Source organism: Bradyrhizobium sp. CCBAU 51745, from assembly GCF_028128715.1.
GTDB classification, from domain to species: Bacteria; Pseudomonadota; Alphaproteobacteria; order Rhizobiales; family Xanthobacteraceae; genus Bradyrhizobium; species Bradyrhizobium manausense.
In genome coordinates this window covers 1-57671 of the sequence record NZ_LBJP01000068.1, presented here as the reverse complement: position 1 = coordinate 57671, position 57671 = coordinate 1, and the positions used below count along the sequence as shown (strand labels likewise).

The window sequence follows — 57671 nt, the reverse complement described above, 5'->3', positions numbered from 1 at the left end:
CCCCTGCAGAAGCCCCATCCGGTCATCGGCATTGCTGCAACAAGCGAACGCAGTCACAGCTGGGCCGGAGCCGAAGGCCTCGCTGTCATGAGCAATTCAATCTACCAGGGATGGGAAGTCCAGGAAAAGCTGCTCAACTCCTATCGTCGATCCTGGAAGCACGACGAGCTTGGGCCGCTCGAGCGCCCACGCATCGGCATTCCGCTCTTTTGTGGGATTGGTCCTACGGATCAGAAGGCGAAGGAAGACTACGCCGAGCCGTTGATGAACTATGCAAAGATCTCGACCGACGCTTATCCACGGTTGGCAAAGATTGCCGATGATTACGCGTACATGAGCGAGAGCGTACCCGCCATGGAGCGCGCCGCCAAGGACTGGGACTATCTGCTCAATCACTCGGCAACTACGGTCTGCGGAAGCCCCGATACCGTCATTCGACAGATCGAAAAGTTCCAGGCATTGGGCGTTGATGAGGTCCTTCTGCATCTCGACTCTGTGAATCACGAGAAGATCATGGAAGCGATCGAAATGGTCGGGCGCTATGTAATCCCGCACTTCAACGACAGAAACAATGTCGTGCGACCGACGGAAGAGATCCTCGGTCAGATCCGCGCCATGCGGCCGCAAAAGTAGAGTTACCAGGAAAGCACGGGAGCAGACCAATGTCGAAGCAGGGCTACAAATATCTGATTGTCGAGCGGCGGCCTAGCGGTGTTGCCATCGTAACGATGAACCGCCCGGAAATCCTGAATGCGATCAACTGGGATATGCACCACGAGCTGGAGCGCGTCTTCGTCGAGCTGGACGACGACAAGGCGACACGCGCAATCGTGCTAACGGGCGCCGGACGCGGCTTCTGTTCCGGTGGTGATCAGAAGACGCTCGACAAGAGCCCGATTCCTTCGCCGACCCGAGGTGGGCGTCATCTGATTCGGAATATGCTGGAAGTCGAAGTCCCGATCGTTGCTGCGGTCAACGGCGTCGCCGTTGGTCTCGGCGCGACGCTCGCGCTCTTCTGCGATATCATTTTCGCAAATCCAACAGCACGGTTCGCCGATACGCATGTTACTGCGGGCGTCGTCGCGGGCGATGGCGGGGCTGTAATCTGGCCTCTTCTGATGGGACCAGCCCGTGCGAAACACTATCTCATGACCGGCGAATTCATTTCCGCGGAAAAGGCGGCTTCCATCGGAATGATCAACGACGTCATCACCGACAGAGACGTCAAGGAGGCCGCGATCGAATACGCGGAGATGCTCGCGAGCGGCCCAAAGGAAGCAATCATTTGGACGAAGTACAGCGTCAACAAGATCATCAAGCAGTATGCACACCTGCTGCTGGATACCTCAACGGCCCTGGAGACTATCACGTTCGCTTCGCCAGAGCGCAGAGATGCGGTCGCCGCTTTCGCCGAGAAGCGCAAGCGTTTCGCGGAGCGGTGAAATGGATGTCGAAGACTTCACGTCGGGGGCTCAGTTCGTGGATGTGACCATTCCGCAGCTTCTGCGCGCTCGAAGAGCGGTACGGCCAAATGAGATTGCGTTCGCGCAAAAGCGCCGGGGCGAATGGACTGCGACAACCTGGAAGCAGTATTCAGACTTGGTAGCCAATTTGGCCGCGGCTTTGCAAAAAGCCGGATTCGGACAGGGTGACCGTGCAGCCATCATGGGAGACACGTCCCAGGAGTGGCTGCTTGCGGACATGGCGACGATCTGCGCCGGCGGAGTGATGGTCGGCGTCTATTTTACGTCATCGCCAGAAGAAGTGGGCTACTACCTCAGCGATTCCGGAGCCTCTTTTGTCTTTGTCGGGAGCGAACTTCAACTCGATATTGTCCGCGCCTCCGGCCTGGCCGACACGTTGAGGAAAATCATCGTGCTCGACCCCGAGTGGAAGAGGGTGGGCGGCTCCGCAAATGTTGTCCCGCTCGAGGAGTTCTTGAGAGGAATCGCGGTCGACGCTGATTTGTTCCTTGGGGAGCAGATTTCCAAGTTGAAGGCAAGCGATATCGCGAGCATTGGGTACACGTCCGGTACGACGGGGTTCCCGAAGGGTGCGATGCTAACCCACCTTTCGCTACTCGCTGGCGCGCATTCGGTGACAACCTTCAGTTCGAGTTTGCGTTACGATGCACATCGCGTCGTGGTGCATCTTCCGATGTCTCATACGGTTGCGCGCGCGCAGGCAACGACGTTGCCGTTGCTGATCCGGCTTGTGCCATACTTTGGGGAATCGAGCGCTGATTTCGCTCAAACGATCAAGGAAGTGAAGCCAACCTACTTTATGGCTCCGCCGAGGTTCTATCAGAGGTTTGCCACCCAGATCCTCAGCAAGGTTCATTCGGGGTCGGAGAAGCAGAAGCAAGACTACCAATTTGCAATGACGATCGCTCGCAAGGCGCTCGAAGACCGTCAGGCCGGCGGTGTGCCCAACCCGTTCATATCCGCCCTGTTCGGCGTCTGCCAGGAGCGGATTTTCCGTCCCTTGCTTGCCGAGGTTGGCTTTGAAGCTCTCACCGTCACCTATACGTCGTCGGCCGCGATGCCTTCCGAACTCATGTCTCTGTGGCAACTGTGGGGATTGCAGCTAAAGGAATGCTACGGGCAGACCGAGCTGGTTGGAGCGAACCTGGTCCAAATGGCTGAATGGCCGGAAGCGGGCACTGTAGGCGTCCCCGTGCATGATGCAGCGTGGGAAACAGCCGTTCTTGAAGACGGAGAAATGATCGTCAAAGGTCCCGGGCTCTTTGTCGGGTACTGGAATAAGCCAGAGGAAACGAAGTCGGCCCTCCGCGATGGCTGGCTCTATACCGGCGATATTGTGGAGATTGGGCCGACAGGCCTGTTCAAGCTCGTCGATCGAAAGAAGGAGATCATCAACACATCGAACGGCAAGTCGATCAGCCCCACGCAGATCGAGAATGAAATCCGGCACAGTCCCTTCATCTCTGAAGCGGCGGTGATCGGAGAAGGAAAGAGGTATCTGACGGCGTTGATCGAAGTAGATGCGACCGCGACGATGGAGTGGGCCAAATCGCGTGATCTTCGTATTGCGCACTATTCGGATCTGGCCGACTCAGAGATCGTCGTTCGGATGGTTGAAGGCGAAATTGCCAAAGCAAATGCGCGGCTGGCGAGAGCCGAGCAGGTCAAGGCCTTTCGAATACTTCCGGAGGAGCTCTCTCCAGAGAATGGGGTGATGACGCCAACGCGGAAAAAGCGCCGCAAGCAAATAGTGGAGCGGTACCGGTCACTGATCGACTCCCTCTATGACGACAGCGAGGAGAACCTGATCAAGACCGAGGTGGGAACATAATCTGATCCCTTTCCGCTTCGTGCGGTCATCAAGTTTGCCGGGCGCGTCTCGCAGCTGTGTTCGCCTTGCAACGCGCTGCCATTCATAAAGCTTCCCACCAAATCGCGCAATTTCCATGTAATCAACTGAAGGGGACTTCACATGAAGAATAGCATCGGAAACGGGTTTACTCGCCGGACTGTGATCGGCAGCGGGGTTGGCATCGCAGCGGGGCTTGTATCGTGGCCGGTCAGGGCGGTGGGCCAAGTCAAGGTTAAAATCGGTGCGATCATGCCCAGCAGCGGCGTGTTGGCGTTCCCCGGACAGGCTTGCGTGCGCGGCATTGATCTCGGCGCGAAGTTCGCCAGACAGAAGTACGACCTTGAGATTGAGGTCATTCACGCCGATACGCAGAGCCGACCGGAAAATGGCCGGATCGCTGCGGAGAACCTGATCGGCCAGGGTTGTTCGGTCCTCATCGGCGCCTGGGACTCGGGCGCGACCATCTCGGCGCTTCAGGCGTGCGAAGCAGCGAAGGTCCCTATGGTCGTCCATATCGCCAGTGCCACCCAGGTGACCTCGCAGGGCTTCACTCAGGTCTTCCGTTACTATCCCACGTCGCTGATGATCATTCGTCAGTCGCTGATCGATTTGAAAGCTCTGTTGCCAACCCTCAACGGTCCGCCAGCCAGCGCCGTCGTCCTCCACCTCAACAACGTGATGGGGCAGTCGAGCGCCACGAGCATAGCACAGGCCTGGAAGGAGGTCGATCTCCCGATCAAGCTCACCGAGTTCATTCCGTACGATGAAAAGGCCAAGGATCTCTCGGTCGAAGTTGCAAAAGCAAAAGCTACCGGCGCTGACATGCTTTTCCCGATCACCCGGGTCAACGACGCCATCATGGTCACACGAGAGTGTGTAAAGCAGGGATGGAGCCCAAAAATGATCTACTCGGCGAACTCGAACGGCGTTATCGACAAGGCATATTACGACGCGCTCGGCAAATTCGCTGACGGCGCGATGGCGTCGGCGCTCTACTACAATCCGAAGGCGCCTGATGCGCACAAAATTATCGAGATGTTCGCGGCCGACTACCCCAATGAATGGCTCGATGCAAATGCCGCATGTGCCTTCGAGGCCGTGCAGATCGCCAGTGACGCGGTAAAGCGTGCAGGCTCGTCGAAGTCGGGGGCAATTCACGACGCGCTCAAGCTGACGGAAATGCAGCCGGTCTTGATGTCGTCCGGGACGATCAAATTTGACTCAAGCGGCCAAAACGTGAATTCCGCCGTGGCTCTGCTTCAGGCGCAAAAAGGCAAACCGCGCGTGGTATCACCGAGGGCAATTGCGGAAGCAGACCTGGAATATCCGCTGGTGCCTTTCAGCTCTCGATAATGACCCGCGAGCCACCGCCCCGGTTCAATGCCGGGGCTGCGGTTCTATGCGTGCTATGTGAAGGGCTACTGGTTGCTGAAGCTCGACCGTTCGGCGAGGAAGCGGCGAGGGCTCTTTCCCATTGTCTTCTTGAACATAGTGATGAATGCGCTCGGCGTCTCATAGCCGAGATCGAGTGAAACGGCCTGCACCGACGCTCCGGCCGTTAAGCGTTGCAATGCGACCAAGATGTGAAGCCGCTGCCGCCAGCGTCCGAATGTCATTCCGGTTTCTTTCAAGACCAGGCGGGCGAAGGTCCGCACACTCATTGCATACCGAGCGGCGAGTTCATCGATAGTGCTGCGGTCACCGGGATCATTGAGCAGTGATGCCGCGAGATGTTGAAGTCGGCTGTCCGTGGAAATTGGCAAGTACATCTGTTCCGTGGACATCTGCACCAATTCGTCGAGCAGCACTCGACCGAGTCGGCTCGTCGGTCCTTCAACGGGATAAAGTGGCGGAAATACGGATAGCCGGTGTATCAACTCGCGAACGAGCGACGATATCGTGAATGTGCAGCAAGTGTTTGGAAGCATACTTGCCTGCGGATCGATGAAGACGAGGTAGACCTTTCCATTGTCTGATACGCAATTGCTATGCATGACCCCAGGGGGGATCCAAACGGCTCCTTGCGGAGGAACGATCCATAACCCACCGGGGGCGCGACACATGACTGATCCATGTGAGGCGACGACCAATTGTCCCTTTTTGTGCGAGTGTAACGGGAGTTCGTCATCATGTTCACCAGTCTCAATGCGCATCGAGACGATTGGGCGATCAAACTGATCCGGATCTATCGGGTCGTAATTGAGCCTAAGATCCGGCAAATTCATTCTGGCTAGGCTGTGATCCATTTCAGACACGGGTGATGTGCTCATTGAGTTCACTCGTTAATGGCTACGGTTCCATACATCCGGTGGCGCAAGTGGAGCTCGCTTCGGGAGCCTGCTGGCAACAATAGTCCTCCGGCAAATGATCGTCACGAAAAAGTAACGTAGTCGAAATGGAGGTCTAAGCCGTCGGCTCTGCCTTTTCCAGGCGCGACATGAGCCGGATGCGGGGCAGCCGTGCGGACGTGATCCAGCCAGCTGCGACAAAGTGTGCTTTCCGGATACCTTCTTGCCCACGCGCGCGCGACACGGCAGAGAATGCCAAAATCCGCAGCAGCTGGCTCGTCCGATCGCGTGTTCAGCCCGAAATTCCGGGAGTTTTCGGCGGGATATGCCACGACCCCCAATGGTACTAAGGAAAGAGTTCGAAGGAGCCTGACGATAGTGACCATTCGCGACGACGCGCCGATCAAGTCAGCCGGCGGACAATCGCTTGACCAGGGCGAAAACGAAACGGCCGGAGAGTCTCGAAGGAAGTCAAGGTACCTTTAAGCGTTCAAGAGGAGGAATTTGCCGCGGCATGTCGAGACTTCGTTCTGGAGAGAAAACCTGATCTGGCGGTGTCAATCGTCATTGTAGACAACCAGCTCAGGATTGCGGACGATCCGCATGTTCGGGTCGCATTTGTAGAACTCGGTCTTGCCAGATTGGTGCGAGTTCTACACCTCGCAATCGAAGGCAGGGCGATTGCACTCAAAAGAGCACCAAGGCTCCTGTTTGACCTGTCGAGCTTCAGAAGAAAGATACTCCGCGCGCTAAGTGGAGACGATCGAGGACAGCTCCTCGAGAAGTAGGCGCGATTGCTTCAGCGCGCAGTTTCAGAGAATAGACGTTCATCAACGCTACGCGGACCCGGCAGGCAGGATCGTCGGCGATTGGGACCTCTGAATTGCAAAAGTGGCTATGGCGGTGCGAGCATTGCGAGATCTAATCCGGGGGATGAAATGAGCTGTTCCGGGCCGTGCGGAGCCTGGTGATCGGGGCCTGCCAGGTCACGCGCGCGTGTTCTTTATGGTGTTGTCGAAATCGTACAACGCGTCAAATGTCGGAATTGGCGCTGAGAGGCGCCGGCTTCAGCACAAAATGCTGTATGATGTGTACAATAGTATTGCTGCTGGAGGTCGTTCGTTGGTTTTCTACGATCGAATTCCGCATTCGGCGTTGGCGAAAGATTTCCGATCTTTCGTTTTCCTCCCTCTACTCGGCCCGGCGCGATCGCCGGGCCCTTTTCTCGACTCCTGCGACATCTAGTGTCGCTCGAAGCCGGTCGATCCGCGTCGTATGATCTTCTTCAAGATTTCGGTGAGCGTTCGAAATTCATCTTGGGTCAGCGGAGCGAAGGTCTCGCCGGAAATCTCGCCAATAGTTTCAATCGCTGCGTCCGCTATCCGCCTTCCCTTCTCGGTCAAATCTATCTCGCGTCGCCGCGGATCCAGAGGGTCTTTGGAACTCTTGATGAGGCCGCGAGATTTCAGGCGATTGATAACACCGGTGATGGTCGCCGAGTCATAGTGAATTAGCCGTCCTAAGTGGTTTTGCGAGCAAGGACCTACCTCCTTCAATTTCGCTAGCGTCGAGAACTGGGGTCCCGTTAATTCTTCGATCATCTTGGCGGCAAAGATGGACGTGTGAGTACGGAGCGCAACTCGCAATAAGAAGCCCGGTGCGTCATCCAGCCGGTATGAATCTATAGCTTCTTTCACTTTTCCCGCCGGGCGCGGCTTTGTTTTGGGTTGCACCACTTTTTGCTTCCTTGCCGTAAGTTGCCTCTGTTCAAGAAATACAGGCTTTTAGCTCCGAAGGTCTTCGGTGCCGGCCGATTGTCTACATTTCCTGACCTGGGAAATCCATCTTTGTTCGACTTCGCCCTGTTTAATGCGATTTGCTTCGTTGAGTGCCCCGGCAGTGACCGCCTTCGTTGCGTCCTTCGTTGGCATTTGGAAATCCGCTCCGCCTAAGAGGCAAACCCATTCTCGCATGCGCTGAGCTAGACCGATTCGCTCGGCTTGCCTCGGATCGAGGGAAGAAATCACCTCATGCTTGTAGACGAGTGTAGTGCTTGCATACGAGTGATAAATATCGTAGTGTCCTGAGATTGCTCCCGGGGCCTTGGCTTCTCGCCTTATGGAGTGCCGCACCAAAGTACTGTTGGATTTGCGTATGTCGGCGATTGACAACATGAGTTCCGTTCGACCTGACCTGATTGAAAAGGTCACGGGACGCGCTGAGTACGTCACCGACCTTACGGTTCCGGGGATGCTGCACGGGTTTGTGGTTCGCTCGCCAGCCATTCATGCCCGCATCGTTTCGATCGATTCGAGTGCCGCGCGGTCGATGGACGGCGTTGTGGACGTGCTGCTCGGCGAAGACGTCGCTTCGTTCGGTCGCTGGGGCGTTGTGCTTAAAGACCGGCCGATCATTGCGACCGACCGCGTGCGATATGTGGGCGAACCCGTCGCCGTGGTGATCGCGGAGACAATCGAGATCGCGGAAAACGCCGCAGAACTAGTCGATGTCGAATACGACGAGCTTCCCCGCGCAACGACCATCCAGGAAGCCCTGGCGGAAGATGCGCCGCTCATCCACGAGCGCCACGAAAACCTCGAAGACTTTTATTTCAGGGGTGGGGCACGGCCGACCGAGAACAGCAACATTTTTCATACTTACCGGAGCAACGTCGGGGACGTCGACGCTGCGGAGGCGGCCGCGGCCTTCATCCACGAAGACCATTTCACCTTTCCGGCCATCTCTCACTTCGCAATGGAGCCGCATGCGGTAATTGCCAATTTCCGGGGCGATTCCCTCACTGTCTGGGCGGGCGCGCAAACGCCGAGCGCTGTTCAGAAGGTGCTCTCGCGGCTCTTCGGGCTGCAGTTGGCCAAGGTCCGGGTGATCGTTCCGTTCGTCGGTGGAGGGTTTGGCGGCAAGGCCTCGGTCAAGATCGAGCCTTTGGTTGCCGCTGCTTCGTGGAAGGTGCAACGCCCGGTCCGCGTTGCCCAATCCATAGCTGAATCGATGCTCACGTGCCGAAGGTTGGGCGCCGACATAACGATTCGAACCGCCGTTGACGCTGAGGGACGGATTCTCGCCAACAGCGCCAAAGTGCTGCTCGATGGCGGGGCATATTCCGACACAGGCTCGGCCGTCGCCACTAAAGCGGCGAATCGCATCATGGGCCCCTACGCGGTGCCCAATCTGCGTCTTGAGGCCTGCGCGGTCTACACGAACACGGTTCCAGGTGCAGCATTCCGCTCGATCGGGGGGCCGCAAGCTGTTTGGGCCAAGGAATCGCACATGGATAATGTCGCGGCGGCAATCGGCATGGATTCAGCGGAGTTTCGGTTGCTGAACCTGGCGTCCCGCGGTGAACGCATCCGGCCCGATTTGCGGGCGCTCGACATGGATATGAGGGAGCTAATGGGCCGGGTGACCCGGTCATTTGCATCGCAGGTGCCAGCGTCCAACCGGGAGGCGCGCGGACTGGCAGTCGCCGCAACCGATCCGGCCAATACGCCGATCAGCAACGCGATTGTACGTCTTAAGATCGACGGGTCGATCCTCGTTTCGGTCTCCAGCATCGAAGTCGGTCAGGGGGCGCACGCGACCATGGGGCGGATCGCAGCGCAGGTCTTGAAGCAGCCGACCTCGGCCGTAACCGTCTTGCGCACCGATACCGCCGTGGCCCCTTACGATTGGGGTACAGGCGCAAGCCGATCAACCGTTGTCGTCGGGTTGTCCGTCGAGAATGCAGCGCTCGACGCAGCCGATCAGATCCTCGACATGGTTGCGGATGTTTGGGAGCTTCCCCGGGACGACCTGTCGCTTGTTGAGGGGGGCGTCTCTACTGGATCAGAGGTTCTCACTTTCCATCAGATTTTTCACCGCACGTTGGGCGTCGACTCGGGAGAGGTCATCGGCCGCGGTGCGATTACGCCGCGCTCGAAGAAGGGCGCCCTGGTTGAGTCCCCTCTGTTCTGGGAGACTTCCGCGGGCCTCGCTGAAATCGTTGTCGATGAAGACACCGGCGAAATCCAAGTCCCCCGATATGCCAGCGCCGCTGACGTCGGCCGCGTGATCAATCGCGTCGCGGCGGAAGGCCAGGACGAGGGGGCTGCCATCATGGGCCTCGGACACGCACTTTATGAAGTGCTGGAATTCGAGGATGGCCAGCCCATCAATGCGACGCCGATCGACTACTCGATACCGCGCATCTCTGACGTTCCCCCTGTGTTTGTCACCATCCTTGTTGAAAACGGCGATGGTCCTGGTCCAGACGGCGCCAAGGGAATGGGCGAGGGTGCGATCCTTCCGGTCGCGCCAGCCATCGCTAATGCGCTGTTCTCCACCTACGGCATTCGGATCAACGACCTACCAATGACGCCCGAAAAAGTATGGCGCGCCCTGCAGAAGAGGAACTGAATTCATGGAATTCAATATGTCGATGGTGGTGCCAGCGACGCCGGCGGAGCTTTGGAGCACGCTGCTCGATGTTCCTCGCATTTCGGGTTGCATACCAGGGTGCGAAAACGTCGAGGAAATCGAGCGGCTTGCAACTTACAAAGCGACCGTCAAACAGAAGATCGGCCCGTTCAAGGTCGAGGTCCCGGCCGACATCATCGTTGAGTCGATAACGGAGCCGTCTCACGTCCGCACGCGCGCCACGGGCCGCGACAAGATCACCGGGACGAGGCTGGCAGTAGTTCTCGACGTGACCGTGACGCCGGAAGGGGCGGGGTCCACATTCGCTGTGGACGCGAAGGTCGACGTGCAAGGTCGCCTCGCGACTATGGGGTTCGGCGTCATCAAGCGTCGCGTCGATCAGAACTTCGAAGAGTTCGAGAAGCGGCTCAAAGAAATGTTGGGCGCGGTCTGATCATGTTGCCTCCACCCTTCGAATTCGAGAGGCCTTCGACGATCGCCGACGCCGTGCGTGCGGTCGGAGACCCCGGTGACGGCGTGTTCTACTCCGGCGGAACCGAACTGCTGCTGGCGATGAAGATGCGCGTCATCCATACGGACCGACTTATCGACATCAAGGGACTCCCCGGACTTGATCGCATTGCTCTGAACGATGCGAATGAGATCGAAATCGGTGCGCGCTGTACGCACAACAAGATCGCCAGCGATCCCGTTATTCGCGAGCATGTGCCGGCGCTGTCCTCGCTCTGTGCGAACGTCGCGAACGTCAGGGTCCGCAGCGTTGGAACAATAGGAGGCAATCTGTGCTTCGGAGAGCCCCACGCCGATCCGCCGACCATGCTCGGGGCTTTGGACGCACGGCTGGTGCTTAATGGCCCCAGCGGCACGCGTATCGTTCACGCTGACGATTTCATCCGGAGCGAGCTGGAAACGGTGCGCGAACCGGACGAATTGCTGACGGTGATTACGCTTCCGCGTCCGACCGGACCTGTGGTCTATCGGCGCTTTAAGCACGGTGAGAGGCCCTCGGTAAATGTAGCGATGGCCTGGTCGCTGGGCGTCGGCGGAAGGACGATCAGAAGCGCCCGCGTGCGGGTCGGAGCGCTCGGTCCGCGACCTCAGCCCTTGAAGGCCGTCGAAGACGCACTCCAGGGCATATCCGTCACCGAAGTCCGCGTGGCTATCGAGGCGGCGCTGCCGACCGCTCTGGATGAGCTTGAAGTCAACGAGGATCGGCATGGCGGCGCCGACTATAAGCGCCACCTTGCGGCCGTCTTGCTGCTGCGAAACGCCGAAGAGGCGATCGCTGTAGGCGGGAGCACCTGAAATGACACACGTGTTGCCGATTGCATTCTCGTTGAACGGTTTGGCGATCGCGGTCGACGTTCCAGCCCATACGCTTTTGATCGACCTTGTCCGGGATCGCCTTGGCTTAAAGGGAACCAAGCGGTCTTGTGACATGGAGGTGTGCGGCGCGTGCACCGTTCTGCTCGACGGTGAGCCGATTTCGAGTTGCACCACACTCGCCGTCGATGTCGATCAGCGCGAGGTCACGACCATCGAGGGCGTAACGCCGCCCAACGGCCTGTCAGCGATCCAGAAGGCTTTTGTGCTTCACGGGGGCCTTCAGTGCGGCTTCTGCACGCCAGGCTTCATCATGGCGGTCACAGCGTTGTTGAAGGCAACGCCGCACCCGACCGACGAACAAATCCGTCACTACCTGCACGGCAACCTCTGCCGTTGCACCGGATACACCAAGATCTTCGAGGCCGTAAGGAGCCTTGCCGTCGAGCAAATCTCCGAGGATTCCGCCTAACCGTTGCAAGACAGCGATATTATCGTTTGGAGATGTCATGAGCATTGAACAGGTCAATAAATCAAGCGTCCTCATCGCCGGCGCCGGCATTGGCGGCTTGGCGATGGCGCTATCGCTGCTTCGTCGCGGCATCGATTGTGACGTATTTGAACAAGCGTCCGAGTTGCGCGAAGTGGGAGCGGGTCTTTGGATTTCCATGAACGGCGTGCGCGTTCTTCGGGATCTCGGCCTCAACGAACAGGTCGAGCAGAACTGCATCGCGGCCGAACGACGCTCGATCCGGCTCTGGAACACCGGTGATAGGTGGCCCCTCTACAATCGCAGCTCCGACGCGGCGCGCAACCAGCCCTATTTGTTGCTGCGTGCTCACCTGCTGAAGATCCTCGTTGACGGCGTGCGGCAGTTGAAGCCGGGCGCCATTCATCTGAACGCCCACGTTGTCGGGTTCCATCAAAACGACGAAGCGGTTCGGGCCAAGCTCGCTGACGGCTCCGAAGTCGAAGGGCGCGCCCTGATCGGCGCGGACGGTGCTCATTCAAAGGTCCGTCTTGGCCTGATCGGCAGCATCGAGAGCCAGTACACGAAAGCCATTGCCTGGCGTGGTCTCGTGCCGGTCGACCGCCTTTCGCCGCATCAGCGCGAACCCGAGGTGGCGACCTGGATCGGGCCCACCGCCCACGTCACGGCCTATCCGGTGCGCTGGCAGAACACGGTCATGATGACCTTTTCGGGTCAGGTAGACCATAACGACTGGCTGCTCGAATCCTGGTCGGAAAAGGGCTCAGTCGAGGAATGCCTGAAGGACTTCGAGGGCTGGCATCCAGACATCATCGAGCTGGTCCAAAATGTGGATACCCTGAACAAGTGGGGCCTATTCGTGCGGCCGTCCCTGGCTACGTGGTCGAAGGGACGCATCACCCTGCTCGGCGATGCCTGCCATTCAATGCTGCCGTACCTCGGGCAGGGTGTGAACATGGCCCTGGAGGATGCATCCGTCCTCGCCCGCTGCTTCGAGCAGGATCCCGATGACATCGCGGCGGCTTTCAAGACGTATCAGGGCCTGCGGCTCGATCGCACCAACAAGGTTGTGAAGTCCGCGGCTGGCATGCTGCCGATCTTCCATAATCAGGCGCTGTGCAGGCCCGAGACGGCGGGTGACTACATCAAGACCCAGTGGACGCCGAAAGCAACGGCTGCGCGATACGATTGGATCTACCAGTACGATGCGACCACCGTACCGCTTCACTGACATGCTCATTTTGACCGCTGGGGCGCAATAGTGATTGGGACCAAGCAACCCTGGGACGATGTGATATCGCTGGACGAGCGCGAGACCTATGCCCTCGCCGGGCTGGGTGGCGCGGCGGGATTCGGCAAACGACCGGCATTGCTGGTCATCGACGTGCAGTATCGTTCGGTCGGCAACCGGCCGATGCCGATCCGCGAAGCGATCAAGCAATACCCTACCAGCTGCGGTGAGGCCGGCTGGCATGCCATAGCATACATCGCCGAATTGGTGCGGCTGTTTCGCGAGAAGAAGTGGCCGGTTATTTTTCCGCATGTCGCGCGAAAGGTGGGCCAGGACCAGGGCGCATTCTCCGCGAAGATCCCGGGTATCATGCGGATTCCGTCCGAGGGCTACGAGTTTGTCCGCGAGGTGGCTCCGGAGCCCGGCGAGTTGCTCCTGCCGAAGACTCAGGCAAGCGCATTCTTCGGCACTCCGCTTGCGACGTATCTGATCGGTGCCGGGGTCGACTCCCTGGTGGTGACCGGCTGCACGACCAGCGGCTGCGTGCGGGCTTCGGTCGTGGATGCGTGCGCGTTGAACTTCAAATCGATTGTGCCAAGCGACGCGGTCTACGACCGCTCACCCACGTCCCACGCCGTCAACCTGTTCGATATCGCCAGCAAATACGCGGACGTCATGCCGACGCAAGCCGCTATCGAGCGGCTTCACGCGCTATCGGATGACCAGACAGAGGATCAGAGAACGTGAGCGGCGTCGCGGCATCCGGATTGCTTTACGGTGGGCATGTGCGTGCCAACGGAATTCGGCAGCATTATCTGCGGTTCGGCGGGTCCGGGCCAGCGGTCATCATTGTCCCCGGCATCTCGACGACTGCGGCGCAATGGGCCTTCATCGCAGAGCGTCTGTGCTCCGGACACGACGTTTTTGTGCTCGATGTCCGTGGTCGCGGCCTTTCCGAAAGCGGCCCGCATCTCGACTACTCGCTCGACGCATGCGCATCCGACCTCATCGGGTTCGCTGAGGCGCTCCGAATGGGCTCCTATACGCTGCTGGGTCACTCGATGGGTGGCCGCATCGGGATCCGCGCCGCGCGTTGGCGGCCATCATCCATGGACCAATTGATACTGGTTGACCCGCCAGTTTCCGGCCCTGGACGCCGCGCCTATCCTATTCCGGTCGAACCGCTTCTCCAATTGCTGCAAAGCGCGAAGCGCGGAGAAGCCGACGCGGCGCTACGGAGCCCCACTGCTCCGTGGTTGCCCGAGCAGCACATCCGCACCCGGGCCGAGTGGATGCATACCTGCGACGAGCGAGCGCTCATCGAGAGTTACAAGGGGTTTCATCACGATGATATTCATCGCGACCTCGCCCATCTCAGCGTTCCGACCGCATTGATCGTTGCGGGACGGGGAGGGGTCATTCGGCCGGAAGATGAGGAAGAATTTCGCAGATTGCTGCCGTCGATCGCGACCAGGACGCTGGAAAGCGCGGGTCACCAAATGCAAATCGACGATACCGAGGGGTTCCTTTCAATCGTTGAAGAGCTTCTAGCGCGACCGCGCGATCGGTTCGACCGTCGCGTGGCTGCGTTCGGCAAACAGGAGGTCAGTTAAGATGTCCCGACAAATCGTTGATGTTGAAATGCTCGAGCTCTTCAAGGCCGAACTGACGCTCTGCAAGGTGAAGAAGGACGAAGTCGTTGCCGTCCTGAGCGGTGGCGAGGATCAGCAGGAATACGCTCAGGCTTTCATGCTGGCCGCGCGGAGCCTGGGTGCAACGACCTTTCATCTGAATGTGCCGAAGTACGGCCAGGGCAAGGTCGCGGGGTTGCAGGGCCGGCATGCGCTCACGGGCAACCAGCCGGCGATCGATACGCTCAAGCGCGTGGATATGGTGATCGATCTCCTCGGCCTGCTTTTCTCTCGTGAGCAAGCCGACATTCAGGAAGCTGGCACACGCATCTTGCGCGTGATGGAGCCATTGCACATCCTCAAGAAGATGTTCCCGACTGAAGATCTGCGTCGACGAACCGAGCTCTCTCGAACGCTTCTCCAGTCAGCCAGCAAAATGCGGATCACGTCGCCGGGCGGAACGGACGTAACTTATGGCCTGAAGCAATACCCGGTCATTTCCGAATACGGATACACGGATGAGCCCGGACGCTGGGATCACTTCCCGTCAGGCTTTGCCTTCACTCAGGCGACCGACGGCGAGGTTAACGGCACGGTGGTGCTGATGCCAGGTGACATCCTCTGCGCATTCAAGCGTTATATCCAGTCGCCGGTCACGTTGACCGTAAAGGACGGTTACATCGTCGATCTCAAGGGCGAGGGGGCCGACGCGCTCCTCATAAAAAACTATATCGACAGTTTCGGCGATCCGCGCGGTTGGGCGATCTCTCACATCGGCTGGGGATCGAACGAGCGTGCCACCTGGCACCACATCGCGGCCTCCCAGGAGCTCACGTCGGAGCACATCATGAATGCGCTTTCCTTCTACGGGAACGTCCTGTTCTCGACGGGCCCGAACACGGAGCTCGGCGGCACGAATGACACGCCATGTCATCTGGACATCCCGCTTCGTGGCTGCAGCCTATGGCTTGACGATATCCACATTCTCGACAAGGGCGAGTTTGCTTATCCAGAGTTGAGGGCGCCGGGTCGCTAGCCCGCGCGCTTCAGATACGCAATCCGGAGTCGCGATACAGCTCCGCATGATGCTGGGGGCGCGTTCGAGCCCCCCAACAATGCCGAAGTCGCAGTCCGACTTCCAAAGACGCGACAAGCGTCTCGGCACCTCTATGGACTTCTATTCCCAACAGGAAACGCGTCACATGTCGGCAGCTATCTCGAATTCGGAAGACTACACCGCTGGGCAACGGTATTCGATTATGATCTCAGCGATGCTGGGTTACATACTCGATTTCTATGACGTGCTGATATTTCCGTTCCTCTTGCCCGCGATTCAGCGATCGATGTCGCTATCGCTGGCCGAGGTCGGCTCGCTGCAGGCTCTGACATTGTTCGGGTCAGCCATTGGCGGAGCGGTATTCGGCGTTATCGGTGACCGACTTGGCCGAAAGACATCGCTTCAACTCACAATCGCATTGTTTTCTGTTGCCGCGATCATTTCGGCGTTCGCATGGAATTACTGGTCACTTGCCGTGCTGCGGTTGATCACCGGCATCGGACTTGGCGGCGAGTACGGCGTTGGCATGGTGCTCTTCAACGAGGCCTGGAAAAAAGGCAGCCGTGGGTTGGGCGCGGCCGCGCTTCAAGGTTGTGCCGTGATCGCGTCGTCCACGGCTTCGATCGTTGGCATCTGGCTGATCGCGACGTTCAGCGACGAGTGGAGCTGGCGCATCGGTCTGCTGAGCGGCGGCGTACCCATTCTGCTTATCATCTTCATTCGCTTCTTCATGCCTGAATCCAAGATCTGGCTGGAGTATGAGGCGAACCGCAAGGTCGGTCGGGTCGCGGCGGAAGCCCGCACGCTTCCTCTTGCCGATCTCTTCCGTAATGGCTTGGCCCGGCAGACCGTCGTCGCTTTCGTATGGCTGATGAGCTATATGCTCTGCTACTACAGCGTCGTCTCTTTTATCCCAACACTGCTGCTGCGGGACATGCACACGCCGGGTGATATTGTTCGCACGACGGCTGTTCTGCTCTCCGTTGTCAGCGGCATTAGTTACCTCGCGAACGGCTTTTTCAACGACAGGGCTGGCCGCCGCTTCGGAGCCCTCGTGCCGGCGCTGTTTTGGGTCGGGTCTTTGGTTGGTATGGCCGCTTGGGGCAGCCAACTCTACGCCGGTTCGAAGACCGAATGGCCGATGTTCTGGCTTTACATCGGGTTTGGCATTGGAAACGTGGCGCTGGGGGTGACTGGCGTGTGGATCTCGGAACTTTATCCCGTCAACCTGCGTGCGACGGCGGTATCTACCTTCTACATGGGAGGTCGCGGGCTCGGCAGCATAGCCCCCGTGATTGTGCCTCTAGCGGCCGCTCACTTCGGCGGAAGCTTGCTCTACGGCATGGTTGCGGTCGCCCTTCCTGCCGCCACAGTCTTCATTGCCGCATCTCTTCTGCTTCCAGAGACCCTCGGTCGTGATTTATCCGCTAAGGGTTTTAAAGTCGGCACGGAAGGGGAAGCAACCACGATGGAGACTGCTTCTGTGTCAAGCGGTTGATGCCGGTGTTGGGACGCTTGTCCGGCGAGATGAGGGCTCTCGAGACGTTCATCTCGTCCATGCATGCGCGCCGGAAGCAGCTGGGACTTCGTCATCCGATTTGGTCAAAGATGCTTGCCAGACTCTCTGACATGGACGTCCAGACCCTACCGTAATGTTGATTGTCGATGCTCAAGCGTTCGACCGCGATTGTCAGGCATTATCTGGCATCAGCGTTGGACGCGGCGAGCCGCGGGCCCGCCGGCACGCAAGTGTTTTCCCATTTGGCCGGCTGTAACGAAACCTAAACCGATCACTTGTACACGAGCAGTGACCATTTGCGCCCTGCCTGGCCTTAATTGCGATTGGAGACGTTCCTTGAAACTGCTCAATAACCTACCGATCACTCCCAAGATCAGTATTCTGGTTGCGGTCTCGATGCTGGGCCTCTCATTTGCCGGACTGCTTGCGGGCTATTTGATGCAGAAGGAAATGATCAATTCGCGTGTCGAGCAGACCCGCGCCATCGTCGATATCGCCAAGAACGTTGCGTTGAGCTTGCAGAAGCAAGTTGACGCGGGCCAACTCACCAAAGAGGCCGCAATTGCAGAATTCTCACGTCGTGCTCAGACGATGACGTATGACAGGGGTGCGGGGTATATTTTTGCAAATACGATGGATGGTGTCGCGGTAGCCTCTCAGGATCCGAAGACAATCGGGGTCAATCGTCTCGACGGTAAGACAAACGGTCGTGCGCTGATCCGCGAATTGCGCGACGGCGTCGCAGCGAACGGCGACGTTGTGTTGCGTTACGAGTTCATGAGGCCTGGCGAAAAGGAGCCAATCAGGAAGCTGTCCTACGCGGTAGGCATTCCTGGATGGGACATATTTGTCGGTTCCGGCGCGTATCTGGACGATCTTGATGCCAAGCTACAACCGATCATGTGGTCGCTTGGTGCTGCTATCATCGTAATCGGACTGGTCTCGGGTGTCATCGCCTGGTTCCTCGGCCGCAGCATCACTAAACCATTGGCCGCGCTAGGCGCTTGCATGACGCAACTCGCTAGCGGCGATCTCGAACAAGACATTCCAGGTGTGGGGCGGAACGACGAGATTGGCGCAATGGCCGCTACCGTCCAGGTGTTCAAGAACAACGCAATTCGTATTCGGAGGCTTGAGCAAGTCGGGGCCGAAGCTCAACGGCGCGCTGCGGATGAGCGCCGTGCCACACTAGATAGCATTGCGAACGATTTTGAGCAAAGCGTAGATGGCATTGTTCGTGCGGTAGCCACCTCAGCCGCCGACATGCAGGGGACAGCCGATGTGATGACGATGACCGCCAGCGATGCCAGCATGCGCGCGTCTACTGTCGAGGCTGCGTCAGAGAAAGCGTCTGGGAACGTTGAAATGGTAGCCGCCGCCGCCGAAGAATTATCTGCGTCGGTAGGGGAGATATCGCAACAGGTGTTGCAGTCAACTGAGGTCGCACGCCAAGCTGTTAGTGACGCAGAGCGCACAAACGACACGGTGCTGGTCCTATCCAGTGCAGCTGAAAAGATAGGTGAAGTCGTCCAGATGATCCATGGTATCGCCACACAGACCAATCTTCTGGCACTCAACGCCACTATCGAAGCGGCACGTGCGGGCGATGCGGGACGCGGATTTGCTGTCGTGGCAGCCGAGGTCAAAGCGCTCGCCAATCAGACAGCAAAAGCAACGGAGGACATCTCCGCGCAAGTTGAAACTATGCAAGCAACGACAAGCGATGCAGTTCTCACCATCAACGGAATTGCGCAAACGATCGCTAAGATGAATGCTATCACCCTAAGCATTTCCTCTGCGGTCGAGGAGCAGAGTGCCGCGACCAGGGAAATTGCGCGCAACATCCAGTCCGTCGCCGGGAGCTCTAGCGAAATCAGAGGCCATATAGGTAGCGTCAGCAGCGCAGCGGCCGCCACCGGCACGGCGGCTGCCGAAGTTCTCACGAACGCACGTGGACTGGAGAACCAGTCGGATATGCTACGTGTCGCGGTAGACCAATTTCTGACCAAAATGCGGGCCGCCTGATCGGGGCCTTTTGCAGCGGCACATCACTTGTGAAAAGGGGCGGTGCGCCGTCTGGTCTTCTCTCTGGCTTCGCTGGCAGCGGAAGAGCCGAGCGGCTTGGTGTCTCAGTTTCGGCGACGCGAGCGCGCGGCTCGTCCCTGACGGTATTTGAAGTTACGCCTAACCGGTCCGGGATTGACAAGTCACGGCCACGCCGGCAGCGCTGATCAGTCGATTGACCTCGATAGGTGGCGGTAACGACAGTATCTCGAGCGGCGCAAATTTTCCTGTGAATTCAAGACCAGAAAGTTGCGGCGGGTATACTGTCGGCATTTGTCCGTCAGATCCGGAAAATTTTGCTTGCAGATCAACGACGAGCCGTCGTTCGAAATGATAGAGTGGGAGTAGTGCTGCAGGCAGCTATCGCGTAGCTTGGCGTAGGCTTGGGAATGTCTATCGCCGCAAAGAGACTGCGTTCAAAGGATCATGAGACCAGCTTAGCCTTTTTGGAGCGGCAATCCACACCGCTCTGAACAGGGGAGTGCAGCAGCGCAATTGCGACGACCTAATACGCGTCTGTCACGCTTCATAACCTCCCAGCCATCGAGCGCCTCAGCTCGAACGATGGCGTCGACAGCGAGAGAACCCCGACATTTCTCGGATTAAAGAGAGCTTTGAAAGCGTCACCGGCCTGCCGAGAACGGTCGGTGCCTCGTTGCGATCTTCTCGATCGCGAGGAAATTCCCGTCGGCGCAGGTGAAACTCAGATAGGCCTTCGCAACTTCCGTGGCGGGGACGAATGTGCTTCAGTCGTAGGGTCCCCCGGTTCAGAGAGGACTTCCTTGCATCGCGCGACAAAAGCAACGAGGTATCCGCCGATTTCTTTGCCGAGCGCGGGCGTTGGTTCAACGTCCTGCAGGCTCATATTGAGCGCGTAGACTGGCCCGTCGTCTAGCGCGATCGGCGTAGCGACGGCGAGCACGCCGGGCTGCCAGGAGACCGCACAATAGCCATCACGCCTGACGGAGCGGATTGATGTCTGCACCTCCGCGATTAGCGCGCAGCGGCGCCGGAAAGGGCCTGGCATCACTTCGGAAATCTTGGCCGCGCCTCCGCGCCACGCGGCAGCACACGACAGCACTGCCCTATTCGGATAGAGAGCCACCGCGCCCGGATCGACATGGCCGGCTGAAGTGGCGGACGGCGGTTGGACTGCTGGACGTTCTGCTCGACCTCACGCACGCGGGCGCGAAGCTTTTCCAAATCGGAGATGGTTGGAAGAAAGGATCATCATGTCACTTCGCGTAACCCTGTGATCGGAGCCAAGCGATCCGACGCTCCCCGTTCATCCAATCGTCAATTTCGGCCTTGCTTGTGAAGCCCGTGATTTCTCGGGGTTCTACGCCGGGGTACTCGGCAACAATAGTCCAGTCGCCCTCTGCCTTGCGGAATGGTTTGAAGCTTACTTTTGTTTTTGCCATGCCGGATTATGCAGGAAAGCGCGCGAAAAGGGAAATTTAGAGAAGCATTTCAAGCAATTTTGTCACCAGCCAACGCCGGCGGTTATGGTTCTGTCGTGCCGACGAGGAGCATTTTACAACTCGAGCGCCCGAGGGTCGCTTCCGCATTAGTCAGGAGGGGTTCAACTACGGAGCAAATACACCAATCGTCATGAGAAGAGCTGTTTGTTACTTCTTGTAGTCCCCGAACTGCTGGTGTACGGTTTAAAATATCGATACTGGCCGAACAACTGTTCCGCTTTCGCCTCAAGTCCTGACGGCGCGCACGTTTCAGACATTCTCCAACATCGACAGACTGGATACTGGCCGCAAGTCCGCGCGCCAGCTCCTGCGCGTATGCGAAAAGGAAGACCCGATGAACACAGGTATGACCAAGTAAACTTGAGCCCTTGAAATCGTGACGATTTCAGGGGCTTTGTATTTCAGGCACCTTTTGAACCCGCAACCAAACGAATTTGATTGGTGCTATTGAGTGCAATGTCACCGAATGGTTTCCTATTGATGCTGGTTCACCTGAGCGCGCGCGGCTTCTTGGATGTGCAGAGCGATCTCGTCTTCGCTGCAGCCACCGCTGATCGCGGCGCGTCCGCCAAAGATGAAATGGGGCACTGAGCGGACGCCTGCTGCTGCAGATCGGACTGCCTCCTGCTCCACGCGCTTGTGCTGGATGGGATCGAGGGTGATTGCGTGTGCTTCCGCGCGCTCGAACCCATAGTCTGCGGCAATACCGGCAAGCACATCTGCATCACCGATGTTCTTTGCGCCCAGGAAGTAGGCTTCGGTGATCGCCACCGCGAGCCGATGCTGCGTGCCACGTTCGCTGGTGGCAAGGATGAGGGCGTGGGCAGGCTGCGTGGCATACGCCCAAAGTTGGCGGCTGAGGTCGAGTTCTAGCCCCGAGACTCGCGCTTCGCCTTCGGGCCGTGCAAACGCCACCTTCGGATCGGTAATGCCGTATCTTGAGCGAAGCAGATCGGGAATATAGAGCCCCGCCGCAGGCACCCCGGAGAGCAGCAGGACGGGATGATGGTGGATTTTCACGGCAAGATGGGGAAGCGCTCGGCTAGAACCTTATCAAGCCGGAATTGCCCTACCAGGCACCAGGGGCAGGTGATCTCCGTGTAGAGGTCAATGATCAAGGTATCAGTCATGACGGGGAAGCCTTTGAACGAAGTTTCTCACTCGCAAGCACTCAGGCGGCGCCTTCGAGCGCAGTGCGGATCTGCGCTTCAGCCGAGGCCACAGCCGCCTTTACGGCGTCAGGGCCGTAAGCGGTCCCCTCGACACGGATCAGCTCGATATCGGTCAAGCCGATGAAGCGCAGCAGATGCAGAAGATAGTTGGTCTGGAAGTCGAACGATGCGTATTGTCCTTCGGAGAAAACACCGCCGCTGGCCGTTACGAGATAGACCTTCTTGCCGGACAACAGACCCTTTGGGCCGTTCTCGTCGTATTTGAACGTGACGCCCGGCCATGTGATGCGATCGATCCATGCCTTGAGTTGCGAGGACGGACCGAAATTGATCATGCCCGAACCGACGACAATTGTGTCGGCGGCCTTGATCTCATCGACCAGCGCTTCGGCGAGCCCGACGGCCTGCGCCTGTTCCGGCGTACGTGCTTCCGGCGGCGCCATGCGGCCATTAATGTAGGCCGGTGTGATATGCGGCAGCGGCTCCGCCGAAAGATCGCGCGTAGTCAGCGTGGCGCCCGAATGGGCCTTAAGCCTTTCGGCGATCTCAGTCGCGAAACGGCTGGACAGGCCTTCGGCACTGCGTGGGCTCGACGTGATGAGGAGGATGTTGGTCATGCTTGCTCCTGGTCTTTAGTGATTGGCGATTGCAGGAGCCGCGCGAACGAACTCCCTGTTTGAAACCTGCTTGACGAGGAACTTCGCGAGATTGCTTCTCGACAGTTTCATGCTGAGCTTGGATTTTCCGTACCAGCCGAGGTCGATGGTCCCGCTGGCCGGGCCATCCTTGAGGTTGGGAATCCTCACCAGCGTCCAGTCCAGCCCTGAATCCCGAACCAATTCGGCAGTTGCTCTGAGGTCGTCTACGCCCTTGCGCGCAATCAGCTTGAACAGCATCAAAACCGAATAGGCCCTGAGGTCGAAGCTATCCTTCGGATCGCATCGCGCGTATAGACCGACAGGCTGTAGCCCTGCCTGAGCGCCTCCTCGATGAGGTACCGTCCGGTCGGACCGGTTGCGCCGAATAGCGAAATTTTCATTGCTCTTGTTCGCGAAATCACTGCTGCGAGGCAGAGCCGCATCGATAGCGGTGCCGGTGCCAAGGTTGGAAAGCGTCATTTTTGCCAGCCATACACGCATCCCTTCGGTTGGTATGTTTTGCTGACTAGATGATTGGAGTAGACTGCCCGATAGACAAGAACGTAGATTTTTGAGGCCTAGTCACATGCGTATGACTGCCCCCATTCCACTCCAGCCCGGAACGTATCCCGGCTGCGGGCCAGTCAAAGAGGTCCTTGGCCGCATGGGCGACAAGTGGACCATTCTCGCCATCACTGTGCTAGTCGAGCAACCCCGCCGCTTTAACGAGTTGAAGCGGCTGATAGGTGGAATTTCGCAGCAGATGCTCACTCGTACGCTGAAGGCGTTAGAGCGCGACGGAATGGTGGCACGGAAAGTTCATCCGAGTGTCCCGCCTCAAGTCGAGTACAGCCTTACTGATCTAGGGAGGTCGCTTGCCGTACCGTTGATGCAGCTGGCGACTTGGGTGGTGGATCATATGAGCGAGATTGAAAGTTATCGGGCTCGACACGATGAAAAAGCTCACCACCGCTAAGTCCGGGGCGAACATGCTAAGGACGCTTTTTCCAAGGCCTTATAGAAACGAGGTAATTGCGATCGGCGAAATTCTAGGGGCCGTCTGCTGCGGGTCCGCGATTTGAACTTGCAATCCGGTCCGGCATATTGACCAAGAACACGACCCGCCTAGCCCTATGATATTTGGCATCGAATATTGCTTTCGAGTCCGCGAGAGAAGTCGTTTTCGTCGGACTGGTAGCCCGAGGTATTTCAACATTCGCCCATCTCATGATGCACACGTTGTCGAATGGCCTAACCGGACTTCGCGAGAACGTGACCACGCGAGAATCAGGCGAGACGAACCCGCTGGTCGATCCGAAGGGACTGCTCGAGCAGGCTTGGCCCGGAATGATGATCGAGGTCGATGTGATCCCGGCAACGGCCAAGAAGGTGTTTGCACGAATGCAACCCGACTGACGGTCGGCCCGACCGCCGAACTGGAGTGCCGCGAGCGGGTATCGACGCGGAAGGTCCTCGAATGGCGACGATCGAAGGTGTAAGGACGGTGGCCTCGAAAAGGTGACGGGTTCGCCTGGGCAAGAATGCCGGTCTCATCCTGCTCCAGGCAGACAGTCTCGCCTATTTTCCGCTCCAAGTCCTGTTGACGCATCGTTGGTGCGGCAGACGCTGGTTGCCTTGGGGCCGTCTTCGTTGCGGCCAAGCCGGCCAAGTTGGCGTGACCCTCGTGGCCCAGGCCAAGCGTCTGGCTGCAGAATCCCGCGATGACCTGTTTCATAAGGTTAGATACGGGCGAGGCTGAGTGCCCGAAGTGACGGACGGGCTGCGGCCATCCATCTTAACGCCATGCAGGCAATGCAGTCCGCATTCGAGGGGGCTTATCTCACTCCGCGGCGACGAGCCGCGTAACGGGATGCGCGGCGGTCTTGCGCACTGCGAACCAAGCTTGCCAGGCTTGCAACGCGACGGCGAGCGAGCAAATTCCCCAGAACACCGGATACTCGTAGCCGCCGGTATTCCAAGTCCAGCCGAAACCCTTCACGACCTGAAGCGAGTAGACTGCAATCGCCATCAGCGCGGTGGAGCCGAGCGCCGCGAAACGAGTGCAAAGGCCGAGTGTCAGTGCAACGGCAACAGACAGTTCAGCGGCGGCAGCGATGTAGACCCAAACCTCCGGAGGTGACAGGCCTGCAGCTGCGAAGAACTTCACGATTGGCGGATTGAGAACGCCGAAGGCGATAAATTTCCCGGCGGCGTGCGGCAGGTAAAACAGCCCGCAAGCGATCCGAATGATGTTTTCCATCTTCGTCAGATCGAAGTTCTCAGGTTTGATACGGAAGTCGTCGAGCGATAAGAGCATGGTCGGTTCTCCTTGTTCGCTCGTTCATCGCACCAAAGCTCGCAGTTCGCGTTGACGCAGCTCAAGCTGCGTTCTCGCCTCGAGCGCGATTGTTGCTGAGTGGCGGACCGTGGTTACTCCTGAGTAATGTGGTTACTCCTGAGTAATGCGGTTGCTGCCGAGTAATCTTGATCCTTGACAGGTGGATGTCGACCGTCCGCAAGACATCCAGCAGCAATTTACTCGAGAATACGCGCGTCTGCTTGGAGTGCCGCCCGCTCGCGAGATCAAGGGAGTGAAGCGTGCAGCCGCTGCCTGACTGCGCATCCTGTTGTCGGCTCCACGTCAAGCGCTTCTCGAACGGTTACCGATAGCGGAGAGCGGGCCTTGCATGAGCGCCCCGGCCGGCTATTCGACGTCTTTGAGAGAATTCAGTCGCTCCTCCTTGCAGCCTTGCGCGCCGAGCGGGTCGTGTCATGTTGTGCTTCCAGATTCCATGCCCGGATCCATTGAATGACAAACTCGGCGAAAGCTTCGGCCGCCGGTGGAATCGAACGCCGTGAAGGCCGATAGAGACAAACCTCACGCACGGTCTCGGGCTTTGTGATGCGGCGCATCGTGAGCCCCAGTGGCCGAGCCACGACTCCGACATAAGCCGGCGCAGGTGTGGCGGCGAGACCCTGCGCCGCTATGCCAAGGGCTGTGGTGATGTTGTCGACAATCTGCGGTGGAGCGATCGGACTTGAGTCCGGAGCGGAGCTCCGCATCTGCGCAACGCTGACCTCGTGATCTCGGCTTGCGGCGACGAGGGTGACATTGCGAAGGTCGTCCCAGCTCAGCACCTTCCTGGGCGCCAAGGGGTGATCTGACGCAACCCACAGCACCCAGGGGCTGCGAAAGATCGCCTCACTGATGACTGCTGGATCGGGTGGGCGGTCAGGCCCTACTGCCAGGTCGACATCCCCCGCGGCGACCCGATCCACGGTCAACTCGACGGGTACGTCTCGAATATGAATGGCAACATTCGGGCGCTCTCGCCTGAATTCGCGCACGGCCGCCGGCAATACGGCGCTCGCCAGGATCAATGGGGCGCCAATCCTGACCACGCCTGCGGCGCGGTTGCGAACGTCTGCTGCGGCGGTCTCGGCGAGTTGTACGTGCCGAAGTACAGTCTGGGCGATGCCCAGGAATTCGCGGCCGGCGCTCGATAGCGCAACGCGTCTCGTGCTGCGGTCGAACACGCGAAACCCTGTAATGGCCTCAAGCTCACTCACGAGCTGGCTGACGGCCGACGATGTCAGGCCCAGTCGGTCGCCAGCGGCCGAAAAACTGAGAGTATCAGCGACAGCAACGAACGCTTCGAACTGCCGGATCGTGGTGCGGGTGAGAGACATGCCCCATTATTAAGCATTCCTGATCAATTGAAAAGAAACCATCGTTTGTCCTGGAGCGCTCTCCCGCGCAAGACTTGCGGCGCTGATCCACGACATCGGTCGTGGCGGCTCTCAGTCACAATGATGAAGAGCGGAGCTCACCGGATGTGAAGCTGCCGCCGTGGCATCCGGAGGGAACTGTGCTCGATCCTCGGACGGCGCCTATGCCGCCCTCGCTCCTTGGCCGATCACCGGCAGGATTTTTCTGGCCGCCTTGCAGGCCCGTAGCTCGTGCCCTCCGCCGAGACGAGCATCGGATATGATTGAGCACGAAACGACCGGCGAGAAGATCGCTCGTTCTCTGATCGCGCACGGCGTGGATACGGTTTTCGGTATCCCCGGCGCGCACATGTATGACTTCAACGACGCTCTTTATGGCCGTCGTGCCGAGCTGCGCTTCATCCATACCAGGCACGAGCAAGGCGCCGGTTATATGGCCTACGGCTACGCCAAGTCGAGCGGGAAGCCTGGGGTCTACTCGGTCGTGCCGGGCCCCGGCGTGCTCAACTCCGGCGCCGCGCTTTGCACTGCCTACGGCGCAAATGCTCCCGTTCTCTGCGTCACCGGCAACATCATGTCGCACTTGATCGGGCAGGGGCGCGGCCAGCTCCATGAGTTGCCCGATCAGCTTGCGACATTGCGGAGCTTCATCAAGTGTGCAGAGCGCATCAGCCACCCAAGCGGCGTCTCCGACACCATGGCGGATCTGTTTACGCGCATGCTGTCGGGGCGCCCCGGACCGGTTGCCGTGGAGGCGCCATGGGACGTCTTCGGAACGAAAGGGCCGGTCGGCGCAATCGCAGTCGGCATTCCCAATCCTCCGCCGGCCATCGATCCTGATGCAATCGCGGCGGCCGCGGCGCTGGTCGCAAAGGCCAGGAATCCGATCATCATGGTCGGAGGCGGGGCTGCGGATGCTAGCCCCGAAGTCGCCCAATTGGCTGCGCGCCTTCAGGCACCAGTCACCGCGCACCGCTCGGGCAAGGGAATCCTTCCTGATGACAATCCTCTGGCGTTCAATTCGGTCGCAGCCTTCGAGCACTGGAAGCACGTCGACCTCCTGATCGGCATCGGCAGTCGCCTCGAGCTGCAATACATGCGCTGGCGATGGCTTCCGCCGGGGCTCAAGGTCATCCGCATCGACATCGATCCGACCGAGATGGTCCGCCTGAAGCCGGATGTTGCCATTGTGGCGGATGCAGCCGCAGGCACCAGGGCTTTGACCGCCGCGATCAGCGGAGCGTCACCTGCCTCGCGCGAAGGTGAATTCCGCGAAATGAAGGCTAAAGCGGAGAGCGCCTTCGCGGAGGTGCAGCCTCAGATCGCCTATCTCGAGGCTATTCGCGCCGTACTGCCTCGCGACGGCTTTTTCGTCGAGGAAGTGAGCCAGATGGGCTTTACGGCGCGCTTTGGTTTCCCCGTCTACGGACCTCGACAGTACGTTACTTGCGGATACCAGGACAATCTTGGCTTCGGTTATGACACCGCGATCGGCGTCAAGGTCGCGCATCCGGACAAAGCCGTGGTTTCCGTCTCGGGGGATGGCGGGTTTCTGTTCGGACTTCAGGAGATGGCTACCGCGGTCCACCACCGCATCAACGTAGTTGCCATCGTCTTCAACAACTCGTCATACGGCAACGTTCTGCGCGATCAGCGTCAGTCATATCAAGGTCGCTTCATCGGGTCCGACCTGACCAACCCGGATTTCGTCAAGCTCGCCGAATCCTTCGGCATGCCTGCCTATCGTGCCGCATCCCCGGAAGACCTGAAGCGCGCGCTGGGGAAAGCGCTCGATCTCGACTCGCCGGCGCTCATCGAAGTGCCGATCGAAAAGGGCTCCGAAATGAGCCCCTGGCCGTTCATTCACCCGGCCGAGCCCAGCGCAGCAGATCGTCGCCGGGCATGATCAAGGAGCAAGCATGACAATCCAAACCCGCATCGCAGCTCTGCCCGTAAGCGAGGCTACCAGGGCCTTCCTCTCGAGCAAGCACAACCTCTTGATCGGCGCGCAGGACGTCGGAACGCGGAGTGGCTCGGAAATTCCGGTGCATGATCCGGCGTCCGGCGCAGTCATTGCGGCGGTGCCCGCCGGAGGCAAAGCGGAGATCGATGCGGCGGTGGCCGCAGCCCGCGCGGCCCTCGAAGGACCGTGGTCGAAGCATCGTCCTGCCGATCGCGAACGACTTCTGCTTAAGCTGGCGGATGCGGTCGAGGCCGATGGTCAACTGCTTGCAGAAGTGGAGACGGCCAACAACGGCCAATCGATCGGCATAGCGCAGGCGCTTGAAGTGGGGGCCTCCGCTGAGCACCTGCGCTACATGGCGGGGTGGGCGACCAAGATCTACGGTCAAACGCTCGATGTTTCGATTCCAATTCCGCCCGGCACCCGCTATCGCGCGATGACGCGCAAAGAGCCCGTTGGCTTAGTGGGCGCCATCGTTCCGTGGAATTTCCCTCTGCTGATGGCGGTCTGGAAGATTGCGCCGGCGCTGGCTGCTGGGTGCACTGTGGTCCTGAAACCGGCAGAGGAGACGCCGCTGACGGCGCTGAGGCTTGGGCAATTGATCCGCGAGGTTGGTTTCCCCGAGGGCGTCGTCAATGTCGTGACTGGCTATGGTCACGAGGCCGGTGCGGCGTTGTGCTCCCACCCAGGCGTTGACAAGGTCGCCTTCACCGGCTCGACCGAGGTCGGCAAGCTCATTGGACATGCCGCGGTCGACAATATGACGCGTTTCTCGCTTGAGCTCGGCGGGAAATCGCCGATGGTGATGTTCGATGATATGAAGCCCGAACTGTTCGGGCTCGCCGCCAATCTCGGCGTCTATTTCAATCAGGGGCAGGTTTGCACGTGCGGCTCGCGCGTCTACATCCAGAAATCGATTTTCGACGAGGTGGTTGAGACCTTTGTTGGCGTCGCCAACGGCCTGAAGATCGGCTCTGGTTTCGATCCCGTCAACCAGATCAATCCGCTTGTTTCGGCCAAGCAGCAGTCGCGTGTTCTTTCTCTGATCGAAAGAGGCACGACCGAGGGCGCCACGATTGCAGCAGGTGGAACTTCGGCGGGCGATGCAGGCTACTTCGTCAAGCCGACCGTTATTGTCGGCGCCAACAAGACAAACACGCTCGTGCGCGAAGAAATTTTCGGGCCGGTGGTTACCCTGCTTCCATTCACCGACATGGCGGACGCCATCGCTCAGGCGAACGACACGGAGTACGGACTCTCTGCCTCGGTGTGGTCGCGCGATATCGATCGCTGCTTCACGTTCGCGGATGCCGTGAGGGCGGGCACGGTTTGGGTCAACACGCACAACGTGGTCGACCCGAATATGCCGTTCGGCGGCTACAAGCAGTCCGGTCTCGGCCGCGAGCACGGAGCCGTTGCGGTCGAGAATTACCTCGAAACCAAAGCGATCTGCCTGGCGCTCTAGCCCCGACCGAAACAATCGGCCCAGTCAATACACATCGTCCACCGGGAGAATCAATGATGAGCGAGCCCAAGACGCTTGCGACCAACCAGAAGAGAGCGGAAGCGTTCCTCGACAGGTTCGCGCGAGCCACCGTGCCGCATTTCATCAATGGCGAACGCACATTGTCAGTCTCCGGAGATACCTTCGACACACTTGACCCCGCCACCAACGCGAAACAATGCACGGTTGCAGCCGGTCACGCGGCGGACGTCGCCAAGGCTGCACAGGCAGCGGCCGACGCTTTCCGGATCTGGCGGGACATCTCGGGGACGAAGCGCCGGGCGATCCTTCATGCCATTGCCGATGCCATCGAGGCTCGTTCCGACGAGATCGCCTTGGTCGAATCGTCGGATACCGGACAGCCGATCCGCTTTATGGCGAAGGCGGCGTTGCGAGGCGCGGAGAATTTCCGCTTTTATGCGGACCGCGCCCCTGGCGCTGCCGACGGGTTGTCGCTGCCGGACGGCGACCACCTCAATTACACCATGCGTCAGCCGATCGGGCCGGTGGGGGTTATCACGCCCTGGAACACCCCGTTCATGCTATCGACCTGGAAGATCGCGCCCGCGCTCGCCGCAGGCTGCACTGTCGTCCACAAGCCGGCCGAGTGGAGTCCGCTCTCGGCGGTAATCCTGACCGAGATCATGGACACGGTTATTCGCGCGCATGGCGGTCCGGCTGGCGTCGTAAATCTCGTTCACGGGCTAGGAGAGAGCGCAGGGAAGGCGCTGACCGAGCACGACGCCATCAAGGCCGTCGCCTTCGTCGGCGAGACCACAACGGGCTCCCACATCATGCGGCAGGGCGCTGCGACGTTGAAGCGCGTCCATTTCGAGCTCGGCGGAAAGAACCCGGTCATCGTGTTCGATGATGCCGATCTGGATCGGGCGCTCGATGCGGTGCTCTTCATGATCTACTCGCTGAACGGCGAGCGCTGCACCTCCTCGTCGCGGGCGCTTGTGCAGACGTCGATTTACGCCGAATTCGCCGCGAAGGCCGCGAAGCGCGTCGCTGCAATCAAGGTTGGGCATCCCCTCGATCCGGCGACCGAGATCGGTCCGCTGATTCATCCGCGGCATGCCGAGAAGGTTTTGAGCTATCCGGGGTTGGCGCTAGATGCCGGAGCTACGGTGGCGGTTGGCGGTGGTCGTGCTTGCGGGGGAGCAGGCAATTACGTGGAGCCGACCCTGTTCACGAACGCAGCCAACGACATGCGGATCGCGCAGGAGGAGATATTTGGGCCGGTCCTTACCATGATCCCGTTTGCAGACGAAGCTGAAGCGACCAAGATTGCCAACGATGTGCGCTACGGGCTCACCGGCTACATCTGGACGCGCGACGTGGGTCGTGCGCATCGCGTCGCTCGTGATCTCGAAGCCGGCATGATTTGGGTCAATTCGGAGAACGTGCGTCATCTGTCGACGCCGTTCGGCGGCGTGAAGCAGTCGGGCATCGGCCGCGATGGTGGAGACTATTCCTTCGACTTCTACATGGAGACGAAGAACATCGCGATTGCCTACGACAGTCACAAAATTCCACGCGTTGGGGCGTGAGAGGGAAGAACAATGGCGATTCCTGCGAGTGTCTTGTATCCGCCTTTCAACATCGTTCGGCTAAGCCATATCGTGCTAACGGTGACCGATCTGGAAGCGGCGCGCGCCTTCTACGCCGATACGCTCGGCCTCCAGGTCACGGCCGAGGATAACGGCCGCATCTACCTGCGCGCTCTCGAGGAGCGCGGTCACCATTGCATCATCCTCGAAAAGGGATCCGCCGGCCTAGCCAACGAGCTCGGCTTCAAGGTGTACGATGAAGATCATCTCGATCGCGCAAAGGCGTTCTTCGAGGGGATGGGCTTGCCGACAAAGTGGGTCGATGTGCCCTATCAGGGCCGTACGTTCCGAACGCGGGATCCGCTCGGAATTCCCCTCGAATTTTATGCGCAAATGGATCGGCTGCCGCCGATCCATCAGAAGTACTCGCTCTACAAAGGCGTGAAGCCTCTGCGGATCGATCACTTCAACTGCTTCTCGCCGGATGTGCGGGCTTCGGTTGAGTTCTACAACTCGATCGGTTTTCGAGTAACCGAATATACCGACACCGAGGATGGGTCAGAGCTTTGGGCGGCGTGGATGCACCGCAAAGGCGGGGTTCACGACATTGCGTTCACAAATGGCCTTGGACCAAGGCTCCATCATGTCGCGTTTTGGGTGCCGACCCCGCTGAATATCATCGATTTGCTCGATGTGATGTCGACGACCGGCTACGTCGGCAGCATCGAGCGGGGGCCGGGCCGGCACGGCATCTCGAATGCATTCTTTCTTTATATCCGCGATCGCGACGGCCACCGGACCGAGATCTATTGCTCGGACTATCAGACCGTTGATCCGGACCTCGAGCCGATCCGGTGGGACCTAAAGAATCCGCAGCGGCAGACCCTGTGGGGTGCTCCCGCGCCGCGCTCGTGGTTCGACGAGGGCAGCATCTTTCGCGATGTAAGTCCCGTGACATCGAAGCTCAAAGCGACTCCCATTGTAGCCCCCTGAACCTCAAGGCTCTGCACATGAAACTTAGGGACCCCGGACTTCTGCGCGAGGCCGCATTCGTGGGCGGCCGCTGGATCGAAGCGGACGCCAATCGCGCCGTTGAGGTTCGCGATCCGGCGACTGACGAACTCGTCGGGCGGGTGCCAAAGCTAGGTACGCCGGAGGTCGCCGACGCGATCGAGGCGGCGCGCAAAGCGCAGGCGGAATGGGCGGCGCGCGCCGCCAAGGAGCGCGCAGCTGTCCTTCGTCGCTGGTTCGAACTCGTAATGGCGAACCAGGACGATCTCGGCCGGATATTGACGCGAGAACAGGGCAAGCCGCTGCCGGAGGCGAGAGGCGAAATCGCCTATGGCGCAAGCTTCATCGAATGGTTTGCGGAGGAGGCGAGGCGCGTCTATGGCGATATCGTGCCAGGACACGCGCCCGACAAGCGCATCTTCGTGCTGAAGCAGCCGGTCGGGGTGGTCGGCGCCATCACCCCTTGGAATTTCCCGAATGCGATGGTGACGCGAAAAGTTGCGCCCGCACTAGCCGCAGGCTGTGCCATCGTCCTTAAGCCCGCTTCGCAAACGCCATTTTCGGCAATCGCCCTTGCCGTACTGGCTGAACAAGCCGGGCTACCCGCTGGTCTCTTCAGCGTGATCACTGGCCCGGCCGGACCGATTGGCAATGAGCTAACATCAAATCCAATCGTGCGAAAAATCACGTTCACCGGATCGACCGAAATCGGCGCAGCGCTGATGCGCCAGAGCGCAGGCTCGATCAAAAAGATGGGACTCGAGCTCGGCGGCAACGCGCCGTTCATCGTGTTCGAGGACGCCGATCTCGATGCCGCAGTCGAAGGGGCGCTGGTCGCCAAGTTCCGCAACAATGGTCAGACTTGCGTCTGTGCCAACCGCATCTACGTGCAGGATGGTGTTTACGATGCCTTCGCCGAAAGGCTCGCGCTCGCTGTTGGGAAGCTGAAGGTCGGAAACGGTTTTGAGGAGGGGGTGGCGCTTGGTCCGCTGATCGACGACGACGCAGTCGCAAAGGTCCAGGCCCATATTAGCGACGCCGTCGCCAAGGGCGCTCGTATCGTCGTCGGCGGCAAACGACACGCACGCAGCGGGCGCTTCTTCGAAGCGACCGTCCTTGCCAATGCCAGCCGTGACATGGCGATCGCAACCGAGGAGACGTTTGGACCGGTCGCGCCGTTGTTCCGCTTCCACGACGAGGCCGACGTGATCGCGAAGGCGAACGATACCGAGTTCGGCCTTGCCTCCTATTTCTACGCTCGGGATATGCGACGCGTGTGGCGCGTCGCAGAAGCGCTCGAATACGGCATGGTTGGGGTCAATACCGGTCTTATTTCCACCGCCGAAGCGCCGTTCGGCGGCATCAAGCAATCGGGCGTCGGACGTGAAGGCTCGCGCTACGGCATCGAGGACTTCACCGAGATCAAATACGTCTGCCTGGGTGGGCTCTAAGCAACTCGGCATTTTGAGGAGAAGCCAATGAACAGGATCGTTTTCGCAGCTGCGGTCGTCCTTGCGTTCCTGCCGCTCGGCGCCAGGGCGGGAGATGAGGGTAAGGAGATCGTGATCGGCATCACGCTGTCGACCACGGGGCCGGCTGCGGCGCTTGGCATTCCCGAGCGCAACGCGCTGGATTTCGTTCCCAGGGAGATTGGCGGCGTTAAGCTGAAAGTCATTGCCCTGGACGACGGCGGTGATCCGACGAATGCGACAAACAATGCCCGGCGTTTCGTAACGGAAGCCAACGCCGACATCATTATGGGCTCCTCGGTGACGCCGCCGACGATTGCAGTTTCAACGGTGGCCAACGAAGCCGGCATTCCGCATTTCGGCTTGGCTCCGATGCCGTTCACCGCGGCAAGGCAGAAATGGTCCGTCGACTTGCCGCAGCCGATCCCCGTTGTCGGGAAGGTGCTGTATGAGCACATGAAAAAGAACGGCATCAAAACGGTCGGGTTCGTCGGCTACTCCGATTCTTACGGCGATCTCTGGATGAACGATCTGAAGGCCCAAGCGACAGCGATGGGGATACAGATCGTTGCGGATGAACGCTATGCCCGGCCCGACACATCGGTTACGGGACAAGTTCTCAAGCTGATAGCGACCAATCCAGACGCCATCCTCGTCGGGGCATCCGGGACTGGCGCTGCGCTCCCGCAGATCGAGCTTCGAGAGCGGGGCTACAAGGGGCCGATCTACCAGTCCCACGGCGCTGCCAGCATGGACTTTATTAGAATTGCGGGAAAGGCGGCCGAAGGCGTCTTCATGGCCGCGGGTCCCGTCATGGCGCCGGAGGGCCAGGATGACCAGGCTCTGACCAAAAAGCCCGGCCTCGCTCTCAACACCGCGTATGAGGCGAAATACGGTCCAAATAGCCGGAGCCAATTTGCCGCACATTCCTATGACGCGTTCGAGATTCTCAAGCGCGCTCTCCCCGTTGCGCTGAAGCAAGCGAGCCCTGGAACGCCGGAGTTTCGTGAAGCGATCCGCAAGGCGTTGCTGAGCGAAACGGAGATCGCGGCAAGTCAGGGCGTCTACAACTTCACCGAACAGGACCGCAATGGCGTCGACGAGCGCTCTCGCATTCTGCTGACGGTGAAAGACGGCAGGTATCAGGTCGTCAATTGATCAGGCTGATGTCATCGGTTGACCGCAAGACTCGCAACCCTCGGAAAGCAAGATCGTGAACACGACAATCCTTCTGTTTCTGGTCCAGGATGGCATCACCAACGGCGCAATCTATGCGTTGCTTGGATTTGGGTTGGTGCTGGTCTTTGCGGTGACGCGTGTGATCCTGATTCCGCAAGGCGAGTTCATCACCTTCGGTGCCTTGACTTATGCCGCTCTGTCGTCGGGAAAGCTTCCCGGGACCGCCGAGCTCGCTTGCGTTCTCGGCTTCGTCGCGTTCTGCATGGAGATGTTTAGCATGCGGAATCAGTTCACGACGGGCCGGTTTGTTCGGGCGACTGCTCTCTATCTCTTTGTTCCTGCTCTCGCCCTCGTACTCGCGCAGTTCGCCTGCGGGGGGGCGAGCAGCGTGACGATCAATATCGTGCTCTCCTTGATAATCGTCGGCCCGATCGGGCTTTATCTCTATCGCATTGCCTATCAACCGATCGCTCATGCTTCCGTGTTGGTTCTGCTGATCGCCTCGGTCGGCGTGCATCTTGCCTTGCAGGGCTTGGGCTTGCTCTTCTTTGGGGCTGAAGGCATGCGGGCGCCTCCAGTCACGGATGTCGCCATCTCGATCGGACCGTTGCGCGTGACCGGCCAGACGCTGGCGGTCTACATCATCGCGATATGTCTAATTGTCGGCCTCTGGCTGTTCTTCGGTCACACGATCTACGGCAAGTCGTTACGTGCGACGGCGGTCAACCGAGTCGGCGCTCGGCTGGTCGGAATTCGCACTGTTTTGTCCGGTCAGATCGCGTTTTTGCTTGCCGCGAGCATAGGCACGGTCTCGGGCATCCTTATCGTACCGATGACGACCATCTACTACGACAGCGGCTTTCTCATCGGGTTGAAGGGATTCATCGCTGCGATCGTCGGCGGCCTGGCCAGTTATCCGCTAACGGCCGCTGCCGCCGTCGTCGTGGGCATCGTCGAGGCATTCTCGTCGTTCTATGCAAGCAACTTCAAGGAAGTGATCGTTTTTACTCTGATTGTGCCGGTGCTCCTGGCTCGCTCGCTGTCAGCGCCAGCTGTGGAAGAAGAGAAGGATTGAAGACGATGTCGCAGCGCTGGTCGATCGCGCTTTTTGCAGTGGTCATGGCACTGTTGCCGGTGCTTCCCGGAATTCCACCCTTCTGGATGGTTTTGCTTGACAATATTGGATTGGCGGCACTTGTCGCTCTTGGTCTCGTCCTGCTTACCGGAGTTGGCGGTCTTACGTCCTTCGGCCAAGCCGCGTTTTGCGGCTTCGGCGCGTATACAACTGCGGTCCTGACCACGTCCCTCGGCTTGTCTCCCTGGCTCACTCTTCCCGCTTCCTTGGTGGTTAGCGGACTGCTCGCCATCGTGCTGGGGCTTGTAACCGTTCGGCTCTCGGGTCACTACCTTCCGCTTGGAACGATCGCCTGGGGACTTAGCCTCTTTTATCTCTTCAGCAAGCTCGAATTCCTCGGACGAAATGATGGCATCTCCGGCATTCCGCCGCTCTCCATCGGTTCGATGAAGATGTTAAGCGCCGGCTCGATCTACTACGTGATCTGGGCTGCTGTGTTTATCAGCTGCATCTTGACCCTGAATCTCCTGGACTCTCGCGTGGGACGCTCGATTCGTGCTTTGCGCCGCGGCCATCTTGCCGCGGAAGCTTTCGGCGTGGACACGACACGGGCGAAGCTCCTGGTTTTCATCTATGCCGCGATCCTTGCCGGACTGTCAGGTTGGCTCTACGCTCATTTTCTGCGGGCCGTGAATCCAACTCCGTTCGGAGCACAAGCGGGTATCGAATATCTGTTCATCGCCGTGGTCGGAGGGGCGGGCCAGGTTTGGGGAGCCGTGCTCGGTTCGGGGATCGTCGTGATTCTTCAGGAGATGCTGAAGAGCGAGATGTTCTCCAGGTTCGGAGAGGGCCAACTCGAAATCGTCGTCTTTGGCGTCCTGCTCGTGATCCTGCTGCAGGTTGCCCCTGAGGGCATCTGGCCACGCGTCTCCGCTTTCTGGCCATTCGGACGTCCTACGACTAAACTGCCTGTGGCAGAGCCGCTGACCAAGCGTCCCAAGTCCGATATCGCGGGAAAGGCGCTACTCGAGGTACAAGGAGCGCGAAAGCAGTTCGGCGGCATCGTCGCTGTCAACGACGTCAGCTTCCAGATTTCACCGCGCCAGATTGTTGCTCTGATCGGGCCGAACGGCGCGGGAAAGAGCACCACCTTCAACTTGATCACGGGCGTTCTGGCCGCGACCGCCGGGCAGATTTCTCTGCTGGGGCGATCGATTGCTGGCTTGCCGCCGCAGGAGATCGTCCGGCGCGGTGTCGCCCGCACTTTCCAGCATGTAAAGCTGGTGCCCGACATGACCGTGCTGGAAAATGTCGCGATCGGCACGCATTTGCGCGGCCGCGCAGGCGCCATCTCAAGCATGTTGCGGCTCGACCGCCGTGATGAAGCGAAGCTGTTGGCGGAAGCGGCACGTCAGATCAAGCGGGTCGGGCTCGAGGGTCAAATGCATCAGCTCGCGGGTAACCTGGCGCTGGGGCAACAACGCATCGTCGAGATTGCGCGAGCCTTATGTGCCGATCCGATCTTGCTTTTGCTCGACGAGCCGGCCGCTGGGCTGCGCCACAATGAAAAGCAGCAGCTTGCGTCTCTGCTTCGTCTTCTGAGGGAGGAGGGAATGTCGATCTTGCTTGTCGAGCATGACATGGGTTTCGTCATGAACCTTGCTGAGCAGATCGTCGTTCTCGATTTCGGAACAAAGATTGCGGAGGGCGGACCGTCCGAGATCAAGTCGAATTCCGAAGTGGTTCGCGCCTATCTTGGAGTTGCGGCATGAGAAAGACGCTGCTCAGTGTGAACAACGTATCGGTATCGTACGGCAACGTTGAGGCTGTTCGAGACGTATCGCTCGACATCGAGCCGGGCGAGATCGTCACGATTATCGGAGCAAACGGTGCGGGCAAGACCACGCTTCTGAACTCGATCATGGGAATTTTACCCTTCCGAGGTCAGGTACAGTTCGGTGCGAACAGCCTCGAACGGCTGGAGATCGAGCAGCGGGTTGCTGCCGGCCTGTTTTTGGTGCCGGAACATCGTGAGCTGTTCACCACCATGACCGTGGCAGACAACTTGGTGCTTGGCGGGTTTCAGACGAGCCGGGCCAATGCCGCTGTGGCGCAGGAGCGGATCTATGCGATGTTTCCTCGCCTGAAGGAGCGCCGATCCCAGTTGGCCGGAACGCTGTCCGGAGGCGAGCAGCAGATGCTGGCGATGGGGCGCGCACTCATGGGGGAGCCGAAGCTGTTGATGCTCGATGAGCCGAGTCTCGGGCTCGCTCCGCGCATCGTCGCGGACATCTTCACGATCATCGGAGATCTGCGGAAGGCCGGAATTAGCGTGCTGCTCGTCGAGCAGAACGCGCAGGCGGCACTTCGGGTAGCTGATCGAGCCTATGTGATGGAGCTCGGAAGTTTTGTGCTCAGCGGGTCCGCTTCGAAGATAGCGGGGGATTCGAGAGTCATGGCGAGCTATCTCGGATTCGAGCAAGACATGGCCCATCAAGAAACGGCGTCGTAGTTCGGGTCGTGCGCAACGGCCAAGAATTTTCGCATCAGTTGGGGCAGGAGCCCGGTCGAACAAATGCTTGAAACCTTTAAGGAAGCGTCATCCCTGATGGACGCGACTTGGTCTGTTGCAGCGCCGCGCGTGTCGACCAAACAGATGGCGATCGTGATCGAAGAAGCGCGCGGCTTTCTTGGCGACCGAGTGTCGACAAGCATGACGTTGCGTGAACAGCACGCGCACGGTGAGGGCCCCGCCTTGCCTCATTTGCCGGATGCGGTCGCTTTCGTCGAGACGGTCGACGAGGTCAGGCAAATTCTTGCGCTCTGTCACCGGGAGGGGGTGCCAATCGTTCCATTCGGCGCAGGTTCGAGCCTTGAGGGGCAGGTGAACGCTGTTTGCGGAGGAATAAGTGTCGATCTCAGCCGGCTGAACTCGATCGTCGAAGTCAATCGGGAGGATATGGATTGTTTGGTCGAGCCGGGTGTCACGCGCGAGCAGCTCAACAGCTTCATCCGCGACGTCGGACTGTTCTTTCCCGTTGATCCAGGTGCCGAGTGCACGATTGGAGGAATGTGTGCGACTCGCGCAAGCGGTACGAATGCGGTGCGGTACGGGACCATTCGGGAAAATGTGCTCGGGCTGGAAGTCGCTCTAGCCGATGGCCGGCTCATATCGACCGGCGGCCGCGTGCGTAAGGCCGCCAACGGATACGATCTGACCCACCTCTTCATCGGTTCGGAGGGAACACTCGGCATCATCACAAAGATCCGTTTACGCCTTCACGGTATACCCGAGGCAACCAGCGCCGCCGTGGCGCAATTCCCAACTCTGGCCGCAGCGGTCGAGACAGTCTTCATGACGATGCAACTCGGTATTCCGATTGCGCGCGTCGAGCTTCTGGACGACGTGCAAATGGAGGCGAGCATCGCCTATTCCAGGCTCGAAGGTTACGAGGCGGTCCCGACGCTGTTCTTTGAATTCAACGGCAGCAGTTCGAGCGTGAAAGAGCAGGCCGAACTCGTCGAGACCATGGCAAATGACGCTGGAGCGGTTCGCTTCGTGTGGTCCAGCGGGACGGAGGAACGCAATCGGCTGTGGACAGCCCGACACCGGGCGTATCCCGCTGCAGTCGCTCTGCGTCCAGGGGCGAAGGGCATTGCCACCGACGTGTGCGTGCCGATCTCGCAGCTTGCCGAAGCTGTCCTCGGAGCGCGCGAGGATATTGCGGCGTCCGGATTGATCGCACCAATTGCCGGCCACGTCGGAGACGGGAATTTTCACTGCTGCATCCTGGTTGATCCGGACGATCCCGTTGAAGTCGAGCGAGCGCTGACGCTGGATCACAAGATCGTCGCGCGCGGTCTCGCCCTGGGCGGGACTTGCTCGGGAGAGCACGGAGTCGGCCTCGGAAAGCGTGGCTTTCTGGAGCAGGAGCACGGAGCTCAGGCCCTGGAGGTTATGCGATCGCTCAAGATGGCGCTCGATCCGAAAGGAATTCTCAATCCAGGCAAGCTTTTCCCAGGACCGCCCTTGGCATCCGCGTGATGAGCTCACCTGTTAGCACCGAAAGGAACATGCGATGAATTACCGGCCTTGTTTCGCCCCACGAACCTTGGCGACCTTCCAGACCTCGGGGAGGAAAGCCGGATTGAGTCCGCGACTTGGTCTTCTCGCAGGCGTCATTATAGCCCTGACATCGTCCTTCGGAACGGCAGCCCTTGCGCAGCCGTTCGAAGGGTGTCCGTCGAAGGAAATCCTGGCGCAGTTCGAGGAGTTTGGCCGCACCAAGAAGATGCCGGCCGAGCTAGGTGCCTGGCTGAACAATCCCAAGGCCCAGTACATCGAGCCCTGGAAGGCTTTCGATAACGTCTATTACGTCGGCGTCTGCTGGGTCTCGTCCTGGGTGATACGCACCAGTGACGGCGTGGTGTTGATCGACACGTTGCACGAGCCTCATGTTGACCAGCTCATCGCCAATTTGCGCAAGGTCGGTGTCGACCTGGCCGACATCAAATACGTGCTGATGACGCATGGGCACTTCGATCATGTCGGCGGGGCCGCCAAACTTAAGCCTCTGCTGCCGAATGCGAAATTCGTGATGACCAAGGTCGGTTGGAGCGAAGCAATCGCTGGAGCGAAGCAGTCCGAGGGAACGCCGCGTCCGTGGTCGATGATCGACCAGGATGTCGTCGTCAAAGACGGCGATGTCATCCGTCTAGGTGACAACACGTTTGGCGTATTGGAGACCCCTGGTCATACCCAGGGTACAGCCTCGTACACCTACGACGTGAAGGATGGCACGAAAAACTATCGCGCCATCACGGTCGGCGGACTCGGGCTCAATGCGATCGAGAATTCGAAGCAGGTTGAAGGGTACATTGCCAGCCTCGATAAGATTAAGAAGCTGGTTGAGCAGCCTGGCAATCCGGTGACGGTGCATCTCACAACGCATCCGTTCTCGAACGGACTGACCGAGCTCCGCGAGAAGGTCATCTCGCGCACACCAAACGAGCCGAATCCTCTTGTCGATCCGCAGGGGTTGCTCGATCAGCTGGCGCATCTGCGCAAGGGAGCGGAAGAGCGGCTGGATATCGAGCGCAAGGCGGGGCGCTAGTCATGTGTCATCCGGTGCGCCGATCAATCACTGCCGAGGAGACGTCATCGTGCGATTGCTGAGCTACCTGCAAAATGGCGAAGAACGATATGGCTCCGCAACGGGCGACGGAGTCATCGATCTGACTTCGCGGATGGGCGGCGAATATCCCAATTTGAAGGCTCTGATAGCGGCTGACGCGCTCTCCATTGCGCAACAAGCGGTGGCTGGCCAGGTTCCGGATTACCGGTTCGACCAGTTGGCGCTTCTGCCGCCGGTCACGAATCCTGAGAAGCTGTGGTGTATTGGCGTGAACTACAACGATCGCAACGAGGAGTACAAGGACAACTCCGACCTGCCGAAGTACCCCAGCTTGTTCGTGCGCGCTCCGTCTTCAGTGGTTGGCTCCGCCCAGCCGCTTGAAAAGCCGCGCGTGTCCGATGAGTTTGACTACGAGGGCGAGCTCGTGATCGTGATAGGTAAGGCCGGTCGTCACATTCCGCGCGAGCAGGCTTGGTCGCATATCTTCGGAATGACGCTGTGCAATGAGGGCAGTGTGCGGGACTGGCTTCGGCATGGAAAATTCAACGTAACACAGGGAAAGAACTTCGATCGGTCGGGGAGCATTGGGCCATGGATCGTCACGGCGGACGAATGCGATCCACGCGGGCCTCATGATATTGTCACCCGCGTCAACGGGGAAGTGCGGCAGCACGACTCGACCGAGCGCCTGATGTTCCCGTTCGATTTTATCGTCAGTTATCTCGCTACCTTCGCGACCCTCAAGCCTGGCGATATGATCGCTACAGGCACGCCGACCGGTGCCGGAGCGCGGTTTAATCCGCCGCGTTGGCTGAAGCCGGGCGATGTCGTCGAGGTGGAATCCACTCGGATCGGTGTTTTGCGCAACACCGTCGTCGCCGAGGAGCCGTTAGCCTGAAGCGGGAGCAGAGTGACACCGAGGCTGGTCTGGCCAGCCTCCGTGTGGTCGTTCGTTGCCTTCAAAGATGATGCTCGGCGATGATCTGGCCGCTACCCGATGACGGGAAATATGGGCAGAGCAGCTCGGTTTCACCCTTATAGGCGTCCCATCCCAACAGGCCAAAGATCATGTGAGTGTCAGCCATCAGGGCCTCGCCGTTGCACTTGGTCGAGTACTCCGGGAGCATGCGGACGAATTCGCCGTAGCGACGCTCCTTCCAGAGGTCGAGCACGCGCAAATCCATCTGGCGGTTGAACTCGCTGCCGACCTGTTCCCATTGATTGTCGCCGACCTGCTCGTTGGCGACGAGCTTGTGGGATAGCGAGCCGGACGCCAGCACCGCGACGTTGCGGTTCGAGGCGGCGATGGCGCGGGCACAGGCCGCACCGAACTTCCGGTTCTCCTCGACGCTGGCGAAGATCGGCGCGGCAACCGAAAGCACGCGCGCCCAGCCACCTTCGTTCATATAATGCATCGGCACGATCGTGCCGTATTCCAGCGGCAGCGTCTCCACCTTGTGTGCCAGGACCTGGAGACCCTCGCTCATCGCTTCGGCTGCGATGGCGTCAGCTAGCTCGGGGTCGCCGGGGTAGTCGTAATGCATGTTCTGGATCATGTGCGGCGCTTCATGGCTGGTATAGACGCCGCGATGGCGCGCGTTTGCGTTCATGTGACACCCGAAGTTCGAGATCCAATGGGTATCGAAGACAAGGAATGTGTCGGCCTTCCTGTCGCGGGCACGCTTGCCGATTTCGCGCAACGCCTGAATGGCCGCTGCTCGCTTTCCCTTCAGCGGTCCGTCACGCTCCGAAATCATGATCGAAGGTACGTGCGCGATCTTGGCGGCCAGCACGATTTTACCCATGGACGTCTCTCCCGTTTGTTGAATGTTATGATCGTAATGATTATGATCGATACGATCATTGATTCAGATCAAACGGCCGGATGAGCGCGCGGGCCATCAACGTCGCGAACATTCGAAGAGGGAATCATATGAGATCGGCAGGCGGTATTGCAGGAAGAGCGAATCTTCCGCTCATGCTTTTGCAGGCGAGGGAAGTGCTGCTCCAGCATTTTCGCCCGATCTTCCAGGCCCACGGCCTGACTGAACAGCAGTGGCGCATCTTGCGAGTAGTCAGCGATTACGATCGGCTGGAGCAGCACGAGATCGCATCGCTTTGCCAGATCTCCGCACCGAGTTTGTCAAATATCCTCTCTCACCTGGAGGACGCCAGATATGTTGCGCGAGAACGGAGCACTGACGATCACAGAAAGGTCTTTGTGACGCTCGCGAAGCGCGGGCAAGCGCTGGTCAAGGAGATCATGCCGGATGTCAACGCGCGCTACCAGGAGCTTGAAAGGGCTCTGGGAATGGAGCTGATGTGTTCGCTGTTTTCAGTGCTCGATCGGCTATTGAGCCTGCCATGCGATGTCGTCGATTCGTCCACGAAGAGTTCCAAGCGAGGCAGCAACTGATTGCGGCCCTATCGTGACCTCTCGAAGCCAGCTTGTCAGCGCTGGCCATCATGTACGGAAATCTCGGACACTGCCAGACCGCCTATGCGCGCGTGAGGCCGGCCTCCGGTCGCCATCACCAGCCCGAAGGCGATCTCGTCACGTCTGGGCGCATCCCAGAGCGTCATCTCCGCGGTGCCGAAGTGGCTCCGCACATAGCACGCATGGATGTGTCCAAGCGGCACCATGAGACGCGTGCCGGGCCCGCCGATGGTCTTTGCTGCCGGCACGATCGCCTTGGGCTGACCGAGCACCTCGCGCATGCCCTGGCCGCCGGCTTCGTGCCAGACCGCACCATGCTCGAGCTCTCCGTCTTCGCCTACAATGATGCCCTTGCCGTAGGCTTCGATGTGCGAGGCGCCTCCGAGCTGTGCGATCAACCGCGTTGCGAGTTCGCGCCCGAGCTCGCGCAGTGAGGCCTGAAATGGCATCAGGTCAGGCTCATAGCGACCAGCGAAGGGATTGCGGATGATCGCAACGGCCGTTCCGACCAATAGCGGCTTTTCCAAGCGAGGCCCGCGCTCATGCCAGATCGTCTCGACACTGAGCGCGGTCTTGCGAACATCGTAGGACATGCGCAGCTCTATGCTTCGTCGACGACCGGATTGCGCAGCACGCCGATGTTCTCGATCTCCACCTCGACCACGTCGCCGGGCTTGAGAAAGATCGGCGGCTTGCGGGTGAAGCCGACGCCGGCCGGCGTTCCGGTGGCGATCACGTCGCCGGGAACGAGGTCGAAGATGGTCGAGCTGTATTCGATCAGCCTCGGGATCGAGAAGATCAGCATCGAAGTGTTCGAGGACTGCACCGTTTCGCCGTTGACGCGCGTTTCCAGCTTGAGCTTGGCGGGATCGCCGATTTCGTCCGGCGTAACGAGCCACGGTCCGAACGGACCGGTGCCGACGAAGTTCTTGCCGGAGGCAATTTGCCCGGCATGGCGCTGCCAGTCGCGCACGCTGACATCGTTGTAGATCGAGTAGCCCGCCACGTGATTCCAGGCATCGGCCTGGCTGATGTGGCGACCGCCCTTGCCGATGACGATGGCGAGCTCGCCCTCCCAATCGAAATTGTCGGAGACCTTGGGTCGGATCACCGGCGCGTTGTGGCCGACCTGCGAGCGCCAGACCCGCAGGAAGATCGGCGGAAACTCAGTGATCTCGCGCTTCATGCCGAACGCGACCGCCTCGTTGTGGTGGTCGAGATAATTGCGCACGGCGCAGACGATTTTTTCCGGGCGGGGGATCACGGGAAGGTATTTGACGTCCGCCAGCGCCATCGTCGGCTTGTGCTCGGCGACGATGGCCTCGCGGCGCGCGTAGTCGTTGCTGCCGAGGAAGTCGGCGAGCGTCGGATATTGGGGCAGCGCGCGGCCGAGATCGACCACGCCATTTTCGACGACGGCTCCCCAGCTTTCCCGATTTCCATCCAAAAAAGACAGCAGCTTCATGGCTTAACTCCAAAAGTTCGTATTTTTCGATCGTGACAATTATTTTCGAAAATCGGCGGGGACGCAAGTCTGCCGCGCTCGAAAATTGTGGGTGCGTCCTACTCGGTCTCGAGCAGGTGCCCGGCGTATTTCGCGACATTGTCCGCGGTGGTGCGGATATGCGTCTCGATCAGCTGTACGGCGAGATCGGCATTGCGCGATATGGCGGCTTGCATGATCGCCTGGTGCTCGCCGGCCTTGTCGCGGGGGCGCGGCCGGAAATTGGCCGACAGATGCCGGTAGCGCTCGGCGCGGTCAAACAGCTCGGCGCGGATCGCGAGCAGGGTCGCTGAGCCGCAGGCGGACACCAGCGCCTGGTGGAATTGCCGGTGGGCGATCTTCCATTCGGGATCGCGCAGCGGATGCTCGGGATCACGCTGTTCGATCCGTTTCAGCCTGTGAAGCGTCGAGATGACGGCAATCTCCCAGTCGTCATCGCCCTTCTGGATCGCGCGGCGCATCAATTCCACTTCGATGAGCACCCGGGCATCGGTGACCTCCACAAGGTCCTGCCGGCTGACTGGCGCAACGCGAAATCCGCGCTGCTCCTGGGCGTCGACCAGGCCCTCGGCGGCGAGGGCGGTCAGCGCCTCGCGCAAAGTGGTGAAGCTCGCGCCGAAACGCTCGCGCAAGACATCGAACCTCAACGGCTCGCCGGGGGCCAGACCGCAAGTCACGATCTCCTCGCGCAGCCGATGGGTGATGTCCGCGGCGATCGTCTTGCCGAATTCCTTGCGGGGGCGAATGGCGCTGTCAGGCATGGTCCTGCCTATGAATCGATGGCTGAAGATGCCGCGCGATTGCCCATCTTGCAATAATTTTCGTAACCGGTATTATTTTCGAAAATTGGAGGCCGAGGAGGGGTATGAGCGCATGAGAGCGGTCCTGGTACGTCAACCGGGCGGGCCGGACGCCCTTGAATTGGTCGAGGTGCCGGTGCCCACGCCCGGTGCCGGACAGGTCCAGATCCGTGCCGAAGCCTTCGGCGTGGGGCAGCCGGACGTGCTGATCCGCCGCGGCGTGTACAAATGGATGCCGCCGCTGCCCGCCAATCCCGGCAATGATGTTGCCGGCTTCATTTCCGCCATCGGGCCGGGCGTCGAAGGTTTGCGCGTTGGCCAGAAGGTCCTGCTTAGCGCGCGTGATCTATCGCGGCGCGGCGGCTGTTATGCCGATTATGTCGTTGCTCCCGCCGACGCTGTTCATGTGCTTCCCGACAATGTCGATCTGCAAGCTGCGGTGTGCCTGTCGAATTATCAGGTGGCTTACGCACTCCTGCAGGAGTGCCGCCATCCGCGCGCGCCCGCAAGTGTCCTGGTGATCGGCGCGGCCGGCGGCGTTGGCACCGCGCTGGTGCAACTGGCCAAGCTGGCACAGATGACCGTGATCGGCACGGTCTCCACCGACGAGAAGGCGGAGTTCGCGCGCCGTCACGGTGCCGACCACGTCATCTTCTACCGCAGCGAAGATGTCGTGGCGCGGACTCGCGAGTTGACCAAGGGCGTGGGCGTCGGTCTCGTTCTCGACCACGTCTGCGGATCCGAGTTTGCGTCCTACCTTGGCGTGCTCGGAAAATGGGGCACGTTGCTATCATACAACGCCTTCGCCGGGCTGCCGGAAGAGAATCTGATGGCGGCGATGCGCAATCATCTCGACATCTGTCCGGCCGTGCGCTGCTTCTCCTTTCACATTTATGACCATGATCGCGAGGGTCGTCGCGCGCTGATGCGCAACGTGATTGATGCCCTGAGCCGCAATGCGATCAAGCCGGCGATCTCGGCGGTTCTGAAGCTGGAAGACGTTAGGCAAGCTCACACCTTGCTGGAGCAGGGCTCCGCGCTCGGCAAGATCATCATGACGCGTTGAGAGAGTGGATGAATACCATGACGACCCAAGCACCCATTGCTCGATTCACACGGCTGAGACACGCCACTTTCGCCTCGCCGGATTCGAAGCGATTGCTCGACTACTACCGCGGAGTGATCGGTCTTGGTCTCGTCGGTCGCGATGGAGATCGCATTTTTCTTGCCAGCGATTCCGAGCAGCTTTCGCTCGTGATCGAGCCCGGCGAGGCCGCCTTGACGAGTATCGCGTTCGAGATCTCACCTGAGGTCGAGATGGAGGCGCTGGGTGCGGCCCTGAAACGCGCGGATCTGCGTCCAGAATTTCAGAGCGATCCGCTGCCGGGAATTTCCCGGCTGCTGTCATTCATCGATCCCGAGGGGACGCGGTTCGAACTGGTTCAGGGCTGGACGCCGACGCCGGCGCAGGAGCGGATCGGTGCGCTGGCCGTCACCAAGCTGGGCCACGTTGCGCTTCGGACGCCCGACCCGCTGGCGACGTCGAACTTCTGTGCTGATGTCATGGGTTTGCGAGTCTCCGACTGGGTCGAGGACCGTTTCGTCTTCATGCGCAGCGGCTACGAACATCATACGCTGAACTTCGCCCGTGCTCCCGTGCGCAGCCTCCATCACCTCGCATTCGAATTGCGCGGCCCTTCCCACATGCAACAGGCTTGCGATCATCTCGCTCGCCACAAGCTCAATATCCTTTGGGGGCCGGTCCGTCATGGCCCGGGCCACAATACAGCCGTCTACCACCGCAATCCCGATGGCCATCTGGTCGAGCTGTTTCACGATCTCGATCGTATGATCGATGAGGAGCTTGGCTACTTCGATCCGCGTCCCTGGCATCGCGATCGTCCGCAGCGCCCGAAAGTCTGGGTCGGGCTGCCGCGCGACGTCTGGGGTCTGCCGCCGTCGCCCGAATGCGTCGAGTTCGTCCGATAGGCAGCCGGCACTTGTCTTGAAGACCGCCGCTTCACCGCGGCCAACGAAACAAAGTCAAAGGGAGGATGCATCCATGCAATGGATGAGGCGGATTGCTGCGACCGGATTTCTGCTTGGCGGCATCATTGCTGCTGGCCCCGCCCAATCGGCGGATAACTACCCGTCGCGGCCGATACGTTTGGTTCATGGCTTCGCCGCTGGTGGCGCGGCCGATACGCTGTCGCGCATCGTCGCCGACGGGCTATCCAAGAAGCTCGGACAGCCGGTTGTCGTCGAGGCCAAGCCGGGAGCCGGCGGCAACATTGCGGCGGAGGCGATCGCCAGAGCTGAGCCCGACGGCTATACGATCGGCCTCGTCACGGGCGCCCATGCCATATCTGCCGCGACTTACAAGAGTCTGAGCTACCAGCCGGTCGAAAGCTTCGACATGATCTCGACGCTGGTCTACTACGCGCTGGTCATCGCGGTGCGTAGCGATTACCCGGCCAAATCGCTCGGCGAGTTGATCGCGGTGGCAAAGCAGAAACCTGGCGCGCTCAGCTTCGGCTCGGTCGGTTTCGGTAGCACGCACCATCTCGCAGGAGAGCTCCTCAATGCGATGGCTGGCACCGAGATGGTGCACGTTCCTTATCGCGGTGACTCCCAATCCATTACTGCGCTGCTTGGCGGAGAGGTTCCGGTCATCATCGGCACGCCAGTCTTGCTCGCTGCGCAAATCCAGAGCGGAGCCGTTCGCGGGCTGGCCGTGACTTCGCCAACGCGGACCGCGCTTTTGCCTGATGTCCCGACGGTCGAGGAAGCCGGCGTCAAGGGATATGACGTGCGAACATGGGCGGGCCTTCTCGCTCCCAAGGGCGTCCCGCCCGCCATCGTTGCGGCACTCAACGCGGCGACGCTCGAGATTCTCAAGGACCCCGAGATCAAGCAGCGGCTGGAAACAGCCGTGGGAGGCGAAGTCCGTGGCAGCTCGCCCGAAGACATGAAGAAGCTGATCCAGTCCGAAATCACGAAGTGGACGGGAGTGGTCGAGGGGGCGAAGCTTCCCAAGATCTGATCTGCGCGTCGGCCCGGGAAACACAGACAGAAGCTTGCAGGGGAGGGAGTGTCATGGATCGTCGTTCTTTCGTGAAGGCGTTTTTGCCCGGCACCGCGGTGTCGGCCTTTGGTGGATCGCGCTACAGCCGTGGAGCCGAGTTCGCCCTCGAGGCGCGCGCTGCGCCGAAGAGCGGAAAGGTCCTGATCAAAGGCGGATCCATGATCACCATGGATCCAGCGGTGCCTGATCTGACTGGCGACCTTTTGATCGAGAACGGCAAGATCGCCGCGATCGGCCGGCAGGTCGACGCGGCCGACGCCGAGATCATCGATGCCAGCCGCCTGATCGTCGCGCCCGGTTTCATCGAAACGCACAGGCACACCTGGCAATCCTGCTTGCGGCACCTTGGCGCGAACTGGAGCGCGGCCCAGTACTTCGCCAATAATTTCTTCAAGTTCGGCGTGGTGATGCGTCCAGAAGACGTCTACGCCGCCAATCTGATCGGCCGGCTCGCGGCGCTGGACGACGGCATCACCACGCTGGTCGACTGGTCGCACATCATGAACAGTCCGGCTCACGCCGATGCCGCAGTCCAGGGTCTTCGCGATGCATTGGCGCGATCCGTCTTTGCGATGGGCTGGCCGCAGGCCCCGGATCCGGCGAAATGGATATCCAAGAGCACACAGGACATCCCCGATGACATCAGGCGTGTGCGAAAGCAGCATTTCAGCAGCAACGACGGGCTTGTCACGCTGGCCATGGCCGGCAGGGGGCCCGACTTTGCAGTGATCCAGCAGGTCGGTCGTGATTTATCGATCGCGCGCGATCTCGCGATACCAACCACGATCCATGTGGGTTTTGCCGCCCCTGGCGGCATCAAGGCGATGAAGGAGGCAGGGCTGCTGGGCCCCGACATCACGCACGTCCATGTGAAGGACAGCACCGACGAGGAGTTGCAGTTTATCCGGGACACTGGCGGAACCGCCTCGATCTCACCGCTCGACGAAATGCTCCGCGTGCGCTGGCGTCGCGGGCTGCCCCCGGTCATCCGGACCGTCGAAAAGGGGCTTGTCACGAGCTTGAGCTGCGACAGCGAGTCGACGTCCTCGGGCGACATGTTCTCGATCATGAAGACCACCCTGGCTGTCGGGCGCTTCCAAGCGAGCAATCCCGGCGACGACCGGCCTGAGCCGCCCAACTGGAACGCCGCGAGCGGAATATCGACGCGGAAGGTTCTCGAGATGGCGACGATCGAAGGCGCGCGAACGGTAGGCCTGGAGAAGGTGACTGGCTCGCTCACCGTCGGCAAGAGCGCCGACATCATCCTCCTGCAAGCGGACAATCTCGCTTACTATCCTCTGCAAAATCCAGTGGACGCGATCGTCGGCGCAGCGGACGCCGGTTGCATCGAAGCTGTTTTCGTCGCTGGCAAGCCGGTGAAGTTCGGCGGGAAGTTGCTCGACGATGCACTCGTTACGAAAGCGAAGCGGCTTGCAGCGGAATCTCGCGATTACCTGTTTCAGAAAGCCGGATTTGCGCGCGGTTGACAGAGGGCGCGCCGCGGCCGGCGCCGGTAAGCACATCGCTCGACGGTCTTGATCGAGCGTCATTCAAGAACGTCTATCTGGAAGATCAACATGATTGAAGCCACATCGAAGCCGGAAACCGCGCAATCGCGTCCGAACCTCAGTCACGTCGGCATCTATGTCTGGGACATCAAGAAGATCGAGGACTTCTACTGCAAGACGCTCGACCTCGTGGTGACCGATCGCGGCATCGGGAACCGCTTCAAGAACCAGCTCGTTTTCATGAGCTCGCAACCGGACATGCATCATCAATTGGCGCTTGCTTCGGGCAGAGCGCAAAATGCACCCAGCACGGTGATGCAGCTTTCCTTCAAGGTCACGAAACTGGATCAGCTTCGTGCCGTGCGCACCAAAGCCTTGGCCAACGGTGCGACTGAGATGTTCGGCCTGAACCACGGCAATGCCTGGTCGATCTACTTCAATGACCCCGAGGGCAATCTGGTCGAAGTCTATGTGGATACGCCGTTCTATGTGCCGCAACCGCACGGTGATCCGCTTGAACTCGAAAAGACCGACGAGCAACTCTTGCGTGAGACGGAGGAGGCCTGCCGGAAGGACCCCGGATTCATGCTCGTGTCCGAGTGGGAGCGGATGATGTCGCAGCGTTTGGAGAACGACAAGGCTCGCTGATCCAAGCGGTCGTAACGCGCCAAGTGGCGGATCACGACCTTGCTCCCGAGCGCGATGGTGGCGCTGACCTCTTCGAGGCAGGCCGAGCTTCTTCGCGGTATGTGCCCGTCGGCCGAGCCTGATCCTCGAGAATGGCTGCGCGCAGCCGCTGGGTCAGTCGCCTCAGCGCTGGGGACACATACCCTCCCTTTCGGCAGAGAAAGCAAAGGGTTCTCCGCATGGTTGTGTGCCTGCAGCGAAGTTCGACCAGCCCGGTGCCCAGCCGGCCCTGTCGCAGGCTGCGCCGCGGAACGAAGCTGAGCATATCGGTCGTCTCGACGAACGCTGCGACCAGTTGTGCCGAACCGATCTCGACGCGCACATTGGGTGGTGCGAAGCCGCGCGCAACGAACGCGGCGTCCAGCCATTGACGGCTGGCAATGGCCGCGCCGGTGAGGACCCAGTCGAACCGGACCATGTTCCGAATGTCGACGCTACCGCTTTGATCCAGCGCGTGTCCGGCCCGGGCAACCACGACAACGTCGTCTTCTACCCAATCCTGCCGCTCGAACTGCGCTTCGTCTTCTGTCAGTGCGGTGGTGATGATGCCGTCAATGGACGGTCTAGCGATTACTGCGAAACCGTAAGCAAATGGTGCGAAAGTTTCTAGCTCCATCTAGCGTCCTCGTGCCCGATCGCGGATATGATGCCCAGATCTCCTCCACATGATCGGGGCCGGCGCGGCCAAGACTCATATTCGCTTTTGGCACCCAATGAGCGCTCCAAACGCTCTGTCAGTCGCCGCATCTATCGCCAAGGCCATCTGGTCGAGCGCATCTTCTACAAGGCCAAGCATTCCGGGAATCGAACCCTCGTATTCAGCTTGGAAGGCTGCGACATTCCCAAAAGGTGAGCCTAAGAGTCGGATTAAGCCAGGACTCGTAAACTCTGGTCCAAGGCGCGCTGAGGCGAGTGCGACAGCGGCGAGGAGTTGCGCGCGAACCTTCGAAGCGGGATAGAAAAAGAGCGGTCGAACGTTTCGTCGAGATTGCCGGCGACAAGCCGGTAAATGAGATCACGTCGGACGACGGCATCAATTATTGCGAATGGTGGCGCGCCCGTGTGATTGAGGGCGAGGCCGAGCCCAAGACTGCCAACAAGGATATTGGCCAGCTAAGTCGTATGCTGAAAGAAGTCAGCACGCGTCGCCGACTCGGCATTCCTGATATTTTTAGCGGGCTACGCCTGAAAGGCGAGATCGAACGGCCGCGGGTGCCGTATGACACCGAGTTCATCCAGAAGCGCCTGTTTGCACCCAGTGCCCTCGACGGGCTCAACGAAGATGCCCGCCTTGTCCTGTGCGTTCTGGCGGGTACCGGCCTGCGCCCGTCAGAGGTCGTGAACCTGCAGGAGACCGCCATCCTCCTGAAAGCGCCAATTCCGCATGTGAAGATCCTCCCGGAAGGCCGTCGCCTCAAAACCGCGGACTCCTAGCGCGAAATCCCGCTGGTCGGTGCTGCGCTTGCCGCCATGAAGAAAAGGCCGCAGGGATTCCCGCCCTACCGCGACAAAGCCTCAACTCTGTCCGCGACCTTGAACAAGTATCTATTCGAGAATGGCCTGCGGCCAACCAAGGATCACACGGTCTATTCGTTGCGCCACAGCTTCAAGGACCGGCTGATCGCAGTCGAGGCTCCCGACAGCCTGATCGACAGCCTCATGGGCCACAAGACCTACAAGCCGAAATATGGAAAAGGGCCGTCGCTTGAGCTGAAGCTGAAGTACCTTCAGCGGATCGCCTTTAAGGCACCCAAATCGCTGTAGGCCATTAGGCGCTGCCGTGCCCGCTGCCTAGCGTCTGCTTTGGCTTTCAGCTCTTCAAGCTCGGCTTCGAACTTTTCGTACAGGGGCAAATGCACGTCACCATCCAACTCGATGAAATAAGCAAGCAGCACCAGCGCGCGCTCAATGCGCTCGATCAGCGGGGGCTGATATGTGGTGTCGCTCGGCATGAGCCGAGTTTAGGGGAGGGCGGCGGTCAAAATCTTTGAAATGATTGGGAAGCCGCAGGGAGTGTTAATGTTTACCACTCCATTCCAGTTTATTTAGACCGTGGCGCGCCGCCTCGGCTGACATCCCCATTCACAATTGTCGTCGGGCGCAAGAAACGAGTCCAAATAGCCCCCATTCTTGAAATTCAGCGAGGTTACATTGCCTCGATGAGGCGAGGTTGAAAAGAGTAGTCGCTGGAAGAGCTTTGCAGAGAGGAGGAGAGCCGCTGCCAACGATACAAATCCGACTGAGAATTCGGCGGAACCCCTCGTTGCGAGATCGCGCAACGCCGCTTCTCCTAGGGACCCGCAACGTGGACTCTCCGGATACTCTTCAACAATTTGCGATTCGACTCCATTGCTGTGAAGAAAGGCGGCGCGTTGCTGCTTGTCCATTCCCCGCAATTTACTCTCCAATGCCCTTAATTTCTCACCATCGCGTTCAGAAGGATTGAAGCACGAGAGGCACGCTACTCCGGGATCGCTTGGGTAAAAGTTAGCGCGTGCACCAAGACCGAGTGTGCTTCCACCAAACAGTAGCGACGGCGAAAGGCCTTGAACATCCTGCCGGGACGTTCCGCGATCCACGCATGATACGACAACGTCGAAAGTTAAGTCGTCGGCTTGTCGAGCGATGTCCGGTGGCAGTTGAGATCGATCTGCATTCAGGTATTGTTTCACGGTGCCCGGAAAGGCAGCGGCGCCAACGCCGCATTTGATCAAGGTCGCTACGACCGCATTGACCTTCGGATCTTCGACATCCTGCCAGCCCGCAAGGAAGCAGCGATTCAGGCTTGTGCCATCGTATGTATCGTCATCGATGAAGAGTGCAAAAGCCTCTAAAAGCCGCGCGTTCGCGAGCACATAGGCGAGCCCGTTGCCGACGGCACCTGCACCGACGACATGGATCGGTCGAAGCCGAAGACCGGCTAGCTCGGGCCCATCTTCTAGCTCATCCCAATTGCTAGATGTCTCACCGGACCACAGCGAATAGCCATCAGCATCGAGGAAGCGGCCACGCAACAATCCACGGAAATGCTTGAAGATCTCTCCGGCAATCAATGTCGCGGCAAGGAAGGGGCCCAGAGGATTGGCCTTGCTAGGTGTGATGTTGGTGGGGGCGCGATCTGGAAGTCCGACCCAAGCCTTCCAGCCATCGCCCACCGCGAATAGGGCAGCACCGGAGTGAACCGCAACCTTGGTGCCAATCATCACCGTGACGTCGGCTTCGGCAGTTGGTCCGCTAGAGGCTGTGACAGTAACATGGCGTTTGACGGCCCATGATGCGATGAGCTCCAGGCAGGCCGGGAAATCTCCAGCCGGCTCCCCATTTGGTAATGCGATCAAGCTTCCTACCGTTGGGGCATCGATCTCAATTGTTTTTACAAGTTCCACCTGTCGGGACAACAAGTTCACGAGGCAAGAAGTGAGCAGCTGGCCAGACCGAGATGCAGCCCAAGGTCCGTCAACGACAATGCGGACACGTTGTGCGGTATGAAGCGGTTTTTCGGCCAACCCATCAACCTTCAAGAGATGTCGGTCGGCAATGGTCGATGTCATCGTCATCGAAAATCCTCGACCGCAACAGTGCCGCCGGTCACGACGATCCGTCGCGCTGCTAAGGCATCATCGAGCAGATGCCAATAATCGATTTGCCATTCATGTACGCCCACGCCCTTCGGGAATGATTCAGTCGACCTCCCGTAGGACGGAAACACGAGTGAAAGAGCTTTGCGACTGCTCATCATCCGGTCGTCGTAATTGGAGTGTTCGACGCGCAGGCCGGGATGGCTATGTACCTGAGCCAACGGTTTCCATCCCTCAGGCAGTCTGTTCACGATCTCGGCGAGCGCCTCGGGGGAAACATGATAATTCCCCCAGGTCATTTGCTGCTTTGGAGCCGCCACGTATCGGACTTGCCCGTTACCGGTCGCATCGCGTGTACCATACCAAAAGAGCCCACTCTCGCGATGGCCCGCACGTTGCAACAGGTTGAGGGTTGCCTCGATGGCGTCTGCCGGGACGCATAGCTGCGCCTCAACAGGCTTGTAAAGCCGTCCCGGTGCTGGCCGGAAAATATCGTCCTCTGCTTCCATCTAAAATCTTCCGCTATATGCTGTCGCGAAGGCTCTGCGAATCGCCGTGATGGTTTTGAAGAACGTGTCAGTGTCGCGCCAAATATGTTCAGGCTGGACGTCGTGGAGAACTTCGTAAAACTCGAGGACCGCGGAACAGCAGATTAGCTGGAGGGTGCCGCCTCCCGGCTTTGAATAAGCTGTGTGCGTCTGACATTCAGAACTCGTCAGGCGCGGAACGAATTGCTGATCAACGGGGTGCTGGTAGGCAAGCGTGGCCGGATTTACAAATTGTGCGCTTGGCGGCCAACGGCGGTACGCCTGAAAGCCAAGACGTAGAAGGTAGTCGTCGCGGGCGGCATTCATGATGCCCGTCATGGGAATCAGAAGCGTCAGCCGGTTCGGTCTGGACCAGCCGAGCTGCTCAATACCTTCAGCATTGAGCAGTCGCAGCACACGGGGGATGTCCTCTTCAAGGGCGGTGACGCCGGCCTGGACATCGATGGTCGGCGGCGTGGCGGCAACCATTACGCACCGCCGGTTTCGGAGGCGATGCCGAAATGGTAGTTTTCGATGACCTTCTGGTCCTTCGCCTGTTCCAACGAGAGGCCAAGGTGGCTCATGAGCGACTTGGGGTGCTCACCGCCGGTCTGGAACACATCTTTCGGCTGACGCGCAATGCCGAGTTTGAGGTAGGCCTCATCCCAGACATGCTGGAGGGTCGCAGTCTTTTTCTCCTTGAACGAGGCTTTCTCGACCTCATTCACGTGCACTACGTGAACCTCGACCAGTCCTTCTACTGCGGCCTCAACCTTCTCGATGGCCTCGTCGACTTCATGCTCCGCCTCGGCTTCCTCGGCCCGCGCGTGAGCGAGGTGATCCTCGGCCTTTTTCAGCTCTTGGACCGCCTCGCCAAGCTGATTCGGGTCATCTGTGCCTTCGTTCTCGAAAATCATTGCCAAATTCCTTTAGTTGAGGCCAAATTGGCCTGTTGATTCCGTAGGTTCCTGTGGTAAGACGTATCAGTATTGAGACGATCTGTCTTACTAATGAAACACTCTAACGAAGGTTCCCCGGTCCGTCAAGGGCCGGGTTGAGCGTCGTCTTATGGAGATTGCATGCCCTTATCGATAGACGAATTCAGTCGCCTCGTTGCTGCAAAGCGAGGCGACCGCGGCGTTCGCGCGGCTGCGTTAGATGCGGGCGTCAGCCCAGCAACCCTGTCGCGTGTAGAAAACAGGCATATGCCTGACCTGGAGACATTCGCAAAACTTTGTAAGTGGATAGACCGCGATCCGCGGGAGTTTCTCGGAATGGAAGTCGGTGAACCACACGATGCGCCCAGCGCCGTGGTCCACTTCAGAAAAAAGAAAACCGTAAAGCAGGAAACGGCGAAGGCCTTAGGCGAACTCATTCTTGCAGCACAGCGTGCAATGCGTGCCCGCGACGAACTTGTGGGGCGGTGATGCGTGCGCCGGGGCTTCAAAAGTCAGGCTGAAAAGAGTTCTATCGCCGCCCGTCAGGCTCTAGGTATCACGTTGCTCGCGCCCTTAGATCCGTGGGCGTATGCTGCACATTTGCAAGTTAGAATTCTCGATTTTAATAAGCTTGGCCTGCCCGCATCGGTAGTTCGGCAGCTTGTCGCTGTCGATCATGAGAGTTGGTCGGCGATGACGATTCAAGAAGCGCAAAGCTTCGGAATTGTCCTGAATCCGGCACACGCGCTAACCCGTCAAAGAAGCAACCTGATGCATGAGCTGGCTCATATCGAACTGCGACATGTACCTTCGAGCGTCCAAGTTTCAGAAACAGGTCTATTGCTTCTGAGCGACTATTCCGAAGATCAGGAACAGGAAGCCGACTGGCATGCTGCAGCTCTCTTGCTTCCCAGAGATGGCCTGATGCAGTTGCGAAGCCGCCAGCAGTCTTCCGATCAAATCGCATCGCATTACGGCGTTAGCAGGCAACTCACAGAGTGGCGACTTCGGATGACCGGTGTTGACATACAAATTCGTCGGTCTGGACACTAGATCCAGCTTCGATACTGCGAACGCGGCGCCACGTTGTCATTCGGCCTGCAATATTGACCCCCTAAGCCGGGGGATCGGCGTCCAAAATTTGAGCGCCGATTGACACCGAGGGAGCTTCAACAGACAAGCGCCGGCAAGTCCTGGAAGCATGGTATCGAGCTGAACTCAAGGCAGCTCAAGAGCCGTTTGCGGATTCCGATCGATGTCGCCCAGGATTCCGAGATGATCTCGCCCACCATTCCGATTTGAAGTCGCCCACCCGTTCCGAGATG

Annotated in this window: 54 protein-coding genes and 2 pseudogenes (1 of these 56 running past the window's edge); 38 read left to right on the top strand and 18 right to left on the bottom strand. The window is 59.4% G+C overall.

The genetic code is table 11. The features are described 5' to 3' along the window. From XH98_RS16645 to XH98_RS16630, 4 genes are all read left to right on the top strand, one after another. Positions 1-633, top strand: partial view of an LLM class flavin-dependent oxidoreductase gene (locus tag XH98_RS16645; protein WP_271619283.1) — the 3' portion only. It extends 498 nt beyond the left edge of the window; only the last 633 of its 1131 coding nucleotides appear in the window; its start codon lies off the left edge, out of view; it ends in the stop codon at positions 631-633. 29 nt (positions 634-662) lie between these two features. Further along, positions 663-1442, top strand: coding sequence for an enoyl-CoA hydratase/isomerase family protein (locus tag XH98_RS16640; protein WP_271619282.1), 780 nt, complete (start codon positions 663-665; stop codon positions 1440-1442). 1 nt (position 1443) lies between these two features. Next, positions 1444-3315 (top strand): AMP-dependent synthetase/ligase, encoded by a 1872-nt coding sequence (locus XH98_RS16635; protein WP_271619281.1) that lies wholly within the window; start codon positions 1444-1446, stop codon positions 3313-3315. A gap of 141 nt (positions 3316-3456) precedes the next feature. After that, positions 3457-4689: an ABC transporter substrate-binding protein gene (locus XH98_RS16630; protein ID WP_271619280.1), complete on the top strand. Its 1233-nt coding sequence runs from the start codon at positions 3457-3459 to the stop codon at positions 4687-4689. 65 nt (positions 4690-4754) lie between these two features. Here the strand turns inward: XH98_RS16630 and XH98_RS16625 are convergent, their stop codons facing one another. From XH98_RS16625 to XH98_RS16615, 3 genes and pseudogenes are all read right to left on the bottom strand, one after another. Beyond that, positions 4755-5144: a helix-turn-helix domain-containing protein gene (locus tag XH98_RS16625; protein WP_271619295.1), complete on the bottom strand. Its 390-nt coding sequence runs from the start codon at positions 5142-5144 to the stop codon at positions 4755-4757. Positions 5145-5285: 141 nt separating this feature from the next. Beyond that, positions 5286-5489, bottom strand: a pseudogene (locus tag XH98_RS16620) (AraC family ligand binding domain-containing protein); the annotation flags it as partial. A 1376-nt stretch (positions 5490-6865) separates the two neighbouring features. Beyond that, on the bottom strand, positions 6866-7360 hold the full coding sequence (locus XH98_RS16615; RefSeq protein WP_271619279.1) for a MarR family winged helix-turn-helix transcriptional regulator: 495 nt from the start codon (positions 7358-7360) through the stop codon (positions 6866-6868). A 418-nt stretch (positions 7361-7778) separates the two neighbouring features. On the opposite strand from XH98_RS16615, the gene XH98_RS16610 reads away from it, so the two are divergent. From XH98_RS16610 to XH98_RS16565, 10 genes are all read left to right on the top strand, one after another. Further along, positions 7779-10037, top strand: coding sequence for a xanthine dehydrogenase family protein molybdopterin-binding subunit (locus tag XH98_RS16610; protein WP_271619278.1), 2259 nt, complete (start codon positions 7779-7781; stop codon positions 10035-10037). 4 nt (positions 10038-10041) lie between these two features. Further along, entirely contained in the window at positions 10042-10491 is a 450-nt protein-coding gene (locus tag XH98_RS16605; protein ID WP_271619277.1) for a CoxG family protein, read from the top strand. A 2-nt stretch (positions 10492-10493) separates the two neighbouring features. Further along, entirely contained in the window at positions 10494-11363 is an 870-nt protein-coding gene (locus tag XH98_RS16600; protein ID WP_271619276.1) for an FAD binding domain-containing protein, read from the top strand. Position 11364: 1 nt separating this feature from the next. Beyond that, positions 11365-11853 (top strand): (2Fe-2S)-binding protein, encoded by a 489-nt coding sequence (locus XH98_RS16595; protein WP_271619275.1) that lies wholly within the window; start codon positions 11365-11367, stop codon positions 11851-11853. Between the two features lie 37 nt (positions 11854-11890). After that, positions 11891-13102, top strand: a complete 1212-nt coding sequence (locus XH98_RS16590; protein WP_271619274.1) for an FAD-dependent monooxygenase — start codon at positions 11891-11893, stop codon at positions 13100-13102. A 30-nt stretch (positions 13103-13132) separates the two neighbouring features. Further along, a complete protein-coding gene (locus tag XH98_RS16585; protein ID WP_271619273.1) occupies positions 13133-13849 on the top strand; it encodes an isochorismatase family protein in 717 nt (238 codons plus the stop codon). Next, the gene (locus tag XH98_RS16580) at positions 13846-14715 is read left to right on the top strand and encodes an alpha/beta fold hydrolase (RefSeq protein WP_271619272.1); all 870 of its coding nucleotides are present in this window, start codon (positions 13846-13848) and stop codon (positions 14713-14715) included. The genes XH98_RS16585 and XH98_RS16580 overlap by 4 nt, the downstream gene beginning before the upstream one ends. Position 14716: 1 nt before the next feature. Beyond that, positions 14717-15769 (top strand): leucyl aminopeptidase, encoded by a 1053-nt coding sequence (locus tag XH98_RS16575; protein ID WP_271619271.1) that lies wholly within the window; start codon positions 14717-14719, stop codon positions 15767-15769. 166 nt (positions 15770-15935) lie between these two features. Continuing rightward, on the top strand, positions 15936-17288 hold the full coding sequence (locus tag XH98_RS16570) for an MFS transporter (RefSeq protein WP_271619270.1): 1353 nt from the start codon (positions 15936-15938) through the stop codon (positions 17286-17288). A 357-nt stretch (positions 17289-17645) separates the two neighbouring features. Next, positions 17646-19334 carry a methyl-accepting chemotaxis protein gene (locus XH98_RS16565; RefSeq protein WP_271619269.1) on the top strand — a complete coding sequence of 563 codons (1689 nt, stop codon included), beginning with the start codon at positions 17646-17648 and terminating at the stop codon, positions 19332-19334. Positions 19335-21328: 1994 nt separating this feature from the next. Here the strand turns inward: XH98_RS16565 and XH98_RS16560 are convergent. The 3 genes and pseudogenes from XH98_RS16560 to XH98_RS16550 form a co-directional block, all read right to left on the bottom strand. Further along, positions 21329-21984, bottom strand: a pseudogene (locus XH98_RS16560) (DsbA family oxidoreductase). A 41-nt stretch (positions 21985-22025) separates the two neighbouring features. Further along, positions 22026-22643 (bottom strand): FMN-dependent NADH-azoreductase, encoded by a 618-nt coding sequence (locus tag XH98_RS16555; RefSeq protein WP_271619268.1) that lies wholly within the window; start codon positions 22641-22643, stop codon positions 22026-22028. Between the two features lie 15 nt (positions 22644-22658). After that, entirely contained in the window at positions 22659-23144 is a 486-nt protein-coding gene (locus tag XH98_RS16550) for an NAD(P)H-binding protein (protein WP_271619267.1), read from the bottom strand. A gap of 106 nt (positions 23145-23250) precedes the next feature. Here XH98_RS16550 and XH98_RS16545 point away from each other — a divergent pair, with 106 nt between their 5' ends. Further along, positions 23251-23640, top strand: coding sequence for a winged helix-turn-helix transcriptional regulator (locus tag XH98_RS16545; RefSeq protein ID WP_271619266.1), 390 nt, complete (start codon positions 23251-23253; stop codon positions 23638-23640). 296 nt (positions 23641-23936) lie between these two features. Further along, complete coding sequence (locus XH98_RS16540) at positions 23937-24080, top strand: hypothetical protein (protein ID WP_271619265.1); 144 nt, start codon at positions 23937-23939, stop codon at positions 24078-24080. Between the two features lie 424 nt (positions 24081-24504). Here the strand turns inward: XH98_RS16540 and XH98_RS16535 are convergent, their stop codons facing one another. Continuing rightward, positions 24505-24981, bottom strand: coding sequence for a DoxX family protein (locus tag XH98_RS16535; protein WP_271619264.1), 477 nt, complete (start codon positions 24979-24981; stop codon positions 24505-24507). Positions 24982-25391: 410 nt separating this feature from the next. After that, a complete protein-coding gene (locus tag XH98_RS16530; protein WP_271619263.1) occupies positions 25392-26354 on the bottom strand; it encodes a LysR family transcriptional regulator in 963 nt (320 codons plus the stop codon). 298 nt (positions 26355-26652) lie between these two features. On the opposite strand from XH98_RS16530, the gene XH98_RS16525 reads away from it, so the two are divergent. The 12 genes from XH98_RS16525 to XH98_RS16470 all read left to right on the top strand — a co-directional run bounded on the left by XH98_RS16525 (position 26653) and on the right by XH98_RS16470 (position 42180). Further along, positions 26653-28299, top strand: coding sequence for a thiamine pyrophosphate-dependent enzyme (locus XH98_RS16525; RefSeq protein ID WP_271619262.1), 1647 nt, complete (start codon positions 26653-26655; stop codon positions 28297-28299). A gap of 13 nt (positions 28300-28312) precedes the next feature. Continuing rightward, entirely contained in the window at positions 28313-29821 is a 1509-nt protein-coding gene (locus XH98_RS16520; protein ID WP_271619261.1) for an aldehyde dehydrogenase family protein, read from the top strand. Between the two features lie 56 nt (positions 29822-29877). Then, a complete protein-coding gene (gene hpaE / locus XH98_RS16515; RefSeq protein WP_271619294.1) occupies positions 29878-31413 on the top strand; it encodes a 5-carboxymethyl-2-hydroxymuconate semialdehyde dehydrogenase in 1536 nt (511 codons plus the stop codon). 12 nt (positions 31414-31425) lie between these two features. Next, a complete protein-coding gene (gene hpaD / locus XH98_RS16510; protein WP_271619260.1) occupies positions 31426-32406 on the top strand; it encodes a 3,4-dihydroxyphenylacetate 2,3-dioxygenase in 981 nt (326 codons plus the stop codon). Positions 32407-32423: 17 nt separating this feature from the next. Beyond that, positions 32424-33875: an NAD-dependent succinate-semialdehyde dehydrogenase gene (locus XH98_RS16505; protein ID WP_271619259.1), complete on the top strand. Its 1452-nt coding sequence runs from the start codon at positions 32424-32426 to the stop codon at positions 33873-33875. A 27-nt stretch (positions 33876-33902) separates the two neighbouring features. Beyond that, positions 33903-35051, top strand: coding sequence for an ABC transporter substrate-binding protein (locus tag XH98_RS16500; RefSeq protein WP_271619258.1), 1149 nt, complete (start codon positions 33903-33905; stop codon positions 35049-35051). 55 nt (positions 35052-35106) lie between these two features. After that, the gene (locus XH98_RS16495; RefSeq protein ID WP_271619257.1) at positions 35107-36147 is read left to right on the top strand and encodes a branched-chain amino acid ABC transporter permease; all 1041 of its coding nucleotides are present in this window, start codon (positions 35107-35109) and stop codon (positions 36145-36147) included. A gap of 5 nt (positions 36148-36152) precedes the next feature. After that, positions 36153-37919 carry a branched-chain amino acid ABC transporter ATP-binding protein/permease gene (locus tag XH98_RS16490; RefSeq protein ID WP_271619293.1) on the top strand — a complete coding sequence of 589 codons (1767 nt, stop codon included), beginning with the start codon at positions 36153-36155 and terminating at the stop codon, positions 37917-37919. Beyond that, positions 37916-38659, top strand: a complete 744-nt coding sequence (locus XH98_RS16485; protein ID WP_271619256.1) for an ABC transporter ATP-binding protein — start codon at positions 37916-37918, stop codon at positions 38657-38659. The genes XH98_RS16490 and XH98_RS16485 overlap by 4 nt, the downstream gene beginning before the upstream one ends. 63 nt (positions 38660-38722) lie before the next feature. Continuing rightward, on the top strand, positions 38723-40192 hold the full coding sequence (locus XH98_RS16480; protein ID WP_271619255.1) for an FAD-binding oxidoreductase: 1470 nt from the start codon (positions 38723-38725) through the stop codon (positions 40190-40192). Positions 40193-40295: 103 nt separating this feature from the next. Further along, positions 40296-41261: an MBL fold metallo-hydrolase gene (locus XH98_RS16475; protein WP_271619254.1), complete on the top strand. Its 966-nt coding sequence runs from the start codon at positions 40296-40298 to the stop codon at positions 41259-41261. Between the two features lie 49 nt (positions 41262-41310). Continuing rightward, positions 41311-42180: a fumarylacetoacetate hydrolase family protein gene (locus XH98_RS16470; protein ID WP_271619253.1), complete on the top strand. Its 870-nt coding sequence runs from the start codon at positions 41311-41313 to the stop codon at positions 42178-42180. A gap of 61 nt (positions 42181-42241) precedes the next feature. On the opposite strand, the gene hpaD (XH98_RS16465) is transcribed toward XH98_RS16470, so the two are convergent. Next, positions 42242-43087, bottom strand: a complete 846-nt coding sequence (gene hpaD, locus XH98_RS16465) for a 3,4-dihydroxyphenylacetate 2,3-dioxygenase (protein WP_271619252.1) — start codon at positions 43085-43087, stop codon at positions 42242-42244. 128 nt (positions 43088-43215) lie between these two features. On the opposite strand from hpaD (XH98_RS16465), the gene hpaR reads away from it, so the two are divergent. Beyond that, positions 43216-43698: a homoprotocatechuate degradation operon regulator HpaR gene (gene hpaR, locus XH98_RS16460; RefSeq protein ID WP_271619251.1), complete on the top strand. Its 483-nt coding sequence runs from the start codon at positions 43216-43218 to the stop codon at positions 43696-43698. Between the two features lie 35 nt (positions 43699-43733). On the opposite strand, the gene XH98_RS16455 is transcribed toward hpaR, so the two are convergent. The 3 genes from XH98_RS16455 to XH98_RS16445 all read right to left on the bottom strand — a co-directional run bounded on the left by XH98_RS16455 (position 43734) and on the right by XH98_RS16445 (position 45984). After that, a complete protein-coding gene (locus XH98_RS16455) occupies positions 43734-44312 on the bottom strand; it encodes an amino acid synthesis family protein (protein ID WP_271619250.1) in 579 nt (192 codons plus the stop codon). An 8-nt stretch (positions 44313-44320) separates the two neighbouring features. Beyond that, entirely contained in the window at positions 44321-45184 is an 864-nt protein-coding gene (locus XH98_RS16450; protein WP_271619249.1) for a fumarylacetoacetate hydrolase family protein, read from the bottom strand. Positions 45185-45282: 98 nt separating this feature from the next. Then, entirely contained in the window at positions 45283-45984 is a 702-nt protein-coding gene (locus XH98_RS16445; RefSeq protein WP_271619248.1) for a GntR family transcriptional regulator, read from the bottom strand. 85 nt (positions 45985-46069) lie between these two features. Here XH98_RS16445 and XH98_RS16440 point away from each other — a divergent pair, with 85 nt between their 5' ends. The 5 genes from XH98_RS16440 (at position 46070) to XH98_RS16420 (ending at position 51264) form a co-directional block, all read left to right on the top strand. Further along, positions 46070-47089, top strand: coding sequence for a zinc-dependent alcohol dehydrogenase family protein (locus tag XH98_RS16440; RefSeq protein WP_271619247.1), 1020 nt, complete (start codon positions 46070-46072; stop codon positions 47087-47089). Positions 47090-47106: 17 nt separating this feature from the next. Continuing rightward, positions 47107-48012: a VOC family protein gene (locus XH98_RS16435; protein ID WP_271619246.1), complete on the top strand. Its 906-nt coding sequence runs from the start codon at positions 47107-47109 to the stop codon at positions 48010-48012. Between the two features lie 73 nt (positions 48013-48085). After that, complete coding sequence (locus XH98_RS16430; protein WP_271619245.1) at positions 48086-49066, top strand: tripartite tricarboxylate transporter substrate binding protein; 981 nt, start codon at positions 48086-48088, stop codon at positions 49064-49066. Between the two features lie 53 nt (positions 49067-49119). Continuing rightward, positions 49120-50595 carry an amidohydrolase family protein gene (locus XH98_RS16425; RefSeq protein ID WP_271619244.1) on the top strand — a complete coding sequence of 492 codons (1476 nt, stop codon included), beginning with the start codon at positions 49120-49122 and terminating at the stop codon, positions 50593-50595. Positions 50596-50643: 48 nt separating this feature from the next. Next, positions 50644-51264: a VOC family protein gene (locus XH98_RS16420; RefSeq protein WP_271619243.1), complete on the top strand. Its 621-nt coding sequence runs from the start codon at positions 50644-50646 to the stop codon at positions 51262-51264. A gap of 31 nt (positions 51265-51295) precedes the next feature. On the opposite strand, the gene XH98_RS16415 is transcribed toward XH98_RS16420, so the two are convergent. Then, positions 51296-51919 carry a LysR substrate-binding domain-containing protein gene (locus tag XH98_RS16415; protein ID WP_271619242.1) on the bottom strand — a complete coding sequence of 208 codons (624 nt, stop codon included), beginning with the start codon at positions 51917-51919 and terminating at the stop codon, positions 51296-51298. 296 nt (positions 51920-52215) lie between these two features. On the opposite strand from XH98_RS16415, the gene XH98_RS16410 reads away from it, so the two are divergent. Together XH98_RS16410 and XH98_RS16405 are read left to right on the top strand one after the other, a co-directional pair. After that, positions 52216-52737: a hypothetical protein gene (locus XH98_RS16410; protein ID WP_271619241.1), complete on the top strand. Its 522-nt coding sequence runs from the start codon at positions 52216-52218 to the stop codon at positions 52735-52737. A gap of 36 nt (positions 52738-52773) precedes the next feature. After that, the gene (locus XH98_RS16405; protein WP_271619240.1) at positions 52774-53067 is read left to right on the top strand and encodes a hypothetical protein; all 294 of its coding nucleotides are present in this window, start codon (positions 52774-52776) and stop codon (positions 53065-53067) included. On the opposite strand, the gene XH98_RS16400 is transcribed toward XH98_RS16405, so the two are convergent. From XH98_RS16400 to XH98_RS16380, 5 genes are all read right to left on the bottom strand, one after another. Then, positions 53031-53255 carry a hypothetical protein gene (locus tag XH98_RS16400; protein ID WP_271619239.1) on the bottom strand — a complete coding sequence of 75 codons (225 nt, stop codon included), beginning with the start codon at positions 53253-53255 and terminating at the stop codon, positions 53031-53033. The genes XH98_RS16405 and XH98_RS16400 overlap by 37 nt on opposite strands. A gap of 93 nt (positions 53256-53348) precedes the next feature. Next, complete coding sequence (locus XH98_RS16395) at positions 53349-54860, bottom strand: ThiF family adenylyltransferase (protein ID WP_271619238.1); 1512 nt, start codon at positions 54858-54860, stop codon at positions 53349-53351. Next, the gene (locus XH98_RS16390) at positions 54857-55390 is read right to left on the bottom strand and encodes a Mov34/MPN/PAD-1 family protein (protein ID WP_271619237.1); all 534 of its coding nucleotides are present in this window, start codon (positions 55388-55390) and stop codon (positions 54857-54859) included. The genes XH98_RS16395 and XH98_RS16390 overlap by 4 nt, the downstream gene beginning before the upstream one ends. Then, positions 55391-55897, bottom strand: coding sequence for a hypothetical protein (locus XH98_RS16385; protein WP_271619236.1), 507 nt, complete (start codon positions 55895-55897; stop codon positions 55391-55393). It lies immediately after the preceding gene. Next, positions 55897-56325 carry a hypothetical protein gene (locus XH98_RS16380; RefSeq protein ID WP_271619235.1) on the bottom strand — a complete coding sequence of 143 codons (429 nt, stop codon included), beginning with the start codon at positions 56323-56325 and terminating at the stop codon, positions 55897-55899. Before XH98_RS16380 ends, XH98_RS16385 begins: the two co-directional genes overlap by 1 nt. A 162-nt stretch (positions 56326-56487) precedes the next feature. On the opposite strand from XH98_RS16380, the gene XH98_RS16375 reads away from it, so the two are divergent. Both XH98_RS16375 and XH98_RS16370 read left to right on the top strand, forming a co-directional pair. Then, entirely contained in the window at positions 56488-56835 is a 348-nt protein-coding gene (locus tag XH98_RS16375; protein WP_271619234.1) for a helix-turn-helix domain-containing protein, read from the top strand. A 3-nt stretch (positions 56836-56838) separates the two neighbouring features. After that, positions 56839-57399 (top strand): ImmA/IrrE family metallo-endopeptidase, encoded by a 561-nt coding sequence (locus XH98_RS16370; RefSeq protein WP_271619233.1) that lies wholly within the window; start codon positions 56839-56841, stop codon positions 57397-57399. Positions 57400-57671: the final 272 nt, after the last annotated feature.

Bases quoted from the DNA above. Each gene is read 5' to 3' on its own strand.
- XH98_RS16485 (WP_271619256.1), top strand. From the start codon at position 37,916: ATGAGAAAGACGCTGCTCAGTGTGAACAACGTATCGGTATCGTACGGC.
- XH98_RS16425 (WP_271619244.1), top strand. From the start codon at position 49,120: ATGGATCGTCGTTCTTTCGTGAAGGCGTTTTTGCCCGGCACCGCGGTG.
- XH98_RS16575 (WP_271619271.1), top strand. From the start codon at position 14,717: ATGTCCCGACAAATCGTTGATGTTGAAATGCTCGAGCTCTTCAAGGCC.
- XH98_RS16535 (WP_271619264.1), bottom strand. From the start codon at position 24,981: ATGCTCTTATCGCTCGACGACTTCCGTATCAAACCTGAGAACTTCGAT.
- XH98_RS16445 (WP_271619248.1), bottom strand. From the start codon at position 45,984: ATGCCTGACAGCGCCATTCGCCCCCGCAAGGAATTCGGCAAGACGATC.
- hpaE (WP_271619294.1), top strand. From the start codon at position 29,878: ATGAGCGAGCCCAAGACGCTTGCGACCAACCAGAAGAGAGCGGAAGCG.
- XH98_RS16400 (WP_271619239.1), bottom strand. From the start codon at position 53,255: ATGCCGAGCGACACCACATATCAGCCCCCGCTGATCGAGCGCATTGAG.
- XH98_RS16390 (WP_271619237.1), bottom strand. From the start codon at position 55,390: ATGGAAGCAGAGGACGATATTTTCCGGCCAGCACCGGGACGGCTTTAC.
- XH98_RS16375 (WP_271619234.1), top strand. From the start codon at position 56,488: ATGCCCTTATCGATAGACGAATTCAGTCGCCTCGTTGCTGCAAAGCGA.
- hpaD (WP_271619252.1), bottom strand. From the start codon at position 43,087: ATGGGTAAAATCGTGCTGGCCGCCAAGATCGCGCACGTACCTTCGATC.
- XH98_RS16545 (WP_271619266.1), top strand. From the start codon at position 23,251: ATGCGTATGACTGCCCCCATTCCACTCCAGCCCGGAACGTATCCCGGC.
- XH98_RS16395 (WP_271619238.1), bottom strand. From the start codon at position 54,860: ATGACGATGACATCGACCATTGCCGACCGACATCTCTTGAAGGTTGAT.
- XH98_RS16605 (WP_271619277.1), top strand. From the start codon at position 10,042: ATGGAATTCAATATGTCGATGGTGGTGCCAGCGACGCCGGCGGAGCTT.
- XH98_RS16610 (WP_271619278.1), top strand. From the start codon at position 7,779: ATGTCGGCGATTGACAACATGAGTTCCGTTCGACCTGACCTGATTGAA.
- XH98_RS16525 (WP_271619262.1), top strand. From the start codon at position 26,653: ATGATTGAGCACGAAACGACCGGCGAGAAGATCGCTCGTTCTCTGATC.
- XH98_RS16630 (WP_271619280.1), top strand. From the start codon at position 3,457: ATGAAGAATAGCATCGGAAACGGGTTTACTCGCCGGACTGTGATCGGC.
- XH98_RS16640 (WP_271619282.1), top strand. From the start codon at position 663: ATGTCGAAGCAGGGCTACAAATATCTGATTGTCGAGCGGCGGCCTAGC.
- XH98_RS16415 (WP_271619242.1), bottom strand. From the start codon at position 51,919: ATGGAGCTAGAAACTTTCGCACCATTTGCTTACGGTTTCGCAGTAATC.
- XH98_RS16505 (WP_271619259.1), top strand. From the start codon at position 32,424: ATGAAACTTAGGGACCCCGGACTTCTGCGCGAGGCCGCATTCGTGGGC.
- XH98_RS16600 (WP_271619276.1), top strand. From the start codon at position 10,494: ATGTTGCCTCCACCCTTCGAATTCGAGAGGCCTTCGACGATCGCCGAC.
- XH98_RS16550 (WP_271619267.1), bottom strand. From the start codon at position 23,144: ATGACGCTTTCCAACCTTGGCACCGGCACCGCTATCGATGCGGCTCTG.
- XH98_RS16380 (WP_271619235.1), bottom strand. From the start codon at position 56,325: ATGATTTTCGAGAACGAAGGCACAGATGACCCGAATCAGCTTGGCGAG.
- hpaR (WP_271619251.1), top strand. From the start codon at position 43,216: ATGAGATCGGCAGGCGGTATTGCAGGAAGAGCGAATCTTCCGCTCATG.
- XH98_RS16435 (WP_271619246.1), top strand. From the start codon at position 47,107: ATGACGACCCAAGCACCCATTGCTCGATTCACACGGCTGAGACACGCC.
- XH98_RS16530 (WP_271619263.1), bottom strand. From the start codon at position 26,354: ATGTCTCTCACCCGCACCACGATCCGGCAGTTCGAAGCGTTCGTTGCT.
- XH98_RS16500 (WP_271619258.1), top strand. From the start codon at position 33,903: ATGAACAGGATCGTTTTCGCAGCTGCGGTCGTCCTTGCGTTCCTGCCG.
- XH98_RS16430 (WP_271619245.1), top strand. From the start codon at position 48,086: ATGCAATGGATGAGGCGGATTGCTGCGACCGGATTTCTGCTTGGCGGC.
- hpaD (WP_271619260.1), top strand. From the start codon at position 31,426: ATGGCGATTCCTGCGAGTGTCTTGTATCCGCCTTTCAACATCGTTCGG.
- XH98_RS16490 (WP_271619293.1), top strand. From the start codon at position 36,153: ATGTCGCAGCGCTGGTCGATCGCGCTTTTTGCAGTGGTCATGGCACTG.
- XH98_RS16385 (WP_271619236.1), bottom strand. From the start codon at position 55,897: ATGGTTGCCGCCACGCCGCCGACCATCGATGTCCAGGCCGGCGTCACC.
- XH98_RS16570 (WP_271619270.1), top strand. From the start codon at position 15,936: ATGTCGGCAGCTATCTCGAATTCGGAAGACTACACCGCTGGGCAACGG.
- XH98_RS16555 (WP_271619268.1), bottom strand. From the start codon at position 22,643: ATGACCAACATCCTCCTCATCACGTCGAGCCCACGCAGTGCCGAAGGC.
- XH98_RS16590 (WP_271619274.1), top strand. From the start codon at position 11,891: ATGAGCATTGAACAGGTCAATAAATCAAGCGTCCTCATCGCCGGCGCC.
- XH98_RS16405 (WP_271619240.1), top strand. From the start codon at position 52,774: ATGAAGAAAAGGCCGCAGGGATTCCCGCCCTACCGCGACAAAGCCTCA.
- XH98_RS16635 (WP_271619281.1), top strand. From the start codon at position 1,444: ATGGATGTCGAAGACTTCACGTCGGGGGCTCAGTTCGTGGATGTGACC.
- XH98_RS16520 (WP_271619261.1), top strand. From the start codon at position 28,313: ATGACAATCCAAACCCGCATCGCAGCTCTGCCCGTAAGCGAGGCTACC.
- XH98_RS16450 (WP_271619249.1), bottom strand. From the start codon at position 45,184: ATGAAGCTGCTGTCTTTTTTGGATGGAAATCGGGAAAGCTGGGGAGCC.
- XH98_RS16595 (WP_271619275.1), top strand. From the start codon at position 11,365: ATGACACACGTGTTGCCGATTGCATTCTCGTTGAACGGTTTGGCGATC.
- XH98_RS16480 (WP_271619255.1), top strand. From the start codon at position 38,723: ATGCTTGAAACCTTTAAGGAAGCGTCATCCCTGATGGACGCGACTTGG.
- XH98_RS16455 (WP_271619250.1), bottom strand. From the start codon at position 44,312: ATGTCCTACGATGTTCGCAAGACCGCGCTCAGTGTCGAGACGATCTGG.